53 protein-coding genes (1 of these 53 cut by a window edge) are annotated in these 56,520 nt (G+C 60.2%); 24 read left to right on the top strand and 29 right to left on the bottom strand.

The annotated features are described in order from the left end of the window. Together RAC79_RS13765 and RAC79_RS13760 are read left to right on the top strand one after the other, a co-directional pair. A protein-coding gene (locus tag RAC79_RS13765) for a gamma-glutamyltransferase family protein (RefSeq protein WP_104680035.1) crosses the window boundary here: on the top strand, window positions 1–127 show its end. The gene continues 1,658 nt to the left of window position 1, outside the view; only the last 127 of its 1,785 coding nucleotides appear in the window; its start codon lies off the left edge, out of view; its stop codon occupies window positions 125–127. A 4-nt stretch (window positions 128–131) separates the two neighbouring features. Further along, window positions 132–1,943: an ABC transporter ATP-binding protein gene (locus RAC79_RS13760; RefSeq protein ID WP_104680036.1), complete on the top strand. Its 1,812-nt coding sequence runs from the start codon at window positions 132–134 to the stop codon at window positions 1,941–1,943. Between the two features lie 37 nt (window positions 1,944–1,980). On the opposite strand, the gene RAC79_RS13755 is transcribed toward RAC79_RS13760, so the two are convergent. From RAC79_RS13755 to RAC79_RS13730, 6 genes are read right to left on the bottom strand one after another with little or no spacing between them, the layout of a single operon-like run. Beyond that, on the bottom strand, window positions 1,981–2,787 hold the full coding sequence (locus RAC79_RS13755; protein WP_104680037.1) for an inositol monophosphatase: 807 nt from the start codon (window positions 2,785–2,787) through the stop codon (window positions 1,981–1,983). After that, window positions 2,784–3,620, bottom strand: coding sequence for a glycerophosphodiester phosphodiesterase (locus RAC79_RS13750; protein ID WP_374997155.1), 837 nt, complete (start codon window positions 3,618–3,620; stop codon window positions 2,784–2,786). Before RAC79_RS13750 ends, RAC79_RS13755 begins: the two co-directional genes overlap by 4 nt. 1 nt (window position 3,621) lies before the next feature. After that, a complete protein-coding gene (locus RAC79_RS13745; protein ID WP_374997154.1) occupies window positions 3,622–4,656 on the bottom strand; it encodes an ABC transporter ATP-binding protein in 1,035 nt (344 codons plus the stop codon). Window positions 4,657–4,665: 9 nt separating this feature from the next. Further along, on the bottom strand, window positions 4,666–5,490 hold the full coding sequence (locus RAC79_RS13740; protein ID WP_003521664.1) for an ABC transporter permease: 825 nt from the start codon (window positions 5,488–5,490) through the stop codon (window positions 4,666–4,668). Window position 5,491: 1 nt separating this feature from the next. After that, complete coding sequence (locus tag RAC79_RS13735) at window positions 5,492–6,376, bottom strand: ABC transporter permease (RefSeq protein WP_078053878.1); 885 nt, start codon at window positions 6,374–6,376, stop codon at window positions 5,492–5,494. Next, window positions 6,373–7,524: an extracellular solute-binding protein gene (locus RAC79_RS13730; RefSeq protein ID WP_003521661.1), complete on the bottom strand. Its 1,152-nt coding sequence runs from the start codon at window positions 7,522–7,524 to the stop codon at window positions 6,373–6,375. The genes RAC79_RS13735 and RAC79_RS13730 overlap by 4 nt, the downstream gene beginning before the upstream one ends. Window positions 7,525–7,792: 268 nt before the next feature. On the opposite strand from RAC79_RS13730, the gene RAC79_RS13725 reads away from it, so the two are divergent. Next, window positions 7,793–7,975 (top strand): hypothetical protein, encoded by a 183-nt coding sequence (locus tag RAC79_RS13725; RefSeq protein WP_065657718.1) that lies wholly within the window; start codon window positions 7,793–7,795, stop codon window positions 7,973–7,975. Between the two features lie 48 nt (window positions 7,976–8,023). On the opposite strand, the gene RAC79_RS13720 is transcribed toward RAC79_RS13725, so the two are convergent. Further along, complete coding sequence (locus RAC79_RS13720; RefSeq protein WP_065657719.1) at window positions 8,024–8,227, bottom strand: CsbD family protein; 204 nt, start codon at window positions 8,225–8,227, stop codon at window positions 8,024–8,026. Between the two features lie 179 nt (window positions 8,228–8,406). Here RAC79_RS13720 and RAC79_RS13715 point away from each other — a divergent pair, with 179 nt between their 5' ends. The 5 genes from RAC79_RS13715 to RAC79_RS13695 all read left to right on the top strand — a co-directional run bounded on the left by RAC79_RS13715 (window position 8,407) and on the right by RAC79_RS13695 (window position 14,769). Continuing rightward, complete coding sequence (locus RAC79_RS13715; protein WP_020810616.1) at window positions 8,407–8,733, top strand: GCG_CRPN prefix-to-repeats domain-containing protein; 327 nt, start codon at window positions 8,407–8,409, stop codon at window positions 8,731–8,733. A gap of 195 nt (window positions 8,734–8,928) precedes the next feature. Further along, complete coding sequence (locus tag RAC79_RS13710) at window positions 8,929–9,624, top strand: superoxide dismutase (RefSeq protein ID WP_065657721.1); 696 nt, start codon at window positions 8,929–8,931, stop codon at window positions 9,622–9,624. A 114-nt stretch (window positions 9,625–9,738) separates the two neighbouring features. Continuing rightward, complete coding sequence (locus tag RAC79_RS13705) at window positions 9,739–10,728, top strand: tripartite tricarboxylate transporter substrate binding protein (protein ID WP_142845750.1); 990 nt, start codon at window positions 9,739–9,741, stop codon at window positions 10,726–10,728. A 459-nt stretch (window positions 10,729–11,187) separates the two neighbouring features. Further along, window positions 11,188–12,978, top strand: coding sequence for an ABC transporter ATP-binding protein (locus RAC79_RS13700; RefSeq protein ID WP_104680043.1), 1,791 nt, complete (start codon window positions 11,188–11,190; stop codon window positions 12,976–12,978). Between the two features lie 183 nt (window positions 12,979–13,161). Then, window positions 13,162–14,769 (top strand): ABC-F family ATP-binding cassette domain-containing protein, encoded by a 1,608-nt coding sequence (locus RAC79_RS13695; RefSeq protein WP_374997153.1) that lies wholly within the window; start codon window positions 13,162–13,164, stop codon window positions 14,767–14,769. Here the strand turns inward: RAC79_RS13695 and RAC79_RS13690 are convergent. From RAC79_RS13690 to RAC79_RS13675, 4 genes are read right to left on the bottom strand one after another with little or no spacing between them, the layout of a single operon-like run. Continuing rightward, window positions 14,763–15,713 (bottom strand): spore coat U domain-containing protein, encoded by a 951-nt coding sequence (locus RAC79_RS13690; protein ID WP_374997152.1) that lies wholly within the window; start codon window positions 15,711–15,713, stop codon window positions 14,763–14,765. The genes RAC79_RS13695 and RAC79_RS13690 overlap by 7 nt on opposite strands. Next, the gene (locus RAC79_RS13685) at window positions 15,710–18,148 is read right to left on the bottom strand and encodes a fimbria/pilus outer membrane usher protein (protein WP_374997151.1); all 2,439 of its coding nucleotides are present in this window, start codon (window positions 18,146–18,148) and stop codon (window positions 15,710–15,712) included. The genes RAC79_RS13690 and RAC79_RS13685 overlap by 4 nt, the downstream gene beginning before the upstream one ends. Beyond that, window positions 18,120–18,839, bottom strand: coding sequence for a molecular chaperone (locus tag RAC79_RS13680; RefSeq protein ID WP_374997150.1), 720 nt, complete (start codon window positions 18,837–18,839; stop codon window positions 18,120–18,122). Before RAC79_RS13680 ends, RAC79_RS13685 begins: the two co-directional genes overlap by 29 nt. A 21-nt stretch (window positions 18,840–18,860) precedes the next feature. Beyond that, the gene (locus RAC79_RS13675) at window positions 18,861–19,358 is read right to left on the bottom strand and encodes a spore coat U domain-containing protein (RefSeq protein WP_374997149.1); all 498 of its coding nucleotides are present in this window, start codon (window positions 19,356–19,358) and stop codon (window positions 18,861–18,863) included. A gap of 358 nt (window positions 19,359–19,716) precedes the next feature. Between RAC79_RS13675 and RAC79_RS13670 the strand changes: the two genes are divergently transcribed. Next, complete coding sequence (locus tag RAC79_RS13670; RefSeq protein WP_374997148.1) at window positions 19,717–22,506, top strand: bifunctional aconitate hydratase 2/2-methylisocitrate dehydratase; 2,790 nt, start codon at window positions 19,717–19,719, stop codon at window positions 22,504–22,506. Between the two features lie 330 nt (window positions 22,507–22,836). Next, the gene (gene catB, locus RAC79_RS13665) at window positions 22,837–23,472 is read left to right on the top strand and encodes a type B chloramphenicol O-acetyltransferase (RefSeq protein WP_374997147.1); all 636 of its coding nucleotides are present in this window, start codon (window positions 22,837–22,839) and stop codon (window positions 23,470–23,472) included. A gap of 46 nt (window positions 23,473–23,518) precedes the next feature. Here catB and RAC79_RS13660 read toward each other — a convergent pair whose 3' ends face one another. The 5 genes from RAC79_RS13660 to RAC79_RS13640 form a co-directional block, all read right to left on the bottom strand. After that, window positions 23,519–25,321, bottom strand: a complete 1,803-nt coding sequence (locus RAC79_RS13660) for an NAD(P)/FAD-dependent oxidoreductase (protein ID WP_374997146.1) — start codon at window positions 25,319–25,321, stop codon at window positions 23,519–23,521. Between the two features lie 112 nt (window positions 25,322–25,433). Continuing rightward, a complete protein-coding gene (locus RAC79_RS13655; protein ID WP_374997145.1) occupies window positions 25,434–26,507 on the bottom strand; it encodes a 2,3-butanediol dehydrogenase in 1,074 nt (357 codons plus the stop codon). 160 nt (window positions 26,508–26,667) lie between these two features. Next, window positions 26,668–28,548 carry a sigma-54-dependent Fis family transcriptional regulator gene (locus tag RAC79_RS13650; protein WP_374997144.1) on the bottom strand — a complete coding sequence of 627 codons (1,881 nt, stop codon included), beginning with the start codon at window positions 28,546–28,548 and terminating at the stop codon, window positions 26,668–26,670. Window positions 28,549–28,700: 152 nt separating this feature from the next. Beyond that, the gene (locus RAC79_RS13645; protein ID WP_374997143.1) at window positions 28,701–29,033 is read right to left on the bottom strand and encodes a tetratricopeptide repeat protein; all 333 of its coding nucleotides are present in this window, start codon (window positions 29,031–29,033) and stop codon (window positions 28,701–28,703) included. A gap of 75 nt (window positions 29,034–29,108) precedes the next feature. Beyond that, window positions 29,109–30,188 (bottom strand): LacI family DNA-binding transcriptional regulator, encoded by a 1,080-nt coding sequence (locus RAC79_RS13640; protein ID WP_374997142.1) that lies wholly within the window; start codon window positions 30,186–30,188, stop codon window positions 29,109–29,111. A 237-nt stretch (window positions 30,189–30,425) separates the two neighbouring features. Between RAC79_RS13640 and RAC79_RS13635 the strand changes: the two genes are divergently transcribed. From RAC79_RS13635 to RAC79_RS13600, 8 genes are all read left to right on the top strand, one after another. After that, window positions 30,426–31,403: a substrate-binding domain-containing protein gene (locus RAC79_RS13635; protein ID WP_174025129.1), complete on the top strand. Its 978-nt coding sequence runs from the start codon at window positions 30,426–30,428 to the stop codon at window positions 31,401–31,403. A gap of 116 nt (window positions 31,404–31,519) precedes the next feature. Further along, window positions 31,520–33,010 (top strand): sugar ABC transporter ATP-binding protein, encoded by a 1,491-nt coding sequence (locus RAC79_RS13630; protein ID WP_374997141.1) that lies wholly within the window; start codon window positions 31,520–31,522, stop codon window positions 33,008–33,010. Then, complete coding sequence (locus RAC79_RS13625) at window positions 33,003–34,019, top strand: ABC transporter permease (RefSeq protein ID WP_374997140.1); 1,017 nt, start codon at window positions 33,003–33,005, stop codon at window positions 34,017–34,019. The genes RAC79_RS13630 and RAC79_RS13625 overlap by 8 nt, the downstream gene beginning before the upstream one ends. Continuing rightward, window positions 34,016–35,011, top strand: a complete 996-nt coding sequence (locus RAC79_RS13620) for an ABC transporter permease (RefSeq protein ID WP_374997139.1) — start codon at window positions 34,016–34,018, stop codon at window positions 35,009–35,011. The genes RAC79_RS13625 and RAC79_RS13620 overlap by 4 nt, the downstream gene beginning before the upstream one ends. A gap of 1 nt (window position 35,012) precedes the next feature. Beyond that, window positions 35,013–35,861 carry a sugar phosphate isomerase/epimerase family protein gene (locus RAC79_RS13615; RefSeq protein ID WP_374997138.1) on the top strand — a complete coding sequence of 283 codons (849 nt, stop codon included), beginning with the start codon at window positions 35,013–35,015 and terminating at the stop codon, window positions 35,859–35,861. Between the two features lie 26 nt (window positions 35,862–35,887). Then, a complete protein-coding gene (locus tag RAC79_RS13610) occupies window positions 35,888–36,553 on the top strand; it encodes a nucleoside triphosphate hydrolase (protein ID WP_374997137.1) in 666 nt (221 codons plus the stop codon). A 66-nt stretch (window positions 36,554–36,619) separates the two neighbouring features. After that, entirely contained in the window at window positions 36,620–37,489 is an 870-nt protein-coding gene (locus tag RAC79_RS13605; protein WP_374997136.1) for a sugar phosphate isomerase/epimerase family protein, read from the top strand. Between the two features lie 159 nt (window positions 37,490–37,648). Then, the gene (locus RAC79_RS13600; protein ID WP_374997135.1) at window positions 37,649–38,644 is read left to right on the top strand and encodes a hypothetical protein; all 996 of its coding nucleotides are present in this window, start codon (window positions 37,649–37,651) and stop codon (window positions 38,642–38,644) included. Between the two features lie 48 nt (window positions 38,645–38,692). Here RAC79_RS13600 and RAC79_RS13595 read toward each other — a convergent pair whose 3' ends face one another. The 5 genes from RAC79_RS13595 to RAC79_RS13575 all read right to left on the bottom strand — a co-directional run bounded on the left by RAC79_RS13595 (window position 38,693) and on the right by RAC79_RS13575 (window position 42,501). Next, window positions 38,693–39,106: a curlin gene (locus RAC79_RS13595; protein ID WP_374997134.1), complete on the bottom strand. Its 414-nt coding sequence runs from the start codon at window positions 39,104–39,106 to the stop codon at window positions 38,693–38,695. 170 nt (window positions 39,107–39,276) lie between these two features. Then, window positions 39,277–39,675: a curli-like amyloid fiber formation chaperone CsgH gene (gene csgH, locus RAC79_RS13590; protein WP_374997133.1), complete on the bottom strand. Its 399-nt coding sequence runs from the start codon at window positions 39,673–39,675 to the stop codon at window positions 39,277–39,279. Window positions 39,676–39,737: 62 nt separating this feature from the next. Beyond that, complete coding sequence (locus RAC79_RS13585) at window positions 39,738–40,175, bottom strand: curlin (RefSeq protein ID WP_374997132.1); 438 nt, start codon at window positions 40,173–40,175, stop codon at window positions 39,738–39,740. Between the two features lie 135 nt (window positions 40,176–40,310). Further along, window positions 40,311–41,120: a cyclase family protein gene (locus RAC79_RS13580; protein ID WP_374997131.1), complete on the bottom strand. Its 810-nt coding sequence runs from the start codon at window positions 41,118–41,120 to the stop codon at window positions 40,311–40,313. 172 nt (window positions 41,121–41,292) lie between these two features. Continuing rightward, entirely contained in the window at window positions 41,293–42,501 is a 1,209-nt protein-coding gene (locus tag RAC79_RS13575) for an MFS transporter (protein ID WP_104680064.1), read from the bottom strand. A 222-nt stretch (window positions 42,502–42,723) separates the two neighbouring features. Between RAC79_RS13575 and RAC79_RS13570 the strand changes: the two genes are divergently transcribed. Next, a complete protein-coding gene (locus RAC79_RS13570) occupies window positions 42,724–44,667 on the top strand; it encodes an ABC transporter ATP-binding protein/permease (RefSeq protein WP_374997130.1) in 1,944 nt (647 codons plus the stop codon). Window positions 44,668–44,851: 184 nt separating this feature from the next. Then, complete coding sequence (locus RAC79_RS13565; RefSeq protein ID WP_374997129.1) at window positions 44,852–45,667, top strand: nickel-binding protein; 816 nt, start codon at window positions 44,852–44,854, stop codon at window positions 45,665–45,667. Between the two features lie 35 nt (window positions 45,668–45,702). Here the strand turns inward: RAC79_RS13565 and RAC79_RS13560 are convergent, their stop codons facing one another. The 5 genes from RAC79_RS13560 to RAC79_RS13540 form a co-directional block, all read right to left on the bottom strand. Continuing rightward, window positions 45,703–46,191, bottom strand: coding sequence for a cupin (locus RAC79_RS13560; protein WP_374997128.1), 489 nt, complete (start codon window positions 46,189–46,191; stop codon window positions 45,703–45,705). A 139-nt stretch (window positions 46,192–46,330) separates the two neighbouring features. Then, window positions 46,331–48,346, bottom strand: a complete 2,016-nt coding sequence (locus RAC79_RS13555) for a hypothetical protein (protein WP_374997127.1) — start codon at window positions 48,344–48,346, stop codon at window positions 46,331–46,333. A 148-nt stretch (window positions 48,347–48,494) separates the two neighbouring features. Further along, window positions 48,495–49,388, bottom strand: a complete 894-nt coding sequence (locus RAC79_RS13550) for a DMT family transporter (protein WP_374997126.1) — start codon at window positions 49,386–49,388, stop codon at window positions 48,495–48,497. Between the two features lie 256 nt (window positions 49,389–49,644). Next, window positions 49,645–50,049: a hypothetical protein gene (locus tag RAC79_RS13545; RefSeq protein WP_374997125.1), complete on the bottom strand. Its 405-nt coding sequence runs from the start codon at window positions 50,047–50,049 to the stop codon at window positions 49,645–49,647. Window positions 50,050–50,095: 46 nt separating this feature from the next. Beyond that, window positions 50,096–50,314, bottom strand: a complete 219-nt coding sequence (locus tag RAC79_RS13540) for a hypothetical protein (protein ID WP_137005970.1) — start codon at window positions 50,312–50,314, stop codon at window positions 50,096–50,098. Window positions 50,315–50,600: 286 nt separating this feature from the next. On the opposite strand from RAC79_RS13540, the gene RAC79_RS13535 reads away from it, so the two are divergent. The 3 genes from RAC79_RS13535 to RAC79_RS13525 all read left to right on the top strand — a co-directional run bounded on the left by RAC79_RS13535 (window position 50,601) and on the right by RAC79_RS13525 (window position 52,973). Next, window positions 50,601–50,942, top strand: a complete 342-nt coding sequence (locus RAC79_RS13535) for an ArsR/SmtB family transcription factor (protein WP_374997124.1) — start codon at window positions 50,601–50,603, stop codon at window positions 50,940–50,942. Then, window positions 50,939–51,862, top strand: coding sequence for an SRPBCC family protein (locus tag RAC79_RS13530; RefSeq protein ID WP_374997123.1), 924 nt, complete (start codon window positions 50,939–50,941; stop codon window positions 51,860–51,862). Before RAC79_RS13535 ends, RAC79_RS13530 begins: the two co-directional genes overlap by 4 nt. Window positions 51,863–52,310: 448 nt before the next feature. Then, the gene (locus RAC79_RS13525) at window positions 52,311–52,973 is read left to right on the top strand and encodes a hypothetical protein (RefSeq protein ID WP_374997122.1); all 663 of its coding nucleotides are present in this window, start codon (window positions 52,311–52,313) and stop codon (window positions 52,971–52,973) included. Between the two features lie 340 nt (window positions 52,974–53,313). On the opposite strand, the gene RAC79_RS13520 is transcribed toward RAC79_RS13525, so the two are convergent. Continuing rightward, the gene (locus RAC79_RS13520; protein WP_374997121.1) at window positions 53,314–54,135 is read right to left on the bottom strand and encodes an LON peptidase substrate-binding domain-containing protein; all 822 of its coding nucleotides are present in this window, start codon (window positions 54,133–54,135) and stop codon (window positions 53,314–53,316) included. 330 nt (window positions 54,136–54,465) lie between these two features. On the opposite strand from RAC79_RS13520, the gene RAC79_RS13515 reads away from it, so the two are divergent. Beyond that, a complete protein-coding gene (locus RAC79_RS13515; RefSeq protein ID WP_374997171.1) occupies window positions 54,466–55,209 on the top strand; it encodes a hypothetical protein in 744 nt (247 codons plus the stop codon). 120 nt (window positions 55,210–55,329) lie between these two features. Here RAC79_RS13515 and RAC79_RS13510 read toward each other — a convergent pair whose 3' ends face one another. Both RAC79_RS13510 and RAC79_RS13505 read right to left on the bottom strand, forming a co-directional pair. Further along, window positions 55,330–56,025, bottom strand: a complete 696-nt coding sequence (locus RAC79_RS13510; RefSeq protein ID WP_374997120.1) for an RES family NAD+ phosphorylase — start codon at window positions 56,023–56,025, stop codon at window positions 55,330–55,332. Then, window positions 56,022–56,411, bottom strand: coding sequence for an antitoxin Xre-like helix-turn-helix domain-containing protein (locus RAC79_RS13505; protein ID WP_111792019.1), 390 nt, complete (start codon window positions 56,409–56,411; stop codon window positions 56,022–56,024). The genes RAC79_RS13510 and RAC79_RS13505 overlap by 4 nt, the downstream gene beginning before the upstream one ends. Between the last annotated feature and the right edge of the window lie 109 nt (window positions 56,412–56,520).

Below are 56,520 nucleotides of genomic sequence, written 5' to 3'. Positions count from 1 at the left end.
GCACCGCGTCACGGTTGCCGATGCATGGTCGGTCGGGCGGCTCACCGCCGCGCGTCGCGATGCGGATGGTCTGCTGCGTGCCGCTGCAACACCGCGGCTGATGCAGGCCTATGCGGTAGGGCGGTGACACCATGGAGACAAACCCCGTCCTTTCCGTCCGTAACCTCACCACCTCCTTCCTCGTCGATGGCGCGTGGAAGAGCGTGGTGCGCAATGTGTCCTTCGATGTCGCGCCCGGCGAAACCGTCGCGATTGTCGGCGAATCCGGCTCCGGTAAATCGGTAACGTCGCTGTCTCTTATGCGCCTGCTTGCCCCGGCCTCCAGCCGGATCGAGGGTGAAGTGCTGCTCAACGGGCGCGATCTTCTTGCGCTTTCCGAAAGAGAAATGCGCGGCGTGCGCGGCAACGATATCTCGATGATCTTTCAGGAGCCGATGACCTCGCTCAATCCGATCTTCACCATCGGCCGCCAGATTTCCGAAGTTCTCATCCGGCACAAGGGGCTTTCGAAGCAGGAGGCGCGGGCGGAGACGGTGCGGCTTTTGGAAAAGGTTCGCATTCCCAACGCCTCCGGTCGTTTCGACGAATATCCGCACCAGTTTTCCGGCGGTATGCGCCAGCGGGTGATGATCGCCATGGCGCTCGCCTCACGGCCGAAACTGCTGATCGCCGACGAGCCGACGACGGCGCTCGACGTCACCATTCAGGGCCAGATACTCGATCTTATCAAGCTGTTGCAGGAAGAGGAGGGCATGTCCGTCCTCTTCATCACCCATGACATGGGCGTCGTGGCCGAAATCGCCGACCGGACGATCGTGATGTATCGTGGCGATGAAGTCGAGACCGGACCGACCGAGGACATCTTCCGGCGCGGCAAGCACCCCTATACGCGGGCGCTGCTTTCGGCGGTGCCGAAGCTCGGCTCGATGCGCGACCGGCAATGGCCGACACGGTTTCCGGTGCTCGACATGAAAACCGGCCTTTCGAGCGAGCCGCAGGAGGTGGCCGGAACAGTTGCGAGCGGGCAGACGCCGGTTCTGTCGGTCCGAAACCTTGTGACGCGTTTTGCCATCCGCTCCGGCCTGCTGGCACGCCAGACGGGCGCAGTCCATGCGGTGGAAAATGTCTCCTTCGATCTGTTCCAGGGCGAAACGCTGTCGCTGGTGGGTGAATCCGGCTGCGGAAAATCCACCACCGGCCGCTCGATCATGCGGCTTGTGGAGCCGACGGCCGGCGACGTGTCGCTCGACGGTTACGACGTGATGCGGCTCGATACGGTCGGCCTGCGCAATATGCGCAAATCCGTGCAGATGATCTTTCAGGACCCGTTCTCTTCCCTCAATCCGCGCATGACGGTGGGCACGGCGATTTCCGAGCCCTTCATCAAGCACAAACTGGGCAGCAGCAGACAGGCGAAGGAAAAGACTGCCGATCTCCTCGAAAAGGTGGGCCTGTCCGCCGATATGGCCAGCCGCTACCCCCATGAATTTTCCGGCGGCCAGCGCCAGCGCATCGCCATTGCCCGTGCGCTGGCGCTCGATCCAAAGGTTATCGTTGCCGATGAGAGCGTCTCGGCGCTCGATGTTTCGATCAAGGCGCAGGTCTGCAACCTGCTGCTCGACCTCCAAGAGAGCCTCAACCTCGCCTTCCTGTTCATCTCGCACGATATGGCGGTGGTGGAACGCGTCAGCCATCGTGTGGCGGTGATGTATCTCGGCGAGATCGTCGAGATCGGCCCGCGTGCGGCGGTTTTCGACAATCCGCAACATCCCTATACGAAAAAGCTGATGGCCGCCGTGCCGGTGCCGGACCCGGCAAGGCGCGGGATAAGGCGCGGCATATCCAATGACGAGCTGAAAAGCCCGATACGGGCCATGGGATATGAAACGCCGGTGCGAAACTACAGGACGGTGTCGCCAGGCCACCTGGTGCAGGTGGCCTGAGAAGAGGCGCTGAACGCTTCGAAAAAGAAATCGTTCGTCAGGGGTTCTTGGGCGGAACGTCGCGCAGGTGCTCCATGAGATAGGCATGGGTCGCGGCATTGGCGACGATCAGCGTACCGGTCTTTTCATAGAATTCCGGTCCGCGGCCCCACCAGTCGGTCACGATGCCGCCGGCCTCCTGCACCAGCAGAATGCCGGCTGCCGTGTCCACGAAGCCCGTTTCCTCGTAATAGCCGGTCAGCCGGCCGCAGGCGACGTAAGCGCAGGAATTGGCCGCGCTGCCGACCACGCGGACCGCGCCGATGGGCGCACGAATGGCGTCGAGGCGCTGATAGGCGCCGGGATAAAGCTGGAGATTGGGCGTGGGCAGGCCGGTGCCGACGCACATCAGGGCAACATCGGTGCTGGCATTGACCCGCAGGCGCTCGCCGTTGAGATAGGCGCCGTCCCCCTTGATCGCGGTGAACATCTCGTCGGAAACGGGATTGTAGACCAGCCCGCAGATCGTTTCATTGCCACGGCGAAGCGCGATGGTGATGGTATAGTGCTGGCCGAAGAGGAAATTGGTGGTGCCGTCGATGGGGTCGACCAGCCAGCGGTGATCCCGATCCGCCCCTTCGACGGGCGCGAATTCCTCGCCGGTCAGCCCCCAGGGATATTGCCCTAGCAGGCGCTCGCGGATCAGCGTCTCGGAATCCCTGTCCGCATCGGAAACGAAATCACCCGGTCCCTTGACGCCGATCTCGATCTCACGGAAGCGCCTGAAATGGTCGAGCGTCAATGCGCCGGCTTCGCGGGCGGTGGCGACCATATGGTCGAGGATGGTGCTGTAATTGACTGTCATCGGCTGAAAACCTCGGCGAGCCCTTCCGGATCGTCGGTGGTGATCTGGTCCACCTTAAGCCGCAAGAGGCGTTTCACCTGTTCTATGGATTGCGGTGTGACGCTGTTGATCGTCCAGGCGTCGATCCGGCGGCCGGCGGCATGGATGGGAGCGATGATATCGACGCCCGCGTCCTCGGCGGCAAGCACGATCTCGTAGGCGAGGTAGATCATGTCGGCATCGGGTGCCGTGGCAAGGGCGTCTTCGATGAAGCCCAGATAGTTTCCGCTTGCCTTCAGTGCGGCTAGTGTGCCGCGATGGCAGGGATCATATCCGGTACGAAGACCGGGGGCCGAGCCGGCAAGCGTGGCGATGGCGTCGAAATCGCCGCCCGACAGGATCACCGACTTTGCTATTGGCGAAACGCTCGCCCCGAAACCGGCGACTACCTGAGGTGTAAGCGCCTGCCGGTCTTCCTTGAAATCGAGCTGGAGCAGGGCGTCGGGATGAACGGCGCCCTCGGCAAGCAGGGCGCAAAGGTCTTCGAGCAGCATTACCTTCGCATCGATGGGCTGGCCGTCATTGTCGCGCAGGTGAAGCTGGCGCAGGGCGGCGGCGGATGTATCGCGTACCCGGCCGGTGCCGGTGGTCTCCCGCTCCAGCGTCCGGTCATGTAAAACGGCGCAGCCGTGATCGGCGTGAATGACGAGATCCACCTCGATGCTTGCACCGAGCCGCATCGCCTCGATGATACGCTCGCCGGTAAAGACCGGATCTTCGGCGCGGCGGCGGGCGCGATGCCATTTGAGCCATGTTCTGTGGCCGTCGCGGTCGATAAGGATCGGCTGGTTCATGTCAGCTCCGGTAGATTGGGCGGTTGTCGCGATAGGCCGTGACGGCACGGGGCGAAATCTGTACGCCCTGTCCCGTCTGAAACATATCCGGGTGGGCGACCATGGATTTGATCCTTGTACCATCGGCAAGATCAAGGTCGACAAGGCCGTGGGTGCCATAATCCGTCACCCGGTGCACACTTGCTTGCGGCGTTTCGGAAATCGTCAGATCGATGGCTTCCGGGCGAACGGCGAGAATGGCCGGTCCGTCGGAGACGGGGAGCGGCAGGGTGAAGTCGGCGCGCATGAAGTTTCCGTCTGAAACCGCGCCCTCTATCAGGTTCATGGTGCCGATGAAGCCGGCGACGAACGGGGTCTGCGGTTCGCGATAGATCACATTCGGCCGGTCGATCTGTTCGGTCTTGCCGTTCGCCATCACGACGATGCGGTCGGCCATGGAAAGGGCCTCATCCTGACCGTGGGTGACGAACAGCGTGGTGATGCCGAGACGCTGCTGAATATCGCGCACCTCTTCCCGCAGCCGCTCGCGCAGATGCTGGTCGAGGCTGGCGAAGGGTTCGTCGAGCAGGAGTATTTTCGGTTCGAGAACCAGCGAGCGGGCGAGCGCTACGCGCTGCTGCTGGCCGCCGGAAAGCTGGCCGGTGGCGCGCTCGCCATAACCGGAAAGTCCGACGAGTTCGAGCACCGCCTCCACTTTCTCTCTGATGACGGCAGCCGGCATGCGGCGCAGCTTGAGGCCGAAAGCGAGGTTTTTGAAGACGTTCATGTGGCTCCAGAGCGCGTGGCTCTGAAACACCATGCCGGTCGGCCGCCGCTCCGGCGGCAGGTGGGTGACATCTTCGCCATCGATGGTGATCTGCCCGCCCGTCGGCTGCTCGAAGCCGCCGACCATGCGCAGCAGCGTCGACTTGCCCGAACCGGAGGGGCCGAGAAGGCAGACGAGTTCACCATCGACGACATCTAGCGAGAAGCTGTCGACTGCCTTGGTCCCGCCGGAATAGGTTTTCGTGACCTGGCGGATGTGAAGTACGGACATGATGATTTCCTAACCGCCGAAACCGCGGGCGAATGCGCCGCCACCGATGACGCGGCGGGCGAACATAAGGGCAATGAAGGACGGCACCCAGAGCAGGACGGACAGAACCGCGCCATACTGGATGACCATCTGATTGTTGATGTAGCTGATCATCAGCACCGGCATCGTGCGGATGCCGGGCGCGCCGATCAGCCATGCGCCTTCCGTCTCGTAAAAAGTGCCGACGAAGCTCAGCAGCACGGCGGCGGCGATGGTCGGTCCCGCCTGCGGCAGCGTAATCGACCAGAAGACCCTGAGCGGACTGGCGCCGACATCGCGGGCGGCCTCTTCCATGCGCCGGTCGACAGCCTGAAATGCCGCCACGGGAATCCAGATCATGAACATCAGCGTGCCGACTAGCTGGATGAGAACGACGCCCCAGAAGGTGCCGATGAGGTTGAGCTGCAGAAAAATGGCGGCAATCGCCACCAGAAGCCCGAATTTCGGGAAGGCGTGGCCGGCAAGGAAGGAGAAGAACAGCAGGTTGCGGCCGGGAAAGCTCATGCGCGCAAAGGCATAGGCGGCGGGAAGGCAGATCACCGCTGAAAGCAGCGTTACCACCGTTGTCAGCCGCAGGCTCAGCATCAGCGCGTTCCACACATCGGCGCGGCCGAGCGTCTGGCCCCAGAATCGGAAACCGAACTGCTGGGGAATGACGTTGGGAAAACGCCAGACCTCGGTGAATGCCCAGGTGCCCACCACAAGCAGCGGCCCGACGATGGCGACGGTGAGAAGGGTGGCGAAAAATATGCCGGGCCAGTCCATGCGCGTTCGCGCCGGCGTGAGGGTCGTCATGTCATTTCCCCTGGTTGCGTGCGACCGAACGCACGTAGAACAGGCCGAATGCGATGCAGAAACCGAAAGCGATGACGGCCTGGGTCATGGCGCCGATGGGATCCTGCACTTCGCGCAGCGTGCGCTGCATGAAGGGGCCGAGCATTTCGGGAGAGGCCGGTCCGAGAAGATAGGGCAGGGTGAAGGAGGAGAAAATGCCGAGCACCGAAAAGGAAAGCGCCACGAGGATGGAATTGGAAATGCGCGGCAGGATGATATGCCAGAAGACCTGAAGCGCATTTGCGCCCACATCCCGCGCCGCCTCCACCGACTGGTTGGCGACGCTGCCAAGCCCCGCGAGCAGGATGAGAACGGTCAGCGGAATATTGTCCCAGACGAGACCGATGACCGGTCCCCACGGGGTGAGATAGGGCGTGCGGATTTTCGGCAGGTCGACCGCATTGAGCAATATATCCACCATGCCGTTGGGCCCGAGGACGCGGATGAAGGCGAAGGCGAGGATGATCGAGGGCACGAACATCGGGAAGATGGCGAGCGCCTGCACATAAGCCGAAAGGCGACCTTGCGAAAAGCGCAGGTAGAGCGCGATCGGCAGGCAGATTACGAGCAGGAGGATCGCGCAGACCATGGTCGTCCACAACGTCACGGCAAGATTGTCGAGGCTGTAGCGGTCCGAGAAGAAGAAGCCGTAGCTTGAAAGATCGAAACCCGTTCCACCGTTCGCTCCGGTCCGCCAGACGGTGCGGCCGATGGCGTTGATGGCGGGCCAGATGACGAGCCAGATCATCAGGAACACGGGGATGGCGACGAGCAGGAGGCCGACTGGCCTCCTGCCTGCCGTATTGTCGATGAGCGGGCGAACCGCTCCTTCCGCAACCTCGGTCACGACTTGCGGTCGACGTTGGGAGCGACGTTGCGATACCAGCCATCATTGATGGCGGTTTCCCATTTGCCGGCCGGGAAGGTCGGAATGGTCTGCGGGATGATGTCGGCGAAACGCTTGCGCAGTTCGGCCGGCACATAGTCCCAGGAAACGCCGGGGAAACCGCCGAGTTCGGTGAGGATCGCGCCCTGGATTTCTTCCGACAGCACGAAATTGGCGAGCTTCAGGGCAGCATCGCGATTGGCGCCGTTGGCAAGCACCACGGCGCGCGAGAAATCACCGCAAAGCGCCAGATCCTGAAGCTGGACGAGGCCGGTTTCTTGCGGCAGAACGCCCTGATCGATGGCCTTCAGCACCTGATCGGACCAGACAGGGGTCATGGTGACGACGCCCTGCGAAAGCAGCTGCAGCGACTGTGTGTTGCCGGAGGAATATGCGCCCTTGTCATAGAGCGACGGGGCGATATCGTTCAGCAGCGCCCATGCCTTGCCGAGAGCCTTGTCACCGGCTTCCTGCGTGTAATTATCGACCGTGAAGGCCTTGGGGTCGAGGCCGTTGGCCTGATGGATGGCGCGGCGGACGAAGTTACCGCCGGAGCCGCCCTTGTCGGGACGGTTATAGACGAACTGGCCGGGATTGGCCTTGATCCACTTGACGAGCTCATCCCAGGTCTTCGGTGCATCCGCCGGCTTGAGCTTGCTGGTGTCATAGGCGAGCAGAACCTGGCTGCCGCGATAGGGCAGGCTATATTCGCTGCGGATGGCAAGCGGATTGACGCGCGAATAGTTGGAGAGGCCGGCTTTCGCCATGTTCACATAGATGCCGGCATCGATGCCGCCGGTGGGCAGCAGCGGATCGGCCGTTTCGAAATAATCGGCCTGCGGATCGGTGCCCGTCTGCTTTGCGGCGATGGCGCGCTCGCCGATGGCCGTGATGCCCGCGCTGTCGCCGGCATCGACGAGGTTGAGCTTCAGGCCGGGATTGGCGGCTTCAAAGGCGGGCTTGATCGTATTGGACCAGAAATCGAGGATATTCGTATCCGAACTGGTGTACCAGTCGATCGTGCCCGGAGCGGCGAAGCTCATGCGCGGTGCAAGGGCGAGACCGGCGGCGGCGCCTGCGGCGGACATCATAAAGGTGCGGCGTTTCATCTATGTCTCCGATGTTTTCGGCGCGAGTGGAACTGCTGAGCGCTGACCCCGGGGAAGATGGGGAAGGCTCTGGCCGGTCGTTGCACAGCCGTGCATTTTTTGAACGGGCCGGCGGCGGTTCTAATGTCTTTCCATAACGCTTTCGTGACGGTTGCTGCCGACAGCATCGCCGGCGCACACTGTTCGGGTCGCCGTTCGAAAGCAGGCCCTACTCAAGGCGTCGCCGGACAGGTAGAGTGATCGCGATTGGATTGGAGGGAGGGGAGCGATGATTGCAGCCTATATCGACGAATTTATCATGTTTTGTGCCGGCCTGTGGATGACATGTGTCGGCTTCGGTTATCTGCCGCTGTCAAAAAACACGGTCAGTCAGCCGCCGGTTGTTCGTCACTTCAGATGGATGGGACCTCTGCTGATCGTTATTGCTGCCGTTCTGGCCGCGGCCAGCTGACCGGAGAATCTGCCGCAAAGAAAAACCCCGCCGAAGCGGGGTCTTGTCTTACCAGGGCTGACGTCCATACCAGTCGTCGATGTCTTTCTTGGCCCGGTCCTTTTCGTAACCGTAGCGCTCCTGAATCTTGCCTTCGAGCTGTTCGCGCTTGCCGTTGATGACGTCGAGGTCGTCGTCGGTGAGTTTACCCCACTGCTCCTTGACCTTGCCCTTCATCTGCTTCCAGTTACCTTCAACGCGGTTCCAATCCATTGGTGCTCTCCCTTTTTTGGCTTGCACTGGTAAATGTCCGAACCTCCGCAGGGTTCCGCCGAGCGGCCGAAATGTTCGGCGAAACTGTGGCCTGCTGCCACGAAAAGATCACGATTCATTCAGCCGCAGTTCACCCGGCGGGGCGCTAAATCCCCTCATCCCACAAGGAGGGAGATAAGATGCGCAAGATGATTCTAACCGCCGGATTAATTCTCGGCGCCCTGTTCGGCACCGGCGCCAACGCCATGCCTGTCGGTCAACCGTCTGCACCTTCGGCATCCCACATTCAAAAGGTGGATTATGCCTGCGGACGCGGCTTCCATTTGACTCCGCGCGGCTATTGCCGTCCGAACGGACCGCGTTATGAGCGCGGCTGGGACCGGCGCGACCGCTGGGAAGCTCGCCGTGAATGGCGCGAGCGTCAGGCCAGACGGGAATGGCGTGAGTGGCGCGACCGCAGAGATTATCGCGACTACCGCGATCGTCGCGATTATTATCGATACTGATCGGGCAAGGCCCTCTCTACGTCGGGAGGGCCTTTCTCATATGGCCCGGTGAGGTCCATCCGCTCTCGGGGAGGGTGTGAATACAGCGTCCCTGCTGTAAATCAGCAAGGGCTTAGACAGAATTGCCTTCAATGTGAGGAAACCCGGACGGCAGTTCGGGGTTAGTCCCGTATTACCGTTCATAAGGAGGATACGATGGACATCACCAGACGCACGATTCTCACCGCCGGTGCAGCAACCGCCGCCGCTGCAATCTTTCCCCGCCCGCACGTCGCGCGTGCCGCACTGCCCTTGATGCAGCCCAAACTTCCTTTCGCCGAGGCCGATCTCGCGCCAGTGATTTCGGCGAAAACGGTGGGTCTTCATTATGGAAAACACCACAAGGCCTATTACGACAAGCTGAATGCGCTTGCCGCCGGCACGCCCTATGCCGACATGGAGCTGGCGGATATCGTGACGACATCCGCCAAGTCGAAAGAGGCGGCGGACGTCAAGATCTTCAACAATGCCGCACAGGCGTGGAACCATGTCGCCTATTGGGATCAGTTCGTACCGGGCGGGCCGAACCGGCCGACGGGCGATCTCGCCGCTTCGGTAGACGAGACCTTCGGTGGCTATGATGGTTTCATCAAACGTGCGGTCGATGTCTCCGACACGGTCTTCGGCACCGGCTGGGTGTGGCTCACGCGCGGCGACGACGACCGGCTCGCGCTGATCGGATATGAGGACGGCAAAAATCCCGTCGCTGTCGGTCGCCCGGCCTATCTCGGCATCGACATATGGGAGCATGCCTATTACGTCGATTATGAAAATCGCAAGGCCGAGCATATTCGCGCCGTGCTCGACAAGCTGGTTAACTGGCGTGTCGTCGAAGAACGCCTGAAATCATAAGGATCCTCTTTCTCCTGAAACCTGCCGGCAGCGGCCGGCCGCCTGCGGGTTGCCCTGAGGTGCATTTTAGCTACTATGCGCCCATGGCGAGGAGGCCATGTTACAGGAGGGTTCATGATTTACCGGTCTTCAAAACGGCGCATGGTGCTGAAACTTGCCGCTGCGGCGGTTTCTTTCGGTATGCTGGGAACGGCTGCGCTCGCGCAGGGCTTCCCCGATCGAACGATTACTCTGGTCGTTCCTTTCGCGGCGGGCGGCTCCACCGATGTGGTCGCGCGTGTTATCGCACAGAAGATGGGTGATGAGCTCGGCCAGCAGATCGTCGTTGAAAATGTCGCCGGCGCCGGCGGCAATCTCGGTGCCGACCGCGTGGCCCGCGCCGATCCTGACGGCTATACGATCCTGATGGGAACGGTTGCCACCCACGCCCTCAACCCGCTCATTCTCAAGACCAAGCCTTACGATCCGGAAAAGGATTTCACGCCGGTTTCGCTGCTCGTGGTGGTGCCGAATGTGCTGGTCGTCAATCCGAAGCTCAACGTCAACAGCGTGGCGGAACTGATTGCCCTCTTGAAGGCCGAGCCGGACAAACATGCCTACGCCTCTTCCGGCAATGGCACCCCGCTGCATCTTTCCGGCGAACTGTTCAAGAGCATGGCCGGCGTCAGCATGCAGCATGTTCCCTACAAGGGCGCAGGCCCGGCGCTCAACGATCTGCTCGGCAACCAGATTTCCATCATGTTCGACAATCTGCCGTCGTCGTCCGGACATATCAAATCCGGCACGTTGCGGGCGCTCGGCGTCACGACCAAGGAGCGCGCCTCGTCCTTCCCGGATCTGCCGACAATCGCCGAGACGGTGCCGGGTTATGAGACCTACACCTGGAATGCGCTCTTTGCGCCTGCCGGCACGCCGGCCGAGGTGGTCGAAAAGCTGAATGCCGCGGCCAAAAAGGCGCTTGCCGATCCGGGAGTTGCCGCACGCATGGCGGAATTCAGCGCCAAGATCGTCGCCTCTTCGCCGGATGAGCTGAAAACCCACGTCGCGGCGGAAATCGCCAAGTGGGGACCGGTGGTCAAGGACGCGAATGTGCAGATGGACTGACCGGTAACGGCAGATACCATCCTCATTTTCCGCCACACATCCTGCCGGTTGCGGACGGAAATAACGACCTGACGAAATCGTGGCCGATGCCGTTGTCGCATCGGCCGCGATTCATAGTGACGCACCCAACCGGTGTGGCCATTCCGCATCACTCACCAGCCGGTTGCAAAAACCCGCTTGGCAAGCTCCAACGGCTGAGTTACAAATCTCACTACCGCGTCAGATCGAACAAAGGGAGGCGTTGCATGACACCAGCATTCTTCGAAACCCTCCCGCAGGGAATGACCCGACACTAGGTCATATCCATTCGCGGCCCGCCATCGCGCGCCCGACATGCGGTTTTACTTCCCCCATAGCCCGATTGATCTGACGGGATCACTTCGTCTCCCGCCCGGGCTGTGCCATCCAACTTCCGTTTTGAGGACCGGTCGCCGATTACATGGCGCTGGGCTGGTAAAAATGACTCGCAAGAAGCTCGATTTCCGCGCCGATGCCTATCGACATGTGCTCGGCTTTGTTTTCAACCATTGGCGTCATCGGCCGGCGCTGGTGGGTTTCATCATCGTTCTGGTGATTGCCAGCACGCTGGCCGAAGTGATGGTGCCGGTCTTTTCCGGCCAGATCGTCGATGCCATTGCCGGTGGCAACGGGGCAGACAAGGCGCTGCGCGCCTTCGTCATTGTGGTGGCGCTGGGGCTGGTGAGCGTTGTGCTGCGCTGGTTCATATTCAACGGCATCATCCGGTTGACGTTGAAAATCATGGCGGATGTCGCCAATAACGGCTTCCACAAGGTGCAGCGCTTCTCCACCGACTGGCATGCGAACAGCTTCGCCGGCTCCACGGTCCGCAAGATCACGCGCGGCATGTGGGCGCTGGATTCGCTCAACGACCTGCTGCTCGTCGCGCTTTTGCCATCCATCGTCATGCTGGTGGGCGCCACCATCGTGCTCGGCAGCTACTGGCCGGTCATGGGCCTGATCGTCGGTCTCGGATCGCTGATCTATATCGGCGTTACGGTCGGCCTTTCCATGGGATATGTGTCGCCGGCGGCAAGGCTTGCCAATGCCTGGGATACCAGACTTGGCGGCGCGCTGGCGGATGCCATCAGCTGCAATTCGGTGGTCAAGGCCTTCGGTGCCGAGACCCGCGAAGAAACGCGGCTGGGCCATGTGCTGGTGAAGTGGGACAACCGCACGCGCAGGACATGGAAGCGTGGCACGCTGAACGGCACGATCCAAAGCTTCATGATGGTCTCCATGCAGGCCGGCATTCTGGGTACGGGCCTCATCATGTGGCAAAAGGGGCTGGCGACGCCGGGCGACATTACCTTCGTGCTTGCGATGTTCTTTGTGCTGCAGGGTTATCTGCGCGATGTGGGGCAGGATATCCGCAACCTGCAACGCGCCGTCAACGACATGGAAGAGCTGGTGCTGCTGGACAAGATGCCGCTCGGCATCGAGGACAGGCCGGATGCGGGGCCTATCAAAATTGGAAAGGGCGAGATCGTCTTCGATCACGTCACGTTCCAGTATGGCGCGCATCCCACGCCGCTTTACGATGACTTTTCGGTCACCATCAAGGCGGGTGAACGGGTGGGTCTGGTCGGCCATTCCGGTTCGGGCAAGACAACCTTCGTCAAGCTCATCCAGCGGCTTTACGACATCAGGTCGGGCGCGATCCGCATCGACGGCCAAAATATCGCAGGTGTCACGCAATCGAGCCTGCGCGGCCAGATCGCCATCGTGCAGCAGGAGCCCATCCTGTTCCACCGCACGCTGGCGGAAAACATCGCCTATGGCCGGCCGGACGCCACGCGGCGTCAGATCGAGCAGGCGGCGAAACAGGCCAGCGCCCATGATTTCATCATGTCCCTTCCCAAGGGTTATGAGACGATGGTGGGTGAACGCGGTGTCAAGCTGTCCGGCGGTGAGCGTCAGCGTGTCGCCATCGCCCGTGCATTCCTTGCGGATGCGCCGGTGCTGATACTGGACGAGGCCACTTCCAGCCTCGACAGCGAAAGCGAAGTGCAAATCCAGCAGGCGATGGAGCGGCTGATGGTCGGCCGCACCACGCTCGTCATCGCCCATCGGCTTTCCACCGTCAGGGCGCTGGACCGGCTGCTGGTCTTCGACAGGGGCAGGATTGTCGAAGAGGGTGACCATCAGGCGCTGATCCGCCTCAATGACGGCATCTACCGCCGGCTGTTCGAACGGCAGGCGCTGGAGCTGACCAAGGGTCTGGTGGCCTGAAAAAAACCAAACGCCGGGGGGTATCCTCCCGGCGTTCCCTTCCCGAACATTGACCCCGCGCCACGAACACGCCGCTTTTTTCGCGTAAGGGCGTGTTCTGCGCAACACCAACAGGACGGTGAACCATGGATTTCCACCCGATCACAAAGCCGCAACGCCTTGTCATCAGGGGAACCCATATCCATGCCGCATTCCATCACTCTCTCGGACCTGTCGTGGTCGACACCTGACGGTCATCCGCTCTTTTCTAACATCAATCTTCGCTTCGGACCCGAACGCACCGGTCTCGTTGGGCGTAACGGTGTCGGCAAGACGACGCTTCTGAAACTGATCGCCGGCGAACTGTCGCCGTCCGCGGGCACGGTTTCCGTATCGGGCAGCGTCAATCTTCTGCGCCAGAGCGTGCAGGTTGTGTCCGACGAGACCGTCGCCGACCTGTTCGAAGCGCGCGATGCGCTGGAGGCGCTTGCCCGTGCGCAGGCGGGAACGGCCACTCTGGAAGAGCTTGAAGACATCGACTGGATGCTGGAGGAGAAAATTGCCGGGGCGCTTGCGCAGGTCGGGTTGGACGCCTTACCCTCCACACCGCTTTCGGCGCTATCCGGCGGACAGCGCACGCGGGCCGCACTTGCGGCTCAAATTCATGCCGCGCCGGATTTCCTGATCCTCGACGAACCGACCAACAATCTCGACCGGGACGGACGCATTTTCGTTGCCGATTTTCTGGCGGGCTGGCGCGGCGGAGCGATCGTCGTCAGCCATGATCGGGAGCTTCTCGAAACCCTCGATGCGATTGTGGAAATGACGACGCTCGGCGCCACCCGTTACGGCGGCAACTGGAGCCACTACCGCGCACAAAAAGCGCTGGAACTGGCCGCCGCCGAACAGGACTTTGCGAATGCGGAAAAGCGTCTGTCGGATGTCAAGCGCCGGTCGCAGGAAGCCTTGGAGCGCAAGGCTCGCCGTGATAGCAGGGGTGCTGCAAAAGCGGCGAGGGGAGACATGCCTCGTATCCTTGTCGGTGCGATGAAAAGGCGTGCCGAAAAGACGAGCGGCGACAACGCCAATCTGGCCAGCCGCCTGACAGCCGAGGCGACGGAAGACCTGAAGACGGCGCGTGAGCGGATCGAAATCCTGCAGGGCGTCAGTGTCACATTGCCACCTAGCGGGCTGCACGCGACAAAGACCGTGCTCAGCCTGCAAAATCTGACTGCGGGGTATCAGGCCGAACACCCCGTGCTTCGCGACCTGTCCTTCGAGATCATCGGGCCGCAACGCGTTGCCGTCACCGGTCCGAACGGGTCTGGAAAAACGACGCTGCTTTCGGTGATCACCGGGGACTTGCCGCCATTCGAAGGCGCGGTGCATATCGGGGTGAAGGCCGTGTTTCTCGACCAGCAGGTCAGCCTGCTCGATGCGAGCCTGTCCATTCGCGACAACTTCCTTCGGCTTAACCCTGAGGCCGGGGAGAATGCCTGCCGCTCCGCGCTTGCGCGCTTCATGTTTCGTGCCGATGCCGCCTTGCAGATCGTTGCAACGCTCTCGGGCGGGCAGATGCTCAGGGCCGGTCTCGCCTGTGTTCTGGGAGGCCCGCAGCCTCCGCAATTGCTGATCCTCGACGAGCCGACCAACCATCTGGATATCGATTCCATCGCGGCCGTGGAGGCTGGCCTTCAGGCCTATGACGGCGCCTTGCTGGTGGTCAGCCACGATGAGGCTTTCCTCTCCGCCATTGGCATCGAAAGGCGGCTGGAACTTGGGAAGTCAGAGATGCGTCCGGGCGCTCAGTAGTTCACCGTCACGACGACCGTATCGGAGTAGTTTCCCGGCGCTGGCGTGTTCTGCGCCGGGACGCGGCCATAGACGGTCAATGTCTGCAGGCTGCCAGTTCCGGTGCCGGTGGCTATTTCGCCCGCCGCACTTCCCCAGACATTCGTGCGGTTCACGTCGCGGTAGAGACCATAGGTTATCGATCCGCCCGCCTGCACCATCTGGCGCGCGGCCGGCGGGCTGTTGCTCAGGCCGCCATTGAGCGCCACACTGTAGCTCAGATTGGTGGTGCAGGTCAGATTGATCGCTCCGGTCGCATTGACTGCCGTGTTCAGCACCCCGTGACTGCCGAAATCGATGTTCTGGGCCGAGATGATGCAGGTGGGCGCCACGGCGGCCGACACGTTGAACGGCACCTGCGTGGGGTTCTGGGTCACGGAAGAGCAGCTCGGTGCAAGCAGGGTAAAGGTCGTATAGGTGAAGCTCGTTTCCGCGCCGGCGAAGCTGGAAAGATAAAGGCCGCGCGCTGCCGAGGCCTGACCGGCGTTGATCCGGCCATAGACCGTACGACTCGTGGTGTTGATCAGGAGCGGCAGTGCCATATCGATTGGCGGAGGCGAGCCGAGTGCGGGCTGCGTGATCGATCCCCATGAGGTTGTCCGCGCCGAGTTCTGGTAGAGTTGGTAATTGAGGATGTTGCTGCCCTGAAGCATGCGACGGATGCCGCCCGACTGCCCGCCGCTTCCGGCATTGATGTTGGGGCAGATGCGGATGGAAAGCGCCAGCGACAGGGGGTTGGAGCAGGTGACTGACAATGTCGCCGTCGTGTCCACGGCGCTGCCGCTTGCAAGATTGACGAAGCCGAAATTCATGTCCGACATGCTGAAGGTGCAGCTTTGCGCCAGTACCGGTGAAGCCGGGAGGAACGCGGCGATGGCAAGGGCGGTACGGGTCAGGACCTTCATTGGATGCTCCTGCATAGTGTTTCGAAAGTTGCGCGTGAATTGCCGGCAGAAGGCACGGTGATCTGGGATTCGCATTCGCCCTTCGTCGGCTGCATGATGCGGAGCCGATGCGTCTTGCTGATATTGTCGAGATAGGCCTGTCCGTCATAACCGACGATGAAATCGCGCTTGCCGTCGATTTTGCCGGTCGATCCGGTTTCGATGAATTGGCCGCTCTCGTCTTTCAGCGTCACCAGCGCCACCTGACCCTCGGTTTCCACCTTGAAATTGACCACCGCGCCGGCCTGTTGCGTCGGCCTGACCGTCTGTTTCGTCCGGTCGATGCGGGCGTCGACCGGAAGATTGCTCGGGTCGAGCGTGATGTTGTTGACGTCATAGGAACGCAGGTTCGGAAGCAATATCTTGCCGCGGCGGTTGGTCTGGCCGATGGGGCGGTTTTCCAAAAGGATATCGACACCGGGCGCGCCCGCATCCACCACGGCGAAAGCGTCGTCGATCCGGTTGCCGACAAAGACATCGCCGCCGGCGAGCGCTATCGATCCTTCGATCTGCGCATAGGCCTGTGTCGTGCGGTTGAATTGGTCGACGCCGGCCGAAACGCGCGCGGCGCTGCCGCGGTAGCTGCCGGAAACGGAGGCGATGTCGTTGCCGCCGGTCGAGCCGCGCAGGCGCCAGCCATAACTTCCCTCGGCCTGCTCTTCGGATTTTCCGACCTCGGCCGTCAGCGAATATCCATCCGCATCCGACGACATGCCGGCCGAGCCGGAGACGCCGCCGCCGAACGACCAGGAGAGGCCTGCGAAGATGCCGTAGGATTTGTTGTCCGCAAGGTCCTTGTAGGAGGTGATGAAGATATTGCCGTTCTCGCCGAACGGCCGCGTGGCGGAAAGGCCGAGCAGCCGGGATCGCCTTTCATCGAAGGTTTCGAGTTCCGTATAGGAGAAATTGAGGCTGGTCTCATCGAAACCGAGCTGGGTGGAAACGGAAATCTGGTCGAGGGCACGCGGCGGCCGCGCGCTCAGCAGCCCGGATGCCGTGCGGATATCGGACAGGTCGGCGGAGACGGAGGCCATATCGTGATAATCGCCGAATGTCCTTTGCGACCGTGCGTGAAATTTTACCCCCAGCAATTCCGCTTCGACGCTTGCGGAAAGCTGATAACCGCTTTCCGCGCCAAAGCGGCTCGATGTGCCCGAAACCGCCGCCAGTCCCTGCGCTCCAAGGGTGAAGACGCCGCCAAAGCCGATATTGTAGAAATTCTCACCGCCTTCCGCATGGCCTTCCAGCGTCAGACTGTCCGACACGCCATAACGCAGCGTCGCAGAGCCCAGCGGTTTGTCATCGTAATCGAAAGACGAGGTTCCGTAATTGCGCCGGGCAAAACCAAGTTCGGCCGAAAAATCGATGAGGCCCTGCGCCAGCAGATCCGGTGAAGCATAAAAGGGCGTTTCGGACACGGTTTCGCGCCCCAGCGCATCCCGCACCACCAGCCGCGCATTGCCCGCGCCGCTGATGACAGGGAGATTGGTGATCGAGAACGGCCCTTCGGGAACATCCTGCGACAGGCGGCGGACATTGTTGACATAGACGTCGACGGTGGAGGGCACGGCAGCGGAGCCGGCAAATTCCGGCATCGGCATGGTGACGATATCCGGCCGCAGGTCGAAATTGCGGCGTATCTGCAGGCCGCCCAGCCGTGTCGGGCGTGTCCAGCTCAGCCCGCCGGTGATGAGATCGCCGGCCCGATAGCTCGTCAGCGTGTCCTCGTCCGAATAGCTCCAGGTGGTATCGAGACGCTGGGTATCGAACTCCGACAGGCGCGATGTGCTCAGAACCTGCGACGAGGAGAGCACGCCGAGCGGACCGAAGGCCCTGCTTTCCAAAAGGGCCGAGACACCGTTGAAATCGGCGATATCCGACCATTTGTTACCGCCAGAGGAACCGTAGATCGTGTAATTCACCAGACCTCCAAAATCGCTCGTGGCCTTTTCCCGGGTCTCCTCGTCTTGCTTCTGCGCAATCTTGCCGGAGGCGTCGATCACCCTGTTTGCCCGCGCCGCCACCGGCAGGGTGAAATGCATGGACTGGGTGCCTTCATCGTAACGCGCCACCACATCCGGCAGCCGGGAAATATCGATCCAGCCATCATCGCCGGCAGCGCTTTCAACCGGGGAAATCCCGATATTCGTGAGCTGTTCCGGCTCGATGAGAAACGATCCGGCGTCGTTTTGACGAAATGTGGCGATCAGTTCTGTCGAAACATCGTTGATGTAGACTTCGAGCTGCAACTGTCCCGCGTCTTTTGCGGCAAAAGAGGCCGGTTGCGCCGCAGGGGGTATATCCTGCGCCACGGAGAAATTGCCCGATGAAATGACCGTCAGAGCGGCAATCGTCAAAACGGCGAGATCAGCCGCCCGAGACGCGCGCCGTCGCATTGACGGGGCCGCCTTCGCTGTCTGCCGAAATCTTCAGCGTGCCGCCGCCTTTTTTGCCGCCCGTTGCCGGAACCACAAAGCTTGCGGCGGATCCGCCAAGCACATATCCCACCAGCCCCTGCTGTCGGGCAAGCGCCTGCCCGTTGCTACCGGAAAGCATCAGGTTGGCGATCCTTATGCGCTTAGCGCCCGTATTGGACACCGAGACCCGGTAGCCATTGCCCTGCGGCGTTACCTTCCAGGCCGGTTCCGCATCGCCTGTGGAGGCGGGTGAGAAGAAAACGGGTATGGAGTGGCGCACCACCAGATTGACCGTGCCGGATTGCGGTTTTCCCGCCGGCGGCAATTCGTCGACGATGACGCGGTAACTCTCTTCGGTCCTGAGCGGCGCCTTGGATAGCCGAACGATGCGGATGAGGTTTTCCGCGCCTCCCTTCAGCTGCGTCATCGGCGGGCTGGCGACGACGTCCTGCGCCGCCGTATAGACGTCCTGCCCATTCTGCTGGGTCCAGCGGAATATCCTGACCTGAACGTTGATCGGGGTTTTCGCATCGTTCCAGATGCGGAGGCTGGAGGCCGCCGTGGGCGCTTTAAGATCCAGAAGAACGGGTGCGACCCGTAGCGAGGCAGACTGTGAAGGTGAAACACTCAAACCGGCAAAAAACGCAGCCGCTAAGGTAAAAACACGCATGCGCGATCCTCCCTGTGGCGATCAGTAGTTGAGCGTGGCCGTCACCGTATCGGTATAGACGCCGACCGCGGGTGTCGTCTGGGCAGGTACACGCCCATAGACAGTGAATGTCTGCGGCGCGCCGGTACCGGTTCCCGTTTGCCGGTCCGTTCCCACGGTGTTCCCCCAAACCGTGCTATGTGCCGCAGTCGTATAAAGCGAGTAGGAAATGGTCGCGCCCGCAGGCGACGTCATCAGACGGTTGGCGACCGTCGCGCCCGAGCCGGCGCCGGCGCTGAGACCGAGGCTGAAGGGAGTGCTTGCCGTGCATTGCACGACAATATCGCTGGTCGCATCGATATTGCTGCCGATCACACCATTGGTGCCGAAATTGAGATTGCCGGCGGAATTGATCTGGCACGCCGCCTGAATGGTGATCTGGACGTTGAAATTCGTCGTGGCGACCTGCGCGACGCCCGATGCCGGCGTGAGGAGCAGTGCCGCAAATGATAATAAATAGCCTGATGCTGCAAACTTCATGCTGCCTCCCCAAGCTGCTGCGTTGCTGATTTTTCGATGCGCAACATGGAATTACGCCAATAACGGGTAATTAGAATAATCTAATACTCGTACCGATTTGGTTAATAAATCCTTAATGAGGGTGGCTGAAAAACCACTGGCTGAAAAGCAGCGGCCGCCACAATCAAAAGTGTCGCGACGTGGTTGCAAAGCGCAGGATCGACGCTAAATCCCGTCCACGAGTTTTTTACTGAAATGCGACATCTTGTCAGCCGGCCCCGGTTGGCGTACTCGAAATCGATAGAAACCCGGGCCGATCAACAGTACCGTTCGGTGACGCTGCGTTCGGCTCCATAGACATCATGACGTTGGGATTGCGATGAACCTTTACTTGGATTACCTGGCTGAAATCAAAAGCAGAGAACCACAGGGTCTCGCGCCCAAGCCGATCGATGACGGTGCGTTGACCGCCGAAATCATCGAACTGATCAAGGATGCAGGCAGCGAACACCGCGCCGATGCCCTGAAGTTTTTCATCTATAACACATTGCCGGGAACCACGAGCGCCGCCGGCGTGAAGGCTGCGTTTCTGAAGCAGATCATCCTCGGCGACGTCGTCGTCCCTGAGATCACCCCGACCTTCGCGCTGGAACTGCTGTCGCACATGAAGGGCGGCCCGTCGATCAAGGTGCTGCTCGACATCGCGCTCGGCAACGATGCCGCAGTCGCCACCAAGGCGGGTGAAGTGCTGAAGACCCAGGTCTTCCTTTACGATGCCGACATGTTCCGCCTGCGGGATGCCTACAAGGCCGGCAACGCCATCGCCAAGGCCGTGCTGGAAAGCTACGCCAAGGCCGAATTCTTCACCAAGCTTCCGGATGTCGAAGACGAGATCAAGATCGTCACCTTCATCGCCGCCGAAGGCGATATTTCCACCGACCTCCTGTCTCCCGGCAATCAGGCGCATTCGCGCTCCGACCGCCAACTGCACGGCCAGTGTATGATCTCGCCGGAAGCGCAGGCGCAAATCGTCGCGCTGCAGAAGCAGCATCCGGACAAGCGGGTGATGATGATCGCCGAAAAGGGCACGATGGGCGTTGGCTCCTCGCGCATGTCTGGCGTCAATAACGTGGCGCTGTGGACCGGCAAGCAGGCCAGCCCCTACGTGCCCTTCGTCAACTATGCCCCCATCGTTGCGGGCACCAACGGCATTTCGCCGATTTTCGCCACCACCGTCGACGTGACGGGCGGCATCGGCATCAATCTGAAGAACTGGGTGAAGAAGCTCGGTGAAGACGGCAAGCCGATCCTCAACAATGACGGCAACCCCATCCTTGAGCAGAAATATTCGGTCGAGACCGGCACGGTCCTCAAGATCGACGCCAAGAATCGCAAGCTGCGGGACGAAAACGGCACCGAGCTGGTCGACCTCGCTTCGTCCTTCACGCCCCAGAAGATGGAATTCATGAAGGCGGGCAGCTCCTACGCCATCGTCTTCGGCAAGAAGCTGCAGACTTTTGCCGCTGAAACGCTTGGCGTCGAGGCGACCCCTGTCTTTGCACCGAACAAGGAAATTTCGACCGAAGGCCAGGGCCTCACGGCCGTCGAGAAGATTTTCAACCGCAACGCCGTTGGCCTGACGCCTGGCAAGGTGTTGCACGCCGGCTCCGACGTTCGCGTCAAGGTCAACATCGTCGGCTCGCAGGATACGACCGGTCTGATGACCGCGCAGGAACTGGAAGCGATGGCGGCCACCGTCATTTCGCCGCTGGTGGACGGCGCCTATCAGTCCGGCTGCCACACTGCTTCCGTCTGGGACAAGAAGGCTCAGGCCAACACGCCGAAGCTCATGGCCTTCATGCACAATTTCGGCGTCATCACCGGCCGTGATCCGAAGGGCGTCTATCATTCCATGACGGACGTGATCCACAAGGTGCTGAACGACATCACCGTTGATGACCGGGCAATCATCATCGGCGGCGACAGCCACACCCGCATGTCCAAGGGCGTCGCCTTCGGTGCGGATTCCGGAACCGTCGCGCTTGCGCTCGCCACGGGCGAGGCGACCATGCCGGTCCCGCAATCGGTCAAGGTCACCTTCAAGGGAACGATGCAGCCCTACATGGACTTCCGCGACGTTGTGCACGCAACGCAGGCGCAGATGCTGCAGCAGCACGGCGATAACGTGTTCCAGGGCCGTATCATCGAAGTCCATCTCGGAACGCTGCTTGCCGACCAGGCTTTCACCTTCACCGACTGGACGGCCGAAATGAAGGCCAAGGCCTCGATCTGCATTTCCGAAGACGAAACGCTGATCGAGTCGCTGGAGATCGCCAAGTCGCGCATTCAGATCATGATCGACAAGGGCATGGACAATGCCGCACAGACGCTTAAAGGCCTGATTGCGAAGGCGGATCAGCGCATTGCGGAGATCCGTTCCGGTGAAGTTCCAGCATTGAAGCCTGACGCGAATGCGAAATATTTCGCTGAAGTCGTCGTCGATCTCGATGTCATCAACGAACCGATGATCGCCGATCCAGACGTCAACAACAACGACGTTTCGAGGCGCTACACGCACGATACGATCCGTCCGGTTTCCTATTATGGCGCTACCAAGAAGGTCGATCTCGGCTTCGTCGGCTCGTGCATGGTGCACAAGGGCGACGTGAAGATCGTCGCGCAGATGCTGCGCAACATCGAAAAGACCGAAGGCAAGGTCGAATTCAAGGCTCCGCTCGTCGTTGCCGCGCCGACCTACAACATCATCGACGAGCTGAAGGCGGAAGGGGATTGGGAAATCCTGCAGAAATATTCCGGCTTCGAATTCGATGATATCAATCCGAAGACAACGAACCGGACCGAATACGAAAACATCCTCTATCTGGAACGCCCGGGCTGCAACCTGTGCATGGGCAACCAGGAAAAGGCGGCGAAGGGTGACACGGTTCTGGCAACCTCGACGCGTCTCTTCCAGGGCCGTGTCGTTGAAGACAGTGCCGAAAAGAAAGGTGAATCGCTTCTGGCCTCGACCCCGGTCGTGGTGCTGTCCGCCATTCTCGGCCGTACGCCGAGCATCGAGGAGTATCGTTCCGCCGTCGAGGGCATCGACCTGACGAAGTTCGCTCCGCCGAAGACGACGCCGATCGATTCCCAGTCGGTGCATTACTGAAATCGTGATTATCGCCGTGCTTGGGCTAAAGGCTCCGCGATGGCGATGCACTGAAAACGCCGATGAACGTGGACAGCGGGGAGAAATCCCCGCTGTTTTTTATGGGTGGCGGTGCTCCGATCAGACCATTGGAGACTGGCGACATGTCTCGGCTTGGCCTTCGCCTCTTTTCGCGGTAACCAGACTGAATGATAAAAGCATCGAGTATCACCTGCATCTAGCTCCCGCCGCCGCGCGAGGAGCATCGAGCGAGAAGCCGACAGGCTTGGCGCTCGGCGTCGGCTTGTCTGAAGGCAAGCGAATGCGAACATTTGCAGTGAGATTACTCCAATGGAAAATTACTTCGAAAGCCCGTTCCGGGGCATCACGCTTGACAAGCAGGTCAGAAACCCGAACCTCGTGGTCGGGAAATACAGCTATTATTCCGGCTATTATCACGGCCACAGTTTTGAGGATTGCGCCCGTTATCTGCTGCCGGATGAAGGCGCGGACAGGCTGGTGATCGGAAGCTTCTGCTCGATCGGTTCGGGCGCCGCCTTCATCATGGCCGGCAATCAGGGCCATCGCAACGAGTGGATCAGCACCTTCCCGTTCTTCTTCATGCCGGAGGTGCCGGAATTCGAGAATGCCGGCAACGGCTATCTGCCGGCGGGCGATACCGTCATCGGCAACGATGTCTGGATAGGCTCGGAAGCGATCATCATGCCCGGCATCACGGTCGGCGATGGCGCGGTGATCGGAACGCGGGCGCTGGTGACGAAGAATGTCGAACCCTATGCCATCGTCGGCGGCAATCCCGCAAAAACGATCCGCAAGCGGTTCGATGACGACAGCATCGCCATGCTGCTCGAGATGAAATGGTGGGACTGGCCGGTGGCGCTGCTGAAGGCGGCAATGCCGCTCATGACCAGCGGCAATGTCGCTGAGCTTTATCGATTCTGGCGATCCGATAAGCCGCAGTCGTAAAAATGCCCGGCCCGTCTTATCGAGGCGGGCCGGAACTCCCTCCGGGTCAGGACAGATGATGCGGCTTCTGAAGGCCGTAAACGGGTGTTCTCAGGCCCACCTGTCTCGCCTTGAGCTGGAGCGCGAGATATTGCGAGTAATGCCGCGATTGATGCAGGTTGCCGCCGTGGAACCACAGCGCCTGCTGTTGTGTCGGCTTCCACATGTTGCGCTGCTCGCCTTCCCATGGGCCGGGATCCTTGGTGGTGTCGGAGCCGAGGCCCCAGCATTTGCCCACCTTGTCCGCTACCTCACGCGAAATGAGGTCGGCCGCCCAGCCATTCATCGAACCATAGCCGGTCGCATAGACAACCAGATCGGCAGGCAATTCCGTGCCATCCTTCAGCACCACGGCATTCTCTCTCAGGTGCGAGACATCCACCCCGGATTTCAGCTTGATCGAGCCGTCGATCACGAGATCACAGGCCCCGACATCGATGTAATAACCCGATCCACGCCGCAGATATTTCATGAACAGGCCGGATTCGTCGTCGCCGAAATCGAGCATGAAACCGGCTTTCTCGAGCGCGGCATAAAAATCGGCGTCCTGTTCGCGAATGCGATCGTATACCGGAACCTGGAATTCATGCATGATCCTGTAGGGCAGGGAGGCGAAGATGAGGTCGGCCTTGCGCGTGGTCATGCCGTTTGCCACTGCCCGCTCGGAATAGAGGTCGCCGAGACCGATATCCATCAGCGAGTTCGATTTGACGATATGGGTGGAGGACCGCTGAAGCATGGTGACGTCAGCGCCCGCTTCCCAGAGCGCTGCGCAGATATCATGCGCCGAGTTGTTGGAGCCGATCACTACGACCTTCCTGCCGGCATAGGCGTCCGGACCCGGATGCTGCGAGGAGTGCTGTTGCTCACCCTTGAAGACATCCTGTCCGGGGAATTTCGGGATATTCGCCTTGCCCGACATGCCGGTCGCCAGTACCAGCTGTTTCGGCCGCAGCACGACCTCCTTGCCGGCGCGGTCGGCAACCACCGTCCATTCGCCAGTCGTCTCGTCATATTGGGCGGACTTGCAGGTGGTGGAGCCCCAGTAATTCAGCTCCATGACTTTTGTGTACATTTCCAGCCAGTCACCCATCTTGTCCTTCGGCGTGAAGACGGGCCAGTTTTCCGGGAACGGAATGTAGGGCAGGTGGTCGTACCAGACGGGGTCGTGCAGGCAGAGCGATTTGTAGCGCTTGCGCCAGCTGTCGCCGGGCCGTTCATTTTTTTCGATGATGATCGCCGGCACACCAAGCTGGCGAAGACGCGCGCCAAGTGCAATGCCTCCCTGTCCGCCACCGATGATGACGACATAGGGCTGCTCCGAATAGCCGAGTTCGGCGACTTCGGCCTCGCGTTTTTCCTTCCAGGTCCGGCGGTTGCGGTCGTGGCCGTGCTCCGCGCCCATCGGGCGACGGATACCCTTCGGCTCTTCATGGCCCTTCAGTTCGCTCATGGTGGTGAGCAGGGTCCAGATCAGCCCGTCCTTCAGGCGGATATGGCCGTAACCACGGGCAACCTTGGTCTCGAACTCGAACCAGCCTTGGGTGACGCCATTGCCTTCCGAGGCCTGCTCCTTCACATCCTGCACCAAGCCCGAGGGTTTGATGGCGGAAAGCTGGTTTGTCAGCATGTCGCGGATCTGCTCCCGCCCTTCCAGCGTTTTCAGGTTCCAGGTAAAGGTCACGAGGTCGCGCCAGTAACAATCAGCCTGAAACAGGTTGACGGTGGCGTCTATGTCTCCATTCTCCAGCGCATTGCCGAGCTTGGAAAGAACGGTGTCGATTTTGGTGGCGGGACTGACATCAAGCATATTTATCTCCTCCATGGTGCTTGGTCTGATGGTGGAGCGGCGAATCGCCGCCCCTGAAGCCAGTGGCCTCCGTATGTTGGGCTCCTCTTCCCGGCATACCGGAGGCAACAGGCTATCTCGAAAGATCGATCAGGATCTTCAGATGGGTGCCGGCGGGGTCGAGCAGGGCATCGAATCCCTCCGGCACTGCCGTATCGAGCGTGATGCGTCTGGTAACGATCTTCGTCGCCGGCAGCAGCCCGGAGGCGATGAGCCGGATGACCCGGGGCCAGTAGTGGGTCGGATAGGCCCACGAGCCCTTGATCTCCAGGTCGCGGAATGTCACCTGGAACCAGTCGATCGGGTTTTCATGCGGATGCAGGCCGGTTTGGACGACAACGCCCTGTTTGCGCACAGCATCGACGCAGGCCTTGAGCGCATGTTCATTGCCCACGCATTCGATTGCCACATCGCAGCCGACCGTGCCCTCCGTTGCTGCGCGCACGACATCACCGACATCGTCACGCTTCGGATTGATGGTGATGACGTCGGGGACGATACTGCAGGCAAGCTCAAGGCGAGCGTCATTGAGGTCCGATACGAAAAGTTGCGCAGCGCCTGCCGCGCGCGCGGCAAGAAGCGTGAGCATGCCGATCGGACCGGCGCCGGTGACCAGGACGCTGTTGCCGGCGGTGACGCCGCCACGGTCACAGGCATAAACGGCAACCGCCGAGGGTTCGACGAGTGCGGCCTCTTCATCCGTCATCTCGTCGGGAATTTTCTGGACATTATATTCGTTGACGAGCGCTGCCTGCGCCATGCCGCCGCCTTCCCAGCTGAGACCGACCAGCGCGAGTTGTGTGCTGAGATGGAAAAGGCCACGGTCAGCGAAATAGTCACCGGATCGCGGCATGATGAGCGGCTGGATCGACACCCGATCACCGACGTTGACGGAGGTGACGCCTTCGCCGACCGCCTCTATGACACCGCCGAATTCGTGACCGAGAACTTGCGGGCCGTGAGCCCCGGTGAAGGGATGCGGTTCGGTGGGTATGAAGATCGGACCGTAACTATACTCATGCAGATCGGTGCCGCAGATGCCGACAAACCGGTTGCGGACGAGAACCTGTCCCGGTCCCGGCCGTTTCGGCTCGGAAATGTCTTCAACCCGCAGGTCCCTGGCTGCATGAAATCTGAGCGCGCGCATGTTTTCTCCTCGATGGCTCCTGATGCCGGAGAAGGTGCAATGCCCGTGCCAGCAAGGTTTGCCATGCCGGAAGCCCGAAATTGCGGGGGTTTACCAGAGTGACGGTTTTATACAGCGCCACAGCTGTGGCGCGACAGCCGTGGCGCATGCCTCACTTTTTCTAGTGAGGCCTTCCGATGCCGAGGCGTCGCATTCGCCGGTGCATGGTCGTGCGGTCGATGCCAAGCCGGCGCGCGGCCTCCGACACATTGCCGTTGCAGGCGGCCAGAAGCGCGCCGAGATCGGCACCGCGACTGTCGATCATGGGGGCTGGCGTTGCGGAGACAAGATGATCGGGAAGGTCTTCCGCCGTAATCACCCCGTCATCACAAAGGGCGGCGGCAAAGGCTATCGCATTGTCCAGCTCGCGGATATTGCCGGGCCAGCGATGGCCAAGGATCGACATCCGGGCGGCGTTGGAGAGCGTCAGGGGACGACCCGGCAGCCCATGTTTTTCCAGAAGCCTATCGAGGAGCCAAGGGAAGTCGTCGCGCTCGCAAAGCGCCGGCAAGGTCAGCACGGCCGCATTCAGGCGGTAGTAGAGATCTTCACGGAAATTGCCTGTCCGTACCATGTCGCTCAACGGGCGGTGCGATGCGGAAATCACCCTGAAATTCACCTTCTGGGGGGTGGAGCCACCAACGGGCAGGATCTCGCCTTCGGCCAGCACCCGCAAAAGGCGGCTTTGTGCCGCAAACGGCATGTCGCCGATCTCGTCGAGGAAAAGCGTCCCGCCCTTTGCCTCTTCCACGAGCCCCTTGCGTCCTTTCGCCAAGGCACCCGTGAAGGCTCCCGGCAGATAGCCGAATAATTCGCTCTCGATCAGCTGTTCGGGAATGGCGGCGCAATTGACGGCGACGAAGCGGCCGGAAACGCCGCTGACGTCATGAATGATGCGGGCGAGATGTTCCTTGCCGGTTCCGGTCTGTCCCTGCAGCAGGATTGGCAGTTTTGCGGGCGCCAGTTTTTCCACCTTGCGCCTGAGGTTTCGAACCGTCGGCCCATCGCCGCCGAGCTCTTTCACAGGCTGGGATTTTGGACGGGCAAGCGGCAGGGTCGACCGGCGCTGCTGCGGTTCGATCGCGTGCGCATAAAGCACCGTGCCGTCCTTCACGACGATGCGCCGCTCCTGCGGCAGGCTTGACCGGGTGAGGGAGGCAAGCTCGTCAAAGCCGGCCTCGAAAAACTCCTCTACCCGCTCCCCGAGAAGGCGCTCGGGCAAGCGCCAGTCAAGCCCGCGCGATGCGGCGAGAAGGCGTGCGGCGGCATGCGTCATGCCCGTTATCCGGCCGGAGCCATCGACGGACAGGGCCGCTTCGGGGTCGACATCCAGAAATTCGGGCGCGCCCGCAAAGCGCAGTACAAGATCATGGCGGCTGCTGGCCATCAGATTTGCCAGTTCGATCCTTCGCACGGTCGAGGAAACCAGATGGCGCGCCATGTTCTGGCTGGTCTTAAGGACGGGGGAACTCAGAAGTGAAATATCGAGTACAGCAGTGAGCGCGCCCTGGGTATCGTAGATCGGTGCTGCGGTGCAGGAAAGCGGTGTATGCGTCACATCAAAATGATCGGTCTGATGGATCGTCAGTGCTTCGCCGGTGGCGATGCAGGCGCCGACGGCGCAGGTGCCGGCGCGCGGCTCCGACCATTCAGAGCCCAGGTAAAGCCCGGCCTTGCGCAGATTGTTGTTGAATGACGGGTCGCCCAGAAACTCGACCGTCACCCCCTGTTGATCCGACAAAAGAAGAACGTAATTCTGCTCGGCCACCTGCCGATACAGCCGCTCCAGGCCGGAACGGGCGATGTGGACGAGGTCTTCAGCCCGCTGGCGATGCTCGCGCAGGCATGTTTCGGAAACGATGACGGCTTCGCGGGCCTTGGCCGGATCAAGCTGATAGGTGTCGAGACAACGTCGCCAGGATTCAAGCACCACCGCATCCCGGCCGGTATTCCTGCCCAGTCCGACGTGCTCGATTTCCTTGATGTGATCCGAAAAACCCATAAATCACCGGCCCTCGACAGCCGCCTCCCGTGATTTTTCCGGCGATCATAGCCAGTTTTATGAAATCTGGCTAACCTTCCGGCGATTTTTTGCGCATGGGCTCGATTGCGCTGGCAACGACGCGACCGGTTGCACCGCTAATGCGGGTCTCATCAACCGGCACCCTTCGGGGCGCGCGACCGCAAACGTCGCAGCCGGACCTCCATCTGCCTTTTGGCCTGAATGTCGCCACGCCTGATGGCCACCGACATTCCTTCCACCCACGCCGCAATGGCGCCGTCGTCATCCCCCAACCGTGCGCGGCATTCTCCGAGTTCGGCCCAGACCGCCGAATAGTCTGGGTCCTGCCGGATGGCCTCCTGCAGATGATGTGCGGCATCTTCGAATTGCCCTGCGGTCGTCAAAGTCTTCGCGATTGAAAAGCGCAGCAGCGGACTGTCCCGTCCGTCTTCCAGCATCCTCATGAGTTTTTCGATCATCATCATCCCGTTGCAATGGTGAAGCGCCATGCAATCGGTACGACCTCAAGCGCAGTTGAGGTCAAGCGGGAATTCGCGCAGTCACTTCGCCATGCGAGGCAATGCAACCGGGTCCCATATGTCGTCGAGCGGGCCTTCGAGAGCGGTTCGCGGGGGAATGAGCTTCGGTTCGATGATGGTGACTTCCGGCTCGGTCCGATTCTCTTCCAGCAGTTCGAAACCCTTTTCGAGCATCTGCGCGATATCGGGTTTGATCATATAGACCGGGAAGGGAAGGAAGGATGCGAAAGGGTCGTAGTCGAAGCAGCCGACAACGATGTCGCCGAAGGCCTCGCCATCATGACGCCCCATGAAACGAAGCAGGCCTTCGAAATTTATCGATGAATTGACGAAGAAGCAGCGGGGCAGGCGGCCCCTGCGCTCGAAGAAACGTTCGAATGCCAGCTCCGTCATATGCGGTGAATAACCGGTGATCTCGATATCGTCTCCGCTCACCGCGCCGAAATAAGCGGCCTTGGCGGCGTGGAAGCCGTCGATACGCTCGCGGCTGGCGTGGTCGTCGTGACCGCCGAACAGGATGACATCGTCAGGGCCGAGAGGCCCGCCTTTTTCCGCATGGGCAAGGATCGCCGATGTCAGTATCTCCGCACCGTGCCTGTTGTCGGAAATGACCGAGGGTACGAATTTGCCGGGAAGGTCGATATTGACATGCGGCAGTGCTGCGCGGGCGCAGACCTGGTGCACGCCGTCAGGATCGGTCGCGCCTGCAATGAAGAGGGCATCGATGGAATAGGCGATCAGGGTCTCCACGGTGCGGCGTTCTTCCTCGGGATCGCGCCGCCCGGAGACCACCATGGGCGACAGGCCGCGTTTGCGGGCCTGCCCCTCGAATGTCTGCGCCATGGATGAAAAGAACCGGTTGTCATAAATGGGCACCAGAAGCCCGATGAGACCGGATTTTGAACTCCTCAGGCCGCGGGCCTGCAGGTTGGTGGTGTAGCGATGCGCCTTGGCGAGCGAGAGAATCTTGTCGGCAGTCTCCTCCGAAATCCGCCGTTTGCGCCACGATCCGTTCAACACGGCGCTCACTGTCGAGGCTGATGCACCCGACAATATCGACAAGTCATAAATGGTGGCTTTCTTGGAACTTATACCCGTCACTGCGACCTCCCCAACTGATTCCAATTATTAGAGTACACATCCCCTTGACGGAAGGGCGCTTCATGTTATGGTTATTGCACCATCGATTGTGCACATTGGCAATATCGATTGTGCAGGATGGCTGCTGTGGGAGTGGCAAGGGAGAGTCTCGAATAAGCGAGATGAGAAATTTTGAACGCGCCAGATAAAAAATGGCTGCGGCGGGTTTCGTTTGCCGATTTTTTGAGGAGGAACATCATGAAGAAAATTATTGCTGCAGCGGTCGGCCTGTCGCTCGCGTTGCTCTCGTCCACCGCCTTTGCCGAAGGGCCGAAGGTGGGCGTCGTCGTCAAGATCGGCGGCATTCCGTGGTTCAACGCCATGGAGGCCGGTATCAAGGAACAGAGCAAGAAGCTCGGTGTCGACGGTTTCATGGTCGGCCCGACCAGCGCCGATCCCGCCCTGCAGGTCCGCGCCATCGAAGACCTGATCGCCCAGAAGGTCGATTTCATCGGCGTTGTGCCGAATGATGCGAAGGTGCTGGAGCCGGTGCTGAAAAAGGCCCAGGCCGCTGGTATCAAGGTCATCACCCATGAATCGCCCAAGCAGCTCGGCGCTGACTGGGATTTCGAACTGGCATCCGCCAAGGGTTTCGGCGAAGCGCATGGCAAGCTCTTGGCGGAAAAGATGGGCGGCAAGGGCTCCTATGCCGTCTTCGTCGGTTCGCTTACGGTTCCGCTTCATAATGCCTGGGCGGATGCCGCCATCGCTTACATCAAGGCCAATTATCCGGACATGAAGCTCGTCGGCGATCGCTACGGTGTCGCCGAAGATCTCGACAAGAGCCGTTCGACGGCGCTTGACCTGATGTCCGCCAATGCTGACCTGAGCGGTTTCCTCGCCTTCGGTTCGCAGGGGCCGATCGGTGCCGGGCGTGCCGTCGAAGAGCGGCGCAAGGATGGCAAGGTCTTCGTCATCGGCCCGTTCTCTCCGGGGCAGGGCGCCAAGCTGATCAAATCAGGCGCGCTGACGGGCGGCTTCATGTGGAACCCGAAACAGGCCGGTGAAGTCTTCATCACCCTCGCCGACCGTATCGCCAAGGGCGAGACACCCAAGGCCGGCGACACTATCGAAGGTCTCGGCACCATCAATCCCGAGGGCAACACCATCGTCGTCGACCAGCTTTTGAAGATCGACAAGGAAAGCATCGACAAGCTCGTTTCCATGGGCCTCTGATCCTCCCCAAGGCCAAGGGCGTCGCGCGGGTGTAATACGCGCGCGACGTCCCATCTGGAAAACATGCCGAGCGCCACGTCTGCAATGCTGCCGCGGCGAAGGAGATTTACGTTATCATGAGCGCAGAACCGCTCCTGTCCCTCAAAAATGTCAAAGTCACCTTCGGCGGCGTCCGCGCGCTGAAAGGTGTTTCTTTCGAGGTCAATCCGGGTGAAGTGCATTGCCTTGCCGGTGAAAACGGCTGCGGTAAAAGCACGCTGATCAAGGTCATCACAGGCGTTTACACGCCCGAGAGTGACGCCGAGCTCTATTTCGACGGCAAATCCATCGCTGCGATGACCCCGACGCTTGCGCAATCGCTTGGCATCCAGGTGATCTGGCAGGATCTGGCGCTTTTCGATGAAATGACGGTGGCTGAGAATATCGGCTTCCAGTACGCGGTGAATGGAAAATATGGGCTGGTCGACAAGCGCGCCATCGAGCAGGCGGCCGAAAAGGCGCTGGCCCGGCTCGGCGTCGAGATCGATCTTGATAAGCCGCTCAAGGAACTGCCCATCGCCCAGCGTCAGATCGTGGCGATTGCCCGCGCACTGGTCGGGGAAGCGCGGCTCGTTTTCATGGACGAACCGACCGCGTCGCTCACGCAGTCTGAAACGGATTACCTGATCGACATCGTCCGCAACCTGTCGGCCTCAGGTGTCGCGGTTGTCTTCGTCTCGCATCGCCTTGCGGAAGTACTTGAGATTTCAGACCGCATCACCGTGCTGCGAGACGGCTCGCTTGTCGGTGTCTTTCCCGTTGAAGGCATGACCCAGTCACGGGTGACCGAGCTGATGACCGGCCGCAATTTCGACAACGCCGTCATCGCCGCCGATCACGATGACAAGCCCGTCGTTCTCTCGGTGCGCGGGCTGAGCCGGGCCGGCGAGTTCGTGGACGTTTCGTTCGATCTGCGGCGGGGCGAAACGCTTGGCATAACCGGCCTCTTGGGAGCCGGCCGCACGGAACTGGCTTTGACGCTGTTCGGCATGCATCGGCCGCAATCGGGTGAAATCCTGATTGACGGCAAGAGGGTGGATTTTCATTCCAACCGCGATGCGATCCGGGCGGGCGTCGCCTATCTTTCCGAAGACCGGCTATCGCTCGGTCTCAACCAGCCGCAATCCATTGCCGACAATCTCGTCATGGCCTCGCTCGACCGGCTGCTGAGCGGCGGCCTCATCTCACCCTCTAAAAAGGCGGATGTCGTTTCCCGGTGGATTTCGGCGCTCGGGGTGAAGATCGGCCTGCCCGAAGATCCGATCCGCACGCTTTCGGGCGGCAACCAGCAGCGCGTGGCAATTGCCAAGTGGCTGGCAATCGGGCCGAAAATCCTCATCCTCGACGCGCCGACCGTGGGGGTCGATGTCGGCGCCCGCGCCGGCATCTTCGAAATCGTCCGCAAGCTCGCCGCAGAAGGTCTCTCGATCATCGTGATCTCCGACGAAGCCCCGGAAGTTTATTTCAATACAGACAGGGTCATCCACATGGTCGAAGGCCGGTTCCACGCCACCTATGATCCGCGACGGCTGTCGCTGACCGAACTGGAGTCCGCCATCTATGCGTAGGCTCATCCTCGGACATACAACCGAATTCACGCTGCTGGTCGTCATGGTGCTGCTCTGCACGGGACTGTCTTTTGCCACCGACCGGTTCCTCACCATTTCCAACGCCTTCGATGTGCTGAATGTCTCGGCGGTCAACATCATCTTTGCGGTCGGCCTGCTTGTGGTGCTGATCTCGGGCGGTATCGACATTTCCTTCGCGGTCGCGGCCTCCGTCGTCCAATATGTCACGGTGCTGGCGCTCAATGCGCTCGGCGGCGGCAACTGGGCGGAAGGTTTCATCATCGCCGGCGCGGTTGGCCTTAGTCTCGGTTTCGTCAACGCCTTCCTCGTCTGGCGGCTCAATATCATTTCCATCGTCGCGACCATCTCCACCTTCAACATCTTCTTCGGGCTGTTGATGTTCTTCACCAAGGGCGTGTCGATCTACGATCTGCCGGAATGGCTGTCCACGCGCGTGGTGTTTTACGAGCGCGAGATGTCCGATGGTTCCTGGGTAGAGCTGACGCTACCCGTCGTGGTCATGATCCTCTGCTGCTTTGCCACCTGGTTCATGATTTCGCGCACTACCGTCGGTCGCAAGCTCTACGCCTTTGGTGACAATCCTGAAGGCGCACGCCGCTTCGGCATCAATATCGGCGCCATGCACTATATTTCCTTCGGCTGGCTCGGCCTGATGGCGGGCATTGCCGGGCTCATGCAGGCGCATTACGCGCAGGAGGTGGTGCCGAACGCGCTTTATGGCCGCGAGCTGGATGTTCTTGCCGCCACCGTCCTCGGCGGTGCCCGGCTCGGTGGCGGCAAGGGGTCGGTCATCGGCTGCGTGCTCGGGGTGCTGATGGTGTCGATCACCCAGAACGGTCTCAACCTGATGGGCGTTTCTCCCTTTGCCTTCAAGATGATCGTGGGGGCCATCATCCTCATCGCCATCACGCTCTCTTCCACCCGCTTCGACAAGCTTTTGCCGAGTGCGCTTCGCACATCCACGAAAAAGGGGAGCGCACAGCGATGAACAGTCTCGTTCGGAAATTCAACGCGATTTTCGGTGCCGACATGGCCGGGCCGGTGATTGCCTTTATTGCGGTTATGCTCATCTTCGGAACCTTTGCCGATAACTTTCTCTCGCTCGCGACATTCGGTTCGGTTGCCTTCCAGCTGCCGGAACTCGGCCTGCTGACACTGGCGATGCTGTTGCCGCTGCTGACGGGCGGCATCAATCTGTCCGTTACCTTCGCAGCCAATCTGTCGGGTCTCGCCGCAGCCTGGGTGTTGCAGGCTCATGGCGGGGTGGATGCGCCGCCGAGTGCCTTCCTGTTCGCCTGCCTTGTCGCACTTGTCACCGGCGGTGCTGCCGGCGCGATGACGGGGGCGGCGATTGCCTACACCCGCGCGCACCCCATTCTGGTGACGTTGTCGATGATGATTTTCCTGCGCGGCCTTGGCGAGTTTCTCACCCGTGGCGGAGACGTTTCCGGTTTCCCCGCCTATATGGCGCCGCTCGGTCACGGCACGCTTCTCGGTCTGCCGATCCCGCTTCTGATATTCATCGTCTGCGTCGGCCTCTGGCATGTGCTGCTGACACGAACCAAGCTCGGCTTCGGCCTGTTGATGATCGGCTCGAACATCGAAGCCGCGCGTTATTCCGGTCTCAATACGCGCAAGATTCAGGTTCTCGTCTACACGCTCTCGGGCCTGATGTGTGCGGTTGCCGGCATCATCATGCTTGCCCGTTTCAACTCCGTCCGTGTCGGCCACGGGGAATCCTATCTGCTGATCACGGTGCTGGCGGCCTTTCTCGGCGGCATCAATCCGTTCGGCGGTTTCGGTCGGGTGCTGCCCGTCTTCGTCGCGCTCATCGTTTTGCAGCTCCTGTCGTCCGGCCTCAATCTTCTCGGCGCCAACCAGCATCTGGCAACGGCGCTCTGGGGCGTGCTGATGATTGTCGTCATGGCGGCGCGCGGCCTGTTTTCGAGCTACTTCGCATCTCTCAGAAAGAAGGTATGACGTGAAAGGCTTCGGTGTTCACGCAATGATGTGGTCCCTGAACTGGGACCACGAAAACGCCAGACGGTCCATCGCCGCTGCCGCGGATTACGGTCAGGATTTCATCGAGATTCCTCTCATCGATATCCCCGCCGTCGATGCAAAACACACGCGCGCCCTGCTGGAGAAATACGGCTTGCGGGCCGTCTGCTCGCTGGTGCTGCCGGAGCCCGCCTGGGCGTCCGCGCGTCCCGATGCGGCAATCGACCATCTGAATGCTGCGCTCGACAAGGCCGCAGAAATGGGCGCGGAGGCGCTGACGGGTGTTACCTATGGCGGCACCAATGAGCGAACCGGATTTCCGCCGACACAGGGCGAATATGACAATCTGACAAGGGCGCTCTCCAGGGCTGCCGGCCACGCAAAAACACTCGGCCTGCAATTCGGCATCGAGACCGTCAACCGCTACGAAAACCATCTGCTCAATTCCGCCGAACAGGCGGTGGCGCTGGTGGAGCGCATCGGTGCCGACAACATCTTCATCCATCTCGATACCTTCCACATGAATATGGAGGAAAAGGGCATCGCCAATGGCATCATCGCCGCCCGCAACCATCTGAAATACATGCATATGTCGGAAAGCGACCGCGGCACGCCGGGCTGCGGCAATGTTGCTTGGGACGAGGTGTTTTCGGCGCTCGCAGCCATCGGCTTCAAGGGCGTGCTGACGCTCGAAAGCTTCGCAGCGATGCCCAGGGAGATGGCCGGCGCGATTTCCACCTGGCGGCCGGTTGCGCCCAGCGCCGATGAGGTTCTCGACAAGGGCCTGGCATTCCTGCGCGACAAGGCAAACCAGTACCGCATTTTCTGAAAGCACTCATTATCGGGGCAAGCACCTTGAGTAAAATTGACGAGAATGCCCACGAGATTGCGGACCTTGCCCTCCAGCGACTGGAAGGGTCCAAGGGCAGGCGTCTGATGATTGCGATCGCCGGTGCGCCCGGATCGGGAAAATCAACCATCGCCGAATGCGTGGTCGATGCGTTGAATGCAGGCGAAGGCGTATCGGCCGCACTGTTTCCGATGGATGGCTTTCATTATGACGATGCCGTTCTGGAAGAGATGAAGCGCCGTCCTTTCAAGGGCGCCATCGATACGTTCGATGCCCACGGCCTGCGCCACATGCTTGAGCGTCTGAAGGCCAATGAGGACGATGTCGTTGCCGTCCCCGTCTTTGACCGCGCCATCGAGATCGCCCGCGCCGGCGGCCGCCTGATCCCGCAATACGTCGATATCATCGTCTGCGAAGGCAATTATCTCCTCTCCGGCCAGTCGCCATGGGATCGTCTCAAGCCGATCTTCGATCTCACGATTTTCGTTGATGTCGACGAAGACGACCTGCGTGCGCGGCTGAGAGATCGCTGGCGAAGCTTCGGTCTCGGCGAGGACGAGATCAACCGGAAGGTGGAGGAAAACGATCTCCCCAATGGCCGCTTCATCACGTCCACAAGCACGGAGCCGGACCTTCGCATCGGAAATCCGGGAAGCGGCCCCGCGTCCTGAACCTGCCTGAAGGGCTGCACCTCCCTATCCAAAGTCAAGCGAAACAGAAAAGCGAAAGAGACCTCCATGAAACACGGCATCTATTACTCTTACTGGGAACATGAGTGGAGCGCCAAGTTCGGCCCCTATATCGAGAAGGTCGCCAAGCTCGGTTTCGATATCATCGAAGTCGCCGCCCACCACATCAATGAATACAGCGACGCCGAACTCGCCGTCATCAGGCAGAGCGCGAAGGATAACGGCATCATCCTCACCGCCGGCATCGGCCCTTCGAAAACGAAGAACCTTTCGTCAGAGGATGCCGCGGTTCGTGCAGCCGGCAAGGCGTTCTTTGAACGCACCCTTACCAATGTCGCCAAGCTCAACATCCACACCATCGGCGGCGCGCTGCATTCCTACTGGCCGATCGATTATTCGCAGCCGGTCGACAAGGCGGGCGATTATGCGCGCGGCGTCGAAGGCATTCACGGCATTGCCGATTTCGCCAATGATCTCGGCATCAACCTGTGCATCGAAGTCCTCAACCGCTTTGAAAACCATGTGCTCAACACGGCGGCCGAGGGCGTCGCTTTCGTCAAGGATGTCGGCAAGAGCAACGTGAAAGTCATGCTGGATACCTTCCACATGAATATCGAGGAAGACAGTTTTGGCGAGGCCATCCGTACGGCTGGCCCGTTGCTGGGACATTTCCATACCGGCGAGAGCAATCGCCGCGTACCGGGCAAGGGCAGGATGCCCTGGCACGAAATCGGCCTCGCCCTTCGCGATATCAATTACACCGGCGCGGTCGTCATGGAGCCGTTCGTCAAGACCGGCGGAACAATCGGCTCCGACATCAAGGTGTGGCGCGATCTCAGCGGCGGCGCCGACCTCGCGAAAATGGACGAGGATGCCCGCAATGCCCTGGCATTCTCCCGTTTCGTGCTTGGCGGCTGATGGCGTATAAGCGCATTGACCGGGCGGCGGCTATCTGTCGCCCGGGCAGCCACTGGTATGTTCGCCCGCAATCGCCGAGTTGAAAAGATAACCGCTTGTGGGCTAAAGCACTGATGTCTCTTCGGGATCAAAACGATCCGCCCAAGACCATTGGTTTGCATGATCCCTGTCGCACTCCCGTCCGTCGAAGCGCTGCTTCTTCTTGCATTCTTTGCCGTCACGACCCTCATATGGATCGTCTGGACGCTCCTGCTGTTCGTACGATATGTGGCAGGCCGCTGGAAGCGCCCGATGATCCTGCCCTATGGGCTGGTAACCGCCGTCGCGCTTTTTACCCTCTTTCGGTTCGGTGATTTTTATCTGCAGATGCGCGCATATGACAAAGAGAGGGCGGCAAGCCATCGGCCGGAACTGCTAGAGCCGGCGCGCCTTGGCCAGATCGATATGCCCAAAGGCACGAAACTCGAACTGGCCATTGCCAATAACAGGGAAGCCTTCGACCGGGCCGTGTTTCCGCATCCCGTGCCGGTGGCGGATATCGATGCCGTCGAGATCACTCGCTATATATCGATAAAAACCAACGAGAGCTACGAAACGGTGGGCTTTACCCCGCAGACCATGCGGATTACCGGCAACGGCGTGACCACCCAGAGCGGCTGGCGCTGCGACGCGACGCAACCGGTGGAGTTCGATCTTTCGCCCGATGGCGGCATATCCGCTTTCAGCAACTGCACTCTTTCCGATGGCAATGTTGTCGACGGCATCACCCTGCCGAAAGGCACGTCCCTGCGCGCCTCCACCGGCAATGTCTATACCGATGGCTTCGTCGATTCCGATAAATGGGTTCTCGATACGGCTCAGGACCAGACCGTTCACATCGACAGTTTCGATCTTTCCGAAGCAACGTTTGCCCTTGATGGCGAGCGAAAACTCCACGAGATCAAAAGAGGTGTCCTGTCAAAAGACGCAACGCTCGGGACGCTTCACCATGCCGCCGGAACCAATATTCGCTACAATCCCCGGCATCTTCGCAACGACTATCCCGGCGCGTGGTTGATAATCGCGCCCCTGCCGGCTGCCGATGCTCCACCGGTTCCGTCGCATGATATCGTGCAGGGCAGGGACGGAAAGGTTCTGTCCGTTCTCCATAATTGATCCCGCCCGGTGGCGAGGTGCCGTGGGCATGGCAGTTCGATAATTGTCTCACCAGCCATAGCTGAAGGTCAGGCCGCTGCCATTGTCCCCATCCTGCACCACATTGGTTTGCGTGTTGCGGCCATACTGGAAAATGCCATAGGCGTTGTTGTTGCCATTCTGCTGCAATGTTGCGGCATGACCGTTGCCCCGTTGCCGGATGAAGCCGAGATTGCCGCCGCCGTTCTGGGCGATGCCGGCGGCGTTGCCACGGCCGAGCTGCCGGATATCGGCATCCTTCAGGCCACGGTACAGCGAATAGGCGCGAAGCCCGGTGGAAAGAAGATCTCCATCCGCTGTATTGCCCGGTGCGAGGTCGAATGAAATCCGGCCGCCGGCCTGAGCGGGTGCGGAAAACCCGATTGGCGCGAGGCTGCCGACAAGCGCAGTAATGGTAAGAAGTTTCAATAGGTTGTTGGTCATTCTTATCTCCATCTGTCAGCCTCTTGCCGATGATCCACTGTCGCATTTCGCAACTGAACCAGACCGGAATTGCCCATTCACATGTCGTTCAGAGGGCCCGGCACGATCAAAAGAAAAAAGGGCGCCGAAACGGGCGCCCTTTCTGGTGAAATATACGACATGACAGCAGCCTAATCGCCGCCAATCTGCTTCGTACAACTGAAGCTCCTGCCATCGATCACGAGATCGAGCACCGCCTTGTAACGGGCTCCCTTCGCATCGAGCGTCACCGAGCTCAGCAGTTGCGAACGTCCAGCCGCGACGTCGAAGTCGCCGCCCTGATTGATGACGGAACTCCCGCCGCCGCCGGATTTTTCGACGTGAAAGGAGTAAGCCCCGCGGCCACCGGTGTCACTCTTTGTGACGGCCTCGAGCTTTACCATGCCGGCCTGCGGTGTTGCCCTGATCTCGCAACGCTGCCCTTCGGCCGGTTCCTTTGCAGTCGATATGGTCGCAACGGCGCCGAAAGGAAGCAGGGCCATTGCAAGGCTCGCCGCCAGACGGCGCGGATGTCTGAGGGTATGGGGCATGGCTCGTCTCCCTGACGATCTGATATTTCGATCTCGACCCGTTTCACCTCATCGCGGGCTGCTTAAGGGCAGGCCTGCACGAAGGCCGCGACATTGTCGTTGCCGCCCTGGCTCACATTGGCGCTGCAGCCACGGCCCACCTGAACACCGGCCGCGATGTTGCCGTTGCCATCCTGGGTGAGGATGGTGGTGTGGTTGGAGCCGAATTGCCCGATACCGGCCACGTTGCGGCTGCCGTTCTGATAGGTGGAGCCGTAATTGTCATGTCCCTCCTGACCGACGGCCGAAAGGTTTTGGCGACCATACTGATGGCCGACAATCCGGTTGTAACCGCCGTTCTGGTAGGTGCGAATCCGGTTGCCATAACCTTCCTGCGCGCCACCGACAGAGTTGGACCAGCCATATTGTTCGATGCGCACATCATTGGCCATGGCGGGTGCCGTGGCGGCGATGCCAACGAGAGCAACGAGTGCACTAGCAATAAAAGACTTCCGGATCATGACTGTGTCTCCTCAGGCGGATAGGACCGCGGTTGAACGTCTTTGTTTTAGACGGTCCCGTTGGAACGGAAGCTGAAGAGATTATTCAGTCGTAGTTCATTCGGCGCCTTGTCGTTCCGGCGCCGTGCGCCGGTATCAGACCAGGGCCAGAATACGGGCTGGGCCGCCCGTTCCGCCGCGGTGTGCCGGCGCGCCGACGATTATGGTCGCTCCCTTCACCGGCAGAGCCTCAAGGTTGTTCAGCCCTTCGATGCCGTAGCGCCCCGCCGGCAGCCAGGAATTGTGAACCGCGAAATCTGCGGAGTTGCCGGGATCCAGCGAAAGCGTGTCGACGCCAATGGCGACGGTTTCGAGCTTGAGCAGAAGGTCGGTCGCCGATTTGCCGAAACCGGGGAAGGCGAATTTTCCGGCGTCGTCATTGCGGAATGAGGGGCTCTTCACTTTAGTAGCCCAGCCGGAGCGCAGGGCCACGATTGCACCTGCCGGGATGTCGCCATTCGCAGATATCCAGCGCTCGATGTCTTCGGCTTCAATGGTGGAATTGGCATCGTCTTTGGCGCGGTCGGTGATATCGACGATGACAAGCGGCGCCACAAGTTTCTGCGGCTCCAGCTGGTCGACGCTCGCGCCATCCGCGCTGAAGTGGAAAGGCGCATCGATATGGGTGCCGGTATGTTCGTAGATGGTGAGTTTGTGGAGCTGATAGCCGTCCTTGGCGATCTCCGCTGCCCACTCGTATTCTATGCCCGGTTTGCCATCGAATGTAGGAAATGTGGAATCATAGGTATGGGTGAGATCAACGACCTGCCGGGCCGATTGCGCCAGCACCGGCGCCGCCAGGCTGCCCGCCGTCATGGCCGTTAAACCGGCCGCGGCGCCCTTGAACAGCAGGCGTCGTGACAGCATGTTCCGTTTTACGTTCTCGATCACGCAATTGTTGCACATGCCTCAGTCCCTCCATTGAGAAATCCCTGTTCTCAAGCGTAGCGCAAAGGTGGAGTGACGCAAGGCAGGACCTGCCCCAATTTTTAACCTGTTGCAGGTGGCGACTCCGGAAAGTCGCCGCTCTTCTGGTTGCCGCGGGCGTCATGTCGCCCGCGGCCAGGAATGGCAGGGATCAGTCGCGACGCTGCACGACGGCGAGTGCGACCGTCAATGCGGCAAGGACGGCAGTGAGAGCGAGCGGCGCGGTCGCACCATAGGAGTCAACGATATAACCGCCGAGCACCGCGCCAATGCTGATCGCCACCTGGAAAGATACCACCATCAGGCTGCCGGCTGCCTCCAGAGCATCGGGTGCACCACGGGAGAGGTTTGTCGGCAGCACGACCGGCCCCATGCCGAATGCAAGGCCCCAAAGTGCGACGAGAGCAAAAGCCGCACTCGTATGAGCGCCCCAGATAACGAGGGCGATCGTCGCAAATGCCATCACCGCGGCAGTGACGATGAGAGCAACGCGGATACTGGCGTCAGCCATCCGGCCCCCGACGACATTGCCTATCACGGAGGCAACGCCAAAGCCGAGCAGGGCGAGCGCAATCGGCGTGGTGTCAAGAAGCGTGACCTTTTCGAGGAAGGGACGCACATAGACCGAGCCTGCAAAATGCCCCGTCATCAGCAACAGGATGGCAAGCATACCGAGCTGAACGCTGCGGCGCCGCGTCAATCCAAGGACATCGGAAAGACTGTTGCTTGTACTTGCCGGCAGAGAGGGCAGGCTGAGTATCTGTAACAGCATGGCAACGATGGCAAGTCCCGCCGTCATCGACATGGCGATGCGCCATCCCAGCCAGTCGCTGATCAGGGCGCCCATCGAAGGAGCTGCAATGGTGGCAAGCGAAACGCCGAGGGTAACGATAGCCATGCCGCGCCCGGTTGAATTTGCGCCGACAAGCCGCGCCACAACGGCAACCGACAGCGCCCAGAAACCGCTGAGTGCAATACCCAGTCCGGCCCGGCCCAACAGCAATAGCCAGAAATCGGCGGCAACCGATGCCAGAATGTTGGAGGCGATCGCCAGCGCGCTAAGACCGACAAGCACTGTCTTGCGGTTCAGCTTGCCGATCAGAACATTGCTCAACAGCGCCGTCACCGCGCCTACGGAGGCGGTGGCGGTGACGACCTGCCCGGCCGTGCCTTCTGTGATGCCAAGATCGCGCGCCATGGGCGTCAACAGGCCCGCCGGCAGGAACTCGGCCGATACCAGCGCAAAGCTGGTGGCCGCCATGGAAAGAACGGCGAACCAGGTCGCAGCCGTCCACGCGGGTTCTTCTGTGGTTTCCAGGGGGATAGCTACCCCATCAAACTGCGATGTTGTGTCCGTCATGACGTCTCTCCTTGAGTTGAGAGAGTTTTAGACGGTTTTTCCCGGATGATATGTATCTAAAAATCCGAATTTCATGCCTGTTCCTCCGAAATTTGTGCATCGCACAACATTCGCAGCGCCATTTGCGTGACGAGGATGCCTTTGCAGTGACCGGTCCGGTTCCGCCAACCGGAAACTGTTTCGGGCCGGCAACTTTTCAAACCGTTATCCGTTTATGCATCCATGACCGATGCTGACGCAAAGCCGAACCCGATCGATGGCACCGGCCAAAAGGGTGCAGAGAATGTTCATGCCAACGACGCACCCGATGATCCCCTTCCGCCGGAGGAATTGGAGCCCGCTTCGGGTTTGACGCCGCAGCAGGCCGAAGAGGCGCGCAAGCGATATCTTCTGAAGCGCTTTCTGATCAGCGCGCGGGGTTTCTGGAGCCGCCGTGGGGACGGGCTTGCCTGGCCGTTCTCCATCGGGCTTCTCGCTATGATCGGCGTCAATGTCGGTTTTCAGTATGGCATCAACGTCTGGAATCGCGGGATTTTCGATGCGATTGAAAAACGGGATGCGTCGACGGTCTACTTTCTCGCTTCCATATTCCCGCCGCTGGTTCTCGGAAGCGTTTTCATTGTGACCTCGCAGGTTTACGTCAGAATGCGCATCCAGCGACGCTGGCGGTCGTGGCTGACCAAGGTGCTGGTCTCCCGATGGATCGCAAATGGCCGCTATTACCAGCTCAACCTGATCGATGGCGACCATCAAAATCCGGAGGCGAGGCTGTCGGAAGATATGCGGATCGCCACCGAAGCACCCGTGGATTTCGTGGCGGGCGTCATTGCCGCCTTCGTATCGGCGTCCACCTTTATCATCGTCCTGTGGACGATTGGCGGCGCGCTGACGCTGCCGATCGGTGGGTTATCGGTCACGATACCCGGCTTTCTCGTGATTGCGGCGGTGATCTATGCGCTCATCACATCGAGTTCCATCGCGTTGATCGGCCGGAACTTCGTCAGGGTCTCCGAGGTCAAGAACCAGCTGGAGGCGGAATTCCGTTACACGCTCACCCGTGTCCGGGAAAACGGGGAGAGTATCGCCCTGCTTGGCGGCGAAGAGGAAGAGCGAAGCGACCTCGACAGGAGGTTCCGCAATGTCCGGCACCAGTGGAAGCAGATGGCGCAGCAATATATGCGCACCACGGTCGTGTCGCATGGATCGATGTTGATCGCGCCCGTTGTTCCGCTTCTTCTCTGCGCGCCCAAATTTCTCGATGGAAGCATGTCTCTCGGTCAGGTCATGCAGGCGGCATCCGCTTTCACCATCGTTCAATCCGCCTTCGGCTGGCTGGTCGACAACTATCCCCGGCTGGCGGACTGGAATGCCTGCGCACGCCGCGTTGCCTCCCTGATGATGTCGCTTGACGGGCTGGAGCGGGCCGAACAGAGCGATAAGCTCGGCCGGATCGTGCGCGGTGAAACGGAAGGCGAAACGATGCTCAGCCTCAAGGATGTTTCGGTGTCGCTCGGTGACGGCACGGCCGTCGTCAAGGAGACCGATGTGGAGATCGGGCGGGGAGAAAGAGTGCTGGTCGCAGGCGAATCCGGATCCGGCAAAAGCACGCTCGTTCGGGCAATCGCGGGCCTGTGGCCATGGGGCGGGGGCAGCGTCAGTTTTCGGGCCGGCAGCCGGCTTTTCATGTTGCCGCAGCGGCCATATGTTCCCTCCGGCACCCTTCGCCGGGCGGTCTGCTATCCGCAGGCGGCCGAGAGCTGGACTTTCGAAGAGATAGGAGAAGCTCTCGACAAGGTTGGTCTCGGCCATCTCAAAGACAAGGTGGAGGAGGAGGCGCCGTGGGACCAGACGCTGTCGGGCGGTGAAAAACAGCGGCTGACTTTTGCCCGCCTGCTGCTGAACGACCCGGATATCATCGTCATGGACGAGGCGACTGCGGCTCTCGATGAAAAAACCCAGGACAGGATGATGCTGACGGTGATCGATGAATTGCCTGACGCCACCATCATCAGCGTGGCGCATCGTGCCGAGCTGGAGGCCTTCCATAGCCGGAAGATAACCTTGGAGCGACGGGAGGGCGGCGCAAAGCTGGTCAGCGATATCCACCTCATTCCCCGCAAGGCCCGCTCCCGCTCGCTTCTTCGGCGCATGGTCAAACGCAGGTAAGTCGCGGCGACTGTCGGGAGTGCTTGCAGGCATGTCGCCTGCGAAATTCTAACGCGAACGAATATCGCCCTTTCCGGTGTTCCCGCCTTGTGCGGCGTCACCCGTAAGAACGATAGACGGCAATTCGGCGAAGTCATAAAATGGCTGGCAGAGGAGGCAACGATATACTCTTGGGAGGAAACCAATGCCTATCTTCATGGACCGGCACGAGCTTGCCGGCGTCTCCGCTGCGGATATCGCCGCAGCACATCTTAAAGATCTCAACATCCAGGATCGGTACGGCGTCAGGTTTTTGACCTACTGGTTCGATGAAAGGCGCGGTACGGCCTTTTGCCTTATGGACGCTCCGGACGCTGAAACAGCGCAGTGCGTGCATCGGGAAGCGCACGGGTTCGTCGCCAGCGAGGTGGTGGAAGTCGCGCTGTCGGCCGTGGAAGCGTTTCTCGGGCGAATACAGGATCCGGTGGCGCCTGGGGCCGCCTCGAAAAATATGGACCCCGGTCACCGCGCGATCCTTTTCACGGACATCGTCGGTTCAACCGAAATGACGGCCCGCCTTGGGGATCGCATGGCGGCGGAACTCATCCGGGCACACGATGCGCTCGTGCGCGGTTGTCTGGGGCGGCGCTCGGGGCGGGAGGTCAAGCACACCGGCGATGGCATAATGGCCGTGTTCTCCTCCACGCCATTTGCGGTGGATTGCGCCATCGATATCCAGCGCGAGTTCCATCGTTACAACAGCGACAGGGGCGAGCCCATCCACATCCGTATCGGTCTGGATTGCGGGGAGCCTATCGAGGACAGCAATGATTTCTTCGGGACTACCGTGCAATTGGCGGCAAGGCTTTGCGCCGCAGCCGAGAGCGACCAGATCCTGATATCGGATAAGACTTTTCAGGAATATGGCGGCGCCGATGTCCTCGTGCATGGCGATCGTTACAGGCTGAAGGGCTTTGCCGAGCCGGTGCTGGCCTATAGTTGCGAGTGGCTGCAGCACTAGCTACGGCCTTGTGTCGCGACCGAATGGATCGCCCCTTAGCGCCATATCTCGGTCAGGCCGCCGGAGGCTCCGTGCACAGGGTCTGTCGCAGGCTTTGGCAGGGATCTAATCCGCTCGAGCATTTCATCGCTGGGCGCAGAAGTCTGAATATCGGCCTTTTGCCCCGGCGGATAAGCACCCACCACTTGAAAATCCGCAGAAGCACTCAGCTTCATATGGCCGGTTCCGGCGGGCAGGATCAGGCAATCGCCCTGTGTGACCTCCAGAATTTGCCCCTCGGGCCCGCCGATCTGCAACGTCGCCTCGCCACGCCCCACGCCCAGAACCTCATGCGCGCCGCTGTGGTAATGATGGTAGTCGAACACGCCATTGCGCCAGATGCCGCTCCATTTGTTGCGGGAAAACATAGCCTCGAAATCCGGGGAGTCCGAGTCCGGGCCAACGTTTCGATAAATAATGACGGCAAAGGTCTGATTGTTGGGAACCTGCCCGCCGGGGCCGAAAGTGAGTTGCTCGGTTTTCATGTTGATGCTCCTCATGTTCTGCCCGCAGGAGAGACGGACTTCTCGGACATTCAGGTCATAATCTCATGAGAATACCAGTTCCGGCGGTCTCAAGCTCGAAAAACCGGGCTTGAAACCTCTGCCGGAGGAGTGGCCGGATTTATTCGGCCGTCGCCTGAATATCGACCTTGTCGAGAAGCCCCATCGGATTGTCGGAGGCGGCAACCAGATCGAAAATGCCGAGGCCGTTTGCGCCGGTGGATTTGACCGTTACCGTCAGGGTACCGGGTTTGCTGATGAACTGGACGAGCGCTTGCACGGCGTTTTGCAGCTTGGGCTGTTCAGCTGCCACCTGCGGCAGCATCATGCTCGCCACCAGTGTGAGGGTGGCGCGTACCTGATCTTCCGTCATGTCGTTCTGCAGGGCATAAAGCTTGATCGCCTTGGCCATCAAACCTTCGTCCTTGATCGTGAGCTTCACTTCGCGGCCGGCAAGCCCGAAGAGCGCCGCCTGCGCGCGATTGACGTCGAAGGAGAAGAACTCTTCCGTAAAGCCGCTTACCAGACCGGCGAAATTGACGCTGCCGAAATCCTTGCTGCTGAGCGAGATATCGCGGATCACCAGATTGCTGTTCGGTTCGTCCCAGCCGGCGGCGAGACCATAAGAGAAGGCCAGTGTTTCGAGACCCAGTTTGCGGGCTTCGACGAAAACTTCCTCCGTCGAATCAGCCGGGATCGGAAGCGTGAGCTCGTCCTGCCTGATCTCGATATCGGTCGGAATGCCGTTGAAGGGCTTGGTCAACCCCATCTCGAAATTCTTGAGCGAGAATTTGATGCGTTCCGGCGTTCCGGCCGTTTCTTCCTCCGTCTCCTCCTCCGGCTTTTCCGGCGCGGCGATATCGACGTTGATGCCGCCGACGCGCACCCTGCCGAGCTCCGGTATCAGGCGATTGAACTGGAAGGTCTCCATCTGCGTCTCGTCGAGCGCGATGATCTCGGAAATTCCCTTGATCGTCGAACTCCAGTCGAAGCCCTTGAGGCTCGCTTCCGCGACTTCAATCTTGCCGTCGCCATCTCCGATCGACATGCCATTCAAGCCAAAGTTGAGCTTGCGGCTGTCCATCTGCATGTCGATGCGGTCGATGGTGGCCTTGACCCTTTTGCCGGCCGCGCCTTCCTTTTCATCCGGCGCATCGACCTTGAAGCCGATGAACTGCATGTTGCTCTTGCCGACCATGTCGAGAATGGAGACGGCCTTTGCGAAAAGCGCCTGGCGCGCCTCCGGTGAAAGCTCGTCAGGATCTTGGGTGGTCGTCAGCGTTTTGAGGGTATCCAGCAGCGGTTCGGACGGCATGCGGGCGGTAAAGCCATCGCTGCGGATTTCATCGTAGCTGAAATGACCGTCTCCTTCAGAGAAGGAAACTGCCTTGATGGAGAGCGGCCCGTAGAGCGGCTTCGCTTCCTTGTCTTCCGGGCCCGCCTTTTCCGTATAGAGCCGGGCGAGATAAGCGACGTCGATGTCCTGGCCGGCGATCGCGCCGGTCGACACGACCATATGCTTGTCCTTCATCGCACCTTCGCTGTCGGGAAGCTGCATCTTGATGTCGTAGCTGCCATTGTCGATAGAGTATCGGGCAATGCGGCCGCCCGCGATCTCGGAGAGAGCGAGGTTCTTGTAAACGGTCTTCTGCTCGGTGGTCGCGACGGACTGGGTAAACGTCACCTCCGGCGTGGAGATGCTTGTCGCCGCGAAGCGCTCGATGCGGCGGGCGAGGGAGCCGCCGTTTCCTTCCGCCTGTCCCGGTTTTTCGAAGGCGGCGTTCTCGATGCGCGCCTGTACCATCGAAATCTTTCCGGTGGGCACATCGATGTCGATGGTGTTCATGTCAATCGCGCCGTCCAGAAACGGAAGTTTCGGACGTCCGTCGATAGCCGCGATCTTGATATTCCTGCCGTCTTCAAGCGCCAGCGTCAGATCGCGAACATGAATTTTCCCGAGAAAATCGACCTCGATGGACGTGGCGGTCGCACCGCTGCGGGCAACCAGCTCCTTCACCTTCGCTTCGTAGAAGGTCTTGCCGCCGATGACGCCCGCAGCGGCGACGGCAATAATCGCAACCGCCGCCCAAAGCGCCCTGCGCCGACCCTTGCCGGTCTGGATGTTTTCCTGTTCCACGAAGTTGATCCTCTTTAACGAACTGATATTGACCGCCTTTTAAGCACGCAAAAGTTGCTTAGCAAGTGGTCGTTACCGGCTTAATCGAGGCGTGAAAAAACGCGAGGCGGAGGCGGTGTTGCCGCGGCCCTTCGCCTTCCGGCTGAAGCTACCGCCAGAACATCAGCGCCATGCCGGCCACGACAAGTGCAGCGCCGGCCCATGCGCCGGGCGCCGGCAGCTCCCGTGTCTTCAGCCACAGCAGCGGCAGGATGATGACAGGCGTCGTTGCCGAGAGTGTCGAGACAATGCCGACCTTGCCGCCGGAAAGGGCAAAGAGAAGCAGCGTCATGCCGAAAGCCAGGGCGACGATGCCCGTGAGCGCCGTCTGCAGGAACAGGCTTCCGGTCAGCCTGCCTCTCGGCTTGACAGCCTCGATGGGCAGCATCGTCAGCGCCGTCAGACAAAGAGCGGCCACTCCGACGCGCAGCATGGAGGCGGCAAGAGGATCGACCCCGGTCGCCATCACGGGCCTTGCAATCAGCGAGCCGACCGCCTGGCTGAGCGCGGCAAGAAGGCCGAAAAGCACGCCGAGCCAAAGCGGCCCCTTCACGCTTTCCCATTCGTGCAGCTGCGCCTTGCGCTTGCCGAAGAGGATTGCCAGCAGCACTCCGCTCAGCGTGAGGCCTATGCCGGCCATGGCGCTGGCGGGAAGCTGCTCGCCAAGCACCGCCCATCCCAGCAGCGCGGCGATCGGGGCATTCAGCGCAAAGAGGATTCCAGAGCGACGCGGCCCCAGCCGGTTGAGGCAGGTGAAGAGAAGCGTGTCGCCAACGAAAATACCGATGAAGCCGGAAAGGAGAAGCGAAGACAGCGCCTCCGGCTGAAGCTCCCGCCAGCTGCCCGAGGCGAACACATAGACCCCCAGCAGAGCGGCGACAAAAAGCTGCCGCGTCCTGTTGAAGGCCAGCGCTCCAAGCCGCCCCGCCGGGCCGGACGAAAGAAGCCCGGTCATCGCCCAGCAGGTCGCGGCACCCACGGCAGCCAGTTCATAGATCGGCATGTTTTCCCCGTCGATTGGCCGCCTGCTTCCGGCCGCGGACACTATCCCTGGCTGCACACATCGCAGATTCCGGGTTTGCCCGCCATACCATAAGCATCACCATCAACGGCATGAACCGGCATATGGCCCACCGCCCCTGCCGGGCAAGCCGTCGCATCCGCTGGCAACAAATGCGCCGCACCCGTTCAGCCGCCCACCCCCGATGTCAGCTTACACCGGCATCAAGTCTGCGAACGGGCAGTCCATTCACCGCGCGTCACGCGCCATTGATGATATTGCAGATGCCCGCGCGGATGACGTTCTTGTCCGCGATCTGTCCTGCCTGAATGTTGAAGACAGCATCGATCCGCACAGCGGCGCCTTTCTGCCGGGCCACGACCCGCAGCGTCTGAATTCTGCCGCTGCCGCTGGTCTCCTGGTGCGCATCGATGGAAGACAGCGCCTTGTTGATCTGGATGCCGGAAAAACCCTCCGCCGCCACGGCCTGAGCCAGCTTTTGAAGTACGGCAGGCGCTTTCGCCTTCGGCAGTTCCTGCCAGGACTTGTAAGAGACGGCCGTCACCATCGGTACGCCTGAGACCGTGAAATTCTTTTCGCAGGATGCGGCGAGGACGGGGCTTGAAAAGGCGATCATGCCAAGAGCTGCTATGACATATTTCATTTCGAATAATCCAATCGTTGGTGAAGGCTGAAAGCTGCCGGTCGCATCAGAATGTCGACCGTTTTCCTCTGTAGGTGGCTGGAGGCGGAAGCGCTTCATGGGCTTGCGCCAGCGTCTCAAGCCATGTCGCCAGGCCAGCGGGAACCTCCTCGTTGCCCGCTTCCAGCGCCTCAATCCATGAAAGTTCGCATTGCAGGGCGGACGCAATATTGATCGGCGTCCAGCGGATCACCCGCAGGCATTGATTAAAGCGTTCTGGTGACATGATGATTTGATGTTTTCCCCGTCATTTTCTTGGCGAAGCTCACTCAGGTGACTGCGAGAGTCAATCTTTTTCTGCAACTTTGGATGGCTTGTTTCTGGCCCGGCAGTTGCATCTGCCAGCCGTTGCCGAACGCCATCCGCGGGAAGGGGAAAGGCTCGGTTGCCCAAACGAAACGGCTGGTCGATGCATCCGCATTTTATCAAGGGGATCATGCCCGTCGAGAAAACTTAGTCGATCTGCTAAGTTTCTCCTTGCCTCATCGCGATGAAACATGATAGTTAGCAATATGACTAAGCATCATCGGGACCTTTCACTGATCTTCCAGGCTCTGGCTGATCCCACGCGGCGGGCGATTCTGGCGCGCCTCGGCGGCGGGCCGGCGCCGGTCATGGAACTGTCCGCTCCCACGGGGCTGCGTCTGCCCACGGTCATGCGGCATCTTTCCGTGCTGGAAGAGGCGGGGCTGATCGTCACGTCCAAGGATGGGCGGGTGCGCACCTGCGCAATCGTGCCGGAAGCGCTGGAGCCGGTCAGCACATGGCTCGATGAGCAGCGGGCCGTATGGGAGAGCCGGCTTGACCGGCTGGAGGCATTTGCAATGCAGGCCATGAAGGAGGAATCCGAATGACAACGAAACCGGATCAAAAAAGCGCACGCGCTGAACCGCATCAACCGCAAGACTGTTTTGCAACGCTCAGCTTCGAACGGGAAATTGCCGTTCCGCTATCGGCTCTCTGGCAGGTCTGGCTCTCACCCGCCGCCCGGGCGGTGTGGGCCTCTCCCTCGCCCTCGGTCACCGTGGAGTTCCTGGAGGCGGACAGCAGGCTGGGCGGTCGCGAAGTGTCGCTCTGCAAGGTCGCCGGCCAGCCGGATATTCGCTGTGAATGCGGCTGGCTGGAGCTACAGCCAACCCGCCGCAGCGTGAATTACGAGGTGGTCTCATCCGGCGACATAACCCAGTCGGCAGCGCTGGTCACTGCCGATTTTCAGGTCGTGGAAGAGCGTAGCCGCCTGATCGTAACGGTGCAGCTTTCCTCACTGGCCGAGGATATGCGGGATGGCTATCAACAAGGTTTCAGCGCCGGTCTCGACAATCTGGCCAGCGTGGCCGGACGAACCATGGTGCTGGAGCGAACGATAAAGGTGCCGCGAAACATTGTCTGGAAAGCCTGGATGAACGAAAAGACGCTGCCGCAATGGTGGGGCCCTGAAGGCTTTTCCTGCCACACGAAGAGGATTGACCTGCGGACCGGCGGTGAATGGGTCTTTGACATGATCGGCCCTGACGGCACGGTCTTCCCGAACCATCATCGGTACGTTGAGGTCCGGCCCGAAGAGAGGATCGCCTATACGCTGCTGTGGGGCGAAAACGGGCCGAAACATGCCGATGCCTGGGCTTCCTTCGAAGATCAGGATGGCGCGACGAAAGTTGCGCTGGGCATGGTGTTCAGCACGGAAGCCGAGTTCCAGCAAGCGAAGGGTTTCGGCGCCGTGGAGCTCGGTCAGCAAACGCTGGGCAAACTCGAACGCTTCGCCAAGGCGCTATAGATGCGCAGTGCCATCAGCTCCATGTGCAGATGTCTCGGTCTTGGCCTCTTGTTCGTCGCGGCAGCCTGATCGCTCTTGATGTCGAGTGACAGCTTCAGCAGGACCACGGAAAAGTCGTGTGCTGTAGGCCCTCTGTCACGACCACCCGCCACATTTCTAAAGGACGATATGTAGCTTCAGGCTCTTGAAGGTGGTTGTAACTGCGGCCTCCCGGCCTTTATTTATTTTCTGCCTCTGCGAAGCGTGCCTTATCGCTGGGCCCTGGTGCTGTTTGGGAAGCGAACGGGGAGGCGACTCTCCCTCGCGGTCGCGCAGCCATTCCAAATCCTCCGTCCGCGACGTATCATTCCGAGGCGCATTGGGCGTGATGGTTTAGAATCGCAACCGTTCAAGCGGCAACACAGGAGTCGGCCGATGACGAGTATACGACGTTCGCAATATGCCTGACATGGGCAAGACTTCTCGCCCCATGACCACCGGTATGCGGCAATTCCTGGATCTTGAGCAGCAGCGCGATTGGATAGCGGGCAGGATCGACTTGCCGGACGCGAGCGACCGCTCAGAGTCCCTGGAACAGCGTTTCAAATATGTCGCTCGATTTGAGAGGCTACTTAGTCGCCCGCAAGCTGGGGAAGTGCTGGCGATTCTCGGGCTATACGGTCCAAACTGCATTCCCTTGCTGCGCAAGACGGAGCGCTACTACTGGTCGGTTTCCTGTCTGCCGTCGAGTTCGGACAAGCCGCTCGTACGGGTCAATGCGAGCTGGATGGAGCTTTTCACCCTCTATGCTCAAGGCGACGATATCCGCGCCAGATTCATCGTGCATCTTTCGGATTTCACTATAGATCGTTCAGTAACGCCGAGCCGGGTGGATAAATCCTTTCTGGAGCAAAGCGTCGCAATGCCGGAGGATGTTAGTTATTTCTTCCCGCGTGGTGCGGACATTTTCGGCATCAATGTGTGCGGCACTGTCTCGATCCGCAAACTCCTCGAGAGCCGCCGCATGGTACGCGCCATTCGGACGTTCAACCTGACGCACATGAACCGCGGGCGGAACGCCTATCAGGCGAGCCATTGCTACAGCGTGGCCGATTACATGCTGGCAGATTGAGGGCTCCTTAACGCATGTCATCCTGATGAATTCGTCGTCGCCGGTGGCGGCCGCATCTCGCGAGGTCGAAAACTGAGGCGCACTCGCGCTTGCCCAGCTCAGCCGAACGCCAGCGCCGACCTTGGCTGGTGTGCGCCTGCATTGCGGCTGTACAGGCCGTTGTCGCACGCAACTGAATGTAGCCGTCGCGACGTCACGTTTCTTGTGTGCCGATGTCGTTGAAACCTCGCGCGAGCTCCCTAAGTAGTCGGTTTGGTTATCCCGCCCGCAAAGCGCCATACCCAGACAACACGGCTATCGCAGGCCTCCAATATCCTGCGACAGCCGCAAACGTTACATTTTATGGAACAGCATTGGCGCGGCCTGCGCTCATCAAATTGATGAGTCTTTCAAGACGAGCCACAACGTCATGGGTTTCAAGGAGCTGTTGCTTCTCTTCCATACTTGCCGACAGCAGAGGAGCGACTGTGTCGGCTAAAAGGCTTGGATCGCCGATTGAGGGCAGGCTGAAGCGCGCTTTGGATCCCGGGGGAAGCGCGGAAAAATCGACCTCAGCATAAGTCTGGTATGAATCGAGAACCGCACGCGAAAGAGCGCTAGCCTTCTGCGAATGGTTCCCCTGCTCTTTGATGGGCTTGACCTCAGCCGCCAGGAATTCTCCATCCGAAAGGCGGACAATGCCTGTTCGTTGAAGCCCGCAAACGGTGACTTTGAGAGCACCATCAACCTGTGTCTGGCGATCGACCATGCTTGCTATGACGCCCGTCTGATAGATGTCGTCGATGGTGCCGGGCCGATCGTCGGTGCCGCGCCTCTGGGCAACAACGACCACGCGCCGATCGCCTATAATAGCGTGTTCCACCGCTTGCCTCGTTTTGTCACGTGCCACGAAGATCCGCGAGATCATATGCGGAAACAAAACCATGTCCCTCATAGGGACCACGGGAACTCGCTCCCCGAAATTATCAGGCGCGTTAGACTGAATCGACGGCGCCGGAAGTTGGATCGCCTGGATCCTTGCGGCCAACACGTTCCAGTCTCGATAGCCGAGAATTCGAGCGACAAGTTCCTGGCTCTCGCTGTTGGTGAGGCTGAACGACTTGGCATGAAGCGCTTCACGTAGAGTTTTGGCCATTGCTTTGGCATCGCGGAAATCGCGCATAGCATGATCCTTTGCATAAACGAACGGAGAGCGTCAGGGGCTTGCGTTGCTGACCCGTTCGTCCGGGCAAAGAGAGCCATGAGTGGCTCGATACATTCACCATACCCCCTAAGGGCGCAAGCAGCAGGCTGTATCTACCGAGTATTAATTGTGCACATAAGGTCTGTTGCCTGTCAATGCTGGGCTGAAATCCACTCAGGGCCGAAGGTGGAAATCGTCGCGCCTTTTTGGCCCTTGAAGCGGCCATTGCAATGATCTTGGTGCTGCCTGTCTGTGATATTAATTCGAGCCACTTCATTTGCCGAAGCCAATAGACGAGTAGCCGTGACGATGCCGGATCGCCGCTACATCCGAGAGATCTCCGCCTTGCAAAGACGACTGATATCCCGCAGCCTTTCATCATCGGTGCTTGTGCACGCTCGAAAAACCGGAGAAAATATGGGACATTTTAGAATTGTTTATCAGGGTTTTTCGCTTGATCTGCCAATAGCGGAAGAAGGTATCGTGCTCAGGGCGGTATCCGGTTCCTTCCCCGGCCAGACTCTCGGCGATTCCATTGGTCTGAATCTAAATCTGACTTCCCCGAAGTTTTTCTTCGATCCTCATAGTGACCCGGAGGATGATTTCGCCCAGTGGTTGACCCCCTTCCTCGACACACAGTGGCTCTCTATCCCGCTGAAGCGCTTTCAGAACCGCGACTACCGTTCTCTCGACGGGCTCCACGTCGAATTCAGGGGCGAGGGAACACGCAACGCCCTGACCAACGAGGACTGGTGGGAAGCTCCCGGACTTGTCGCGACATACAGCGACGAATTCTTCAAACGCGCTGACATAACCACGCACCATGTCGGGGGCGGGAAATTCAAAGTGGATGTTTCGGGCGAAACGCAGTTCGGTACGAGTTTTGACATCTTGTTCGATGCGCCACTGGCCGTTCAGCTGAATGCCTATCGCAATTCGGCAACTGCGGATGAACTGTTGCAATGGTTCGATAGGTTCTTGCGGAAAGATGATTTCGTTTTCTCGCAAGAAAAACGCGGTGAGGATCTCTATCTCCGGGGAGCCGTCAGATAGCCACTGCTTCGGTTGCAAAGACTGTCCCCGTCAAAAGCAGGGAATAAGCGTGTACGGATACAGGGCCCCCCAAAGATCGCCCGCAATCAGCTTTGAAACCTTTGCTGTGCTTCGTCGCTGCTACGAGATGGCGACGATCGAATAGTCCGGTGTGCCTTGCCAGATCAGATCCCAGGACGCGCCGGGCCGGACGTTCTGGACAGCCCCCGGATCGAAACAAACCAGGCAGTTTCCGGCGGGCGCACGGACGGAGGGATAGATGAGGCCGCGGCTTCCATCTCTTCGCAACCGGGCGGCCAGTTCCTGTCCCTCGAGATAGCCAACCTCCGGGTCCGGGTTGAGCGCGGCGTGTTCGGGTTCATCGGTCAGGTCGTCGAATTCTCCGATGAAGTCGGAGATCAGTTCGACATAACGGGCGCTGTCATGGAACGAGCCGGTGAAACGAAGCTCGCGGGTTCTGTGCCATGCGACCTCCGCGACCGATACCATTACGTCCCAGGCGCAATACCAGGCGCCGCGATCTTCGGAGTTGAAGCGGTTGCCGCCTGTCCGTGTATAAGTGAAGGCCGCATTGACGTGCGTGTCGCCGTAGATTCTGAGATCACGGTTGCGCCGCCGCCAGGCAAGCTCTCGCGGATCGAGATGCGGATTGCGGCCGCGCTCGGCGAGCAACCGGGCGCTGGTCAACCCTTCGATCTCGGCCAGAACCTCCAGTTCCTCATCGTTGTCGACCAGACCGCGAAGCGCCGGCGGCTTGTGGTAGGTTGCGGGCAGCAGGCGGACCAGTCCTCGAACCGACAGTTCGGTTTTCCTCATGCGCCGCCCCGCAGCGCGTCGAGATAGGTTCGGATCGCCAGAATTTGCGGGAGGCCGCCGTCGATGGCGGTATCGACCGGCCGCGCGCCGCTGAAGAGAGGGCCCGTGTTCGGGCGTGTGAACCAGCTTCTGGAGAGTTGCTCAGAGAAGTAGAGTTCGAGCGACTTGTAGATCCCGATCACGGCACTGAGGCGCAGCAACTGGTCCTTCGTTAATTCGCCGGTAAACCCCGGTTTGCGCGCGCGCTTCCATGTGCTCTCCGACATGTCGGCGAGGCCGGCTGCTTCCCTGAGGCTCAGCGACCATGCATCGGCGACCTTGGCATAGGCCTTGAGTGCGACGGCATTGAGTTCCGAGGGTTTGTGGGGCTTGACGGCGATTTGCATAGCGGCCTCCTGATATTCGTAATGTAGGCCATATGATCGTAAAGTAAAGATCATATGGCCTGATATTTGATCGGAAGTCGGTGGGTTCCGCTTTATTGAGTTCTTCTCG

It is taken from the genome of Agrobacterium sp. LR_9, assembly GCF_041954855.1.
In the GTDB taxonomy this organism is placed as follows: Bacteria; Pseudomonadota; Alphaproteobacteria; order Rhizobiales; family Rhizobiaceae; genus Agrobacterium; species Agrobacterium leguminum.
Note: the sequence above shows the minus strand (reverse complement) of the source record. Positions and strands in the feature narration are given on the sequence as shown.

What these genes read in the sequence shown, in the direction of transcription:
- RAC79_RS13760 (WP_104680036.1), top strand. Translation starts at nt 132, where the DNA reads ATGGAGACAAACCCCGTCCTTTCCGTCCGTAACCTCACCACCTCCTTC.
- RAC79_RS13755 (WP_104680037.1), bottom strand. Translation starts at nt 2,787, where the DNA reads ATGACAGTCAATTACAGCACCATCCTCGACCATATGGTCGCCACCGCC.
- RAC79_RS13750 (WP_374997155.1), bottom strand. Translation starts at nt 3,620, where the DNA reads ATGAACCAGCCGATCCTTATCGACCGCGACGGCCACAGAACATGGCTC.
- RAC79_RS13745 (WP_374997154.1), bottom strand. Translation starts at nt 4,656, where the DNA reads ATGTCCGTACTTCACATCCGCCAGGTCACGAAAACCTATTCCGGCGGG.
- RAC79_RS13740 (WP_003521664.1), bottom strand. Translation starts at nt 5,490, where the DNA reads ATGACGACCCTCACGCCGGCGCGAACGCGCATGGACTGGCCCGGCATA.
- RAC79_RS13730 (WP_003521661.1), bottom strand. Translation starts at nt 7,524, where the DNA reads ATGAAACGCCGCACCTTTATGATGTCCGCCGCAGGCGCCGCCGCCGGT.
- RAC79_RS13725 (WP_065657718.1), top strand. Translation starts at nt 7,793, where the DNA reads ATGATTGCAGCCTATATCGACGAATTTATCATGTTTTGTGCCGGCCTG.
- RAC79_RS13720 (WP_065657719.1), bottom strand. Translation starts at nt 8,227, where the DNA reads ATGGATTGGAACCGCGTTGAAGGTAACTGGAAGCAGATGAAGGGCAAG.
- RAC79_RS13715 (WP_020810616.1), top strand. Translation starts at nt 8,407, where the DNA reads ATGCGCAAGATGATTCTAACCGCCGGATTAATTCTCGGCGCCCTGTTC.
- RAC79_RS13710 (WP_065657721.1), top strand. Translation starts at nt 8,929, where the DNA reads ATGGACATCACCAGACGCACGATTCTCACCGCCGGTGCAGCAACCGCC.
- RAC79_RS13705 (WP_142845750.1), top strand. Translation starts at nt 9,739, where the DNA reads ATGATTTACCGGTCTTCAAAACGGCGCATGGTGCTGAAACTTGCCGCT.
- RAC79_RS13700 (WP_104680043.1), top strand. Translation starts at nt 11,188, where the DNA reads ATGACTCGCAAGAAGCTCGATTTCCGCGCCGATGCCTATCGACATGTG.
- RAC79_RS13695 (WP_374997153.1), top strand. Translation starts at nt 13,162, where the DNA reads ATGCCGCATTCCATCACTCTCTCGGACCTGTCGTGGTCGACACCTGAC.
- RAC79_RS13690 (WP_374997152.1), bottom strand. Translation starts at nt 15,713, where the DNA reads ATGAAGGTCCTGACCCGTACCGCCCTTGCCATCGCCGCGTTCCTCCCG.
- RAC79_RS13685 (WP_374997151.1), bottom strand. Translation starts at nt 18,148, where the DNA reads ATGCGACGGCGCGCGTCTCGGGCGGCTGATCTCGCCGTTTTGACGATT.
- RAC79_RS13680 (WP_374997150.1), bottom strand. Translation starts at nt 18,839, where the DNA reads ATGCGTGTTTTTACCTTAGCGGCTGCGTTTTTTGCCGGTTTGAGTGTT.
- RAC79_RS13675 (WP_374997149.1), bottom strand. Translation starts at nt 19,358, where the DNA reads ATGAAGTTTGCAGCATCAGGCTATTTATTATCATTTGCGGCACTGCTC.
- RAC79_RS13670 (WP_374997148.1), top strand. Translation starts at nt 19,717, where the DNA reads ATGAACCTTTACTTGGATTACCTGGCTGAAATCAAAAGCAGAGAACCA.
- catB (WP_374997147.1), top strand. Translation starts at nt 22,837, where the DNA reads ATGGAAAATTACTTCGAAAGCCCGTTCCGGGGCATCACGCTTGACAAG.
- RAC79_RS13660 (WP_374997146.1), bottom strand. Translation starts at nt 25,321, where the DNA reads ATGCTTGATGTCAGTCCCGCCACCAAAATCGACACCGTTCTTTCCAAG.
- RAC79_RS13655 (WP_374997145.1), bottom strand. Translation starts at nt 26,507, where the DNA reads ATGCGCGCGCTCAGATTTCATGCAGCCAGGGACCTGCGGGTTGAAGAC.
- RAC79_RS13650 (WP_374997144.1), bottom strand. Translation starts at nt 28,548, where the DNA reads ATGGGTTTTTCGGATCACATCAAGGAAATCGAGCACGTCGGACTGGGC.
- RAC79_RS13645 (WP_374997143.1), bottom strand. Translation starts at nt 29,033, where the DNA reads ATGATGATGATCGAAAAACTCATGAGGATGCTGGAAGACGGACGGGAC.
- RAC79_RS13635 (WP_174025129.1), top strand. Translation starts at nt 30,426, where the DNA reads ATGAAGAAAATTATTGCTGCAGCGGTCGGCCTGTCGCTCGCGTTGCTC.
- RAC79_RS13630 (WP_374997141.1), top strand. Translation starts at nt 31,520, where the DNA reads ATGAGCGCAGAACCGCTCCTGTCCCTCAAAAATGTCAAAGTCACCTTC.
- RAC79_RS13625 (WP_374997140.1), top strand. Translation starts at nt 33,003, where the DNA reads ATGCGTAGGCTCATCCTCGGACATACAACCGAATTCACGCTGCTGGTC.
- RAC79_RS13620 (WP_374997139.1), top strand. Translation starts at nt 34,016, where the DNA reads ATGAACAGTCTCGTTCGGAAATTCAACGCGATTTTCGGTGCCGACATG.
- RAC79_RS13605 (WP_374997136.1), top strand. Translation starts at nt 36,620, where the DNA reads ATGAAACACGGCATCTATTACTCTTACTGGGAACATGAGTGGAGCGCC.
- RAC79_RS13600 (WP_374997135.1), top strand. Translation starts at nt 37,649, where the DNA reads ATGATCCCTGTCGCACTCCCGTCCGTCGAAGCGCTGCTTCTTCTTGCA.
- RAC79_RS13595 (WP_374997134.1), bottom strand. Translation starts at nt 39,106, where the DNA reads ATGACCAACAACCTATTGAAACTTCTTACCATTACTGCGCTTGTCGGC.
- csgH (WP_374997133.1), bottom strand. Translation starts at nt 39,675, where the DNA reads ATGCCCCATACCCTCAGACATCCGCGCCGTCTGGCGGCGAGCCTTGCA.
- RAC79_RS13585 (WP_374997132.1), bottom strand. Translation starts at nt 40,175, where the DNA reads ATGATCCGGAAGTCTTTTATTGCTAGTGCACTCGTTGCTCTCGTTGGC.
- RAC79_RS13580 (WP_374997131.1), bottom strand. Translation starts at nt 41,120, where the DNA reads ATGTGCAACAATTGCGTGATCGAGAACGTAAAACGGAACATGCTGTCA.
- RAC79_RS13575 (WP_104680064.1), bottom strand. Translation starts at nt 42,501, where the DNA reads ATGACGGACACAACATCGCAGTTTGATGGGGTAGCTATCCCCCTGGAA.
- RAC79_RS13570 (WP_374997130.1), top strand. Translation starts at nt 42,724, where the DNA reads ATGACCGATGCTGACGCAAAGCCGAACCCGATCGATGGCACCGGCCAA.
- RAC79_RS13565 (WP_374997129.1), top strand. Translation starts at nt 44,852, where the DNA reads ATGCCTATCTTCATGGACCGGCACGAGCTTGCCGGCGTCTCCGCTGCG.
- RAC79_RS13560 (WP_374997128.1), bottom strand. Translation starts at nt 46,191, where the DNA reads ATGAAAACCGAGCAACTCACTTTCGGCCCCGGCGGGCAGGTTCCCAAC.
- RAC79_RS13550 (WP_374997126.1), bottom strand. Translation starts at nt 49,388, where the DNA reads ATGCCGATCTATGAACTGGCTGCCGTGGGTGCCGCGACCTGCTGGGCG.
- RAC79_RS13545 (WP_374997125.1), bottom strand. Translation starts at nt 50,049, where the DNA reads ATGAAATATGTCATAGCAGCTCTTGGCATGATCGCCTTTTCAAGCCCC.
- RAC79_RS13540 (WP_137005970.1), bottom strand. Translation starts at nt 50,314, where the DNA reads ATGTCACCAGAACGCTTTAATCAATGCCTGCGGGTGATCCGCTGGACG.
- RAC79_RS13535 (WP_374997124.1), top strand. Translation starts at nt 50,601, where the DNA reads ATGACTAAGCATCATCGGGACCTTTCACTGATCTTCCAGGCTCTGGCT.
- RAC79_RS13530 (WP_374997123.1), top strand. Translation starts at nt 50,939, where the DNA reads ATGACAACGAAACCGGATCAAAAAAGCGCACGCGCTGAACCGCATCAA.
- RAC79_RS13525 (WP_374997122.1), top strand. Translation starts at nt 52,311, where the DNA reads ATGGGCAAGACTTCTCGCCCCATGACCACCGGTATGCGGCAATTCCTG.
- RAC79_RS13520 (WP_374997121.1), bottom strand. Translation starts at nt 54,135, where the DNA reads ATGCGCGATTTCCGCGATGCCAAAGCAATGGCCAAAACTCTACGTGAA.
- RAC79_RS13515 (WP_374997171.1), top strand. Translation starts at nt 54,466, where the DNA reads ATGCCGGATCGCCGCTACATCCGAGAGATCTCCGCCTTGCAAAGACGA.
- RAC79_RS13510 (WP_374997120.1), bottom strand. Translation starts at nt 56,025, where the DNA reads ATGAGGAAAACCGAACTGTCGGTTCGAGGACTGGTCCGCCTGCTGCCC.
- RAC79_RS13505 (WP_111792019.1), bottom strand. Translation starts at nt 56,411, where the DNA reads ATGCAAATCGCCGTCAAGCCCCACAAACCCTCGGAACTCAATGCCGTC.